This is a genomic window from Massilia sp. P1_C10, from assembly GCF_056406475.1.
The window spans coordinates 339,080-392,487 of the sequence record NZ_JBFUAC010000002.1 but is presented as its reverse complement, the minus strand read 5'-3'; the positions used below and the strand labels follow the sequence as shown (position 1 = coordinate 392,487).

The following is a 53,408-nucleotide window of genomic DNA, read 5'->3' as shown; positions in this document are numbered from 1 at the left end:
TGAGTCCCAATGTGCTGTTGCGAACAGATGACATGACGCGAACCATAGCAATATAGATACCTGGGGCTGAAGGAATTTCCGGGTGGAATAATTTGATTCTAAGCACCGCAAAATTCCAGAGCAATACCCAATTGCTAATTCAGGTAGTTAATTTTTTCCTGATAGCCAGAACGTCAATTTAGATCAACACTTCGATGCCGCCGCCCTTGCCACATCGCCAATCGGCGTCCGCTCCATGAGCAAATATGCCCCGCGCGAATGGCATCCCGACGAGAAGCCGATGCTGCCGGGATCGCCGTCGTCGCCGGCCCATCCGACCTGGCTGCGCTACGCTTACCTGATCGTCGGCATCGTCGTCAGCCTGACCGGCGGTCTCGGGAATGCGCTGGTGTCGGTCAACCTGGTGTCGCTGCAGGGCGCGCTGGGCGCCTACGCCACCGATATCGCGTGGCTGCCGGCCGCCTACGTGATGACCAATGTCTCGATCAACCTGCTGCTGGTGAAATTCCGCCAGCAGTTCGGCCTGCGCCTGTTCACCGAATTCTTCCTGGTGCTGTACGCGCTGGTCACCTTCGCCCACCTGTTCGTCCACGAGCTGGCGTCCGCGATCGCGGTGCGCGCGGCCCACGGCATGGTCGGCGCCGCGCTGTCCACGCTCGGCCTGTATTACATGCTGCAGGCCTTCAAGAAACCGCAGCGCCTGCGCGGGCTGGTGATTGCGATCGGCGTGTCGCAGCTGGCGCTGCCGATCGCCTACATCTTCTCGAGCGACCTGCTGCAGTTCGCCGAGTGGCGCGGCCTGTACCTGTTCGAGCTGGGACTGACCCTGTTCGCGCTCGGCTGCGTGCTGATGCTCAAGCTGCCGCCGGGCGACCGCATAAAGACCTTCCAGCCGCTGGACTTCGTCACCTTCGGCCTGTTCGCGCCCGGCGTGGCGCTGCTGTGCGCCGCGCTCACCTTCGGCCGCCTGCTGTGGTGGTTCGAGACGCCGTGGATCGGCTGGGCGCTGGCCGCTTCCATCTTGCTGATCGCCGCCGCCATCTTTGTCGAGCATCACCGCGCGCGCCCGCTGCTCAACACGCGCTGGCTGGCCAGCGCCGACATCGTGCGCCTGGGCCTGTCGATGATCCTGATCCGAGTGGTGCTGTCGGAACAGGGCACCGGCGCGGTCGGCTTCCTGCGCGCGGTGGGCCTGAACAACGACCAGATGCAGATGCTGTTCGTGATCGTGCTGGCCGCCACCATCGCCGGCATCGCTGTCAGCGCGCTGACGCTGTCGGTGAATCACCTGACCGCGCCGGTGGTCATCGCGCTGCTGCTGATGGCGGCCGGCGCCTGGTTCGACGCTCACGCCACGAGCCAGACGCGCCCCGAGCAGATGTACGCCAGCCAGTTCCTGCTGGCCTTCGGCGGCGCGCTGTTCATCGGCCCCTCGCTGATATCGCTGATCGGCGGCGTGATCGCCAATCCGTCCAACCTGATCAGCTTCTCGGTGATGTTCGGCCTGAGCCAGAACCTGGGCGGCCTGCTTGGCTCGGCGGCGCTGGGCACCTTCCAGGTCGTGCGCGAGAAATTTCATTCGAGCCTGCTGGTCGAGCATCTGAGCCAGCTCGATCCGATGGTCGCCAGCCGCGTGCAGGCCGGCGCCGCGGCATACGGGCGCCTGGTTCCCGACCCCGCGGCGCGGTCGGCGCGCGGCCTCGCCACGCTGTCGGCCACCGCCACCCGCGAAGCCAACGTCCTGGCCTACAACGACGTGTTCCTGCTGATCTGCGCGATCGCGCTGTTTACCGCCGCCTGGATCTTCCTGCACGCGCTGTGGCTGCACCTGAATCCTCCACCGCCGGCGCCCGCGCCCGGCCCAACCCCTGACGCAGTAACGGATTGAGACATGAAAGCACCGACCCCTCCAGAAAAACCACGCAGCAAAATCCTGATCAGCGCGCTGCTGTTCGGCGCCATCGCGCTGGCCGGCGTGCTGGTCGTGCTGTACGCCTGGAACCTGCCGCCGTTCCACAGCACCGTCCAGAGCACCGAGAACGCGCTGGTGCGCGGCCAGGTGACAATCATCAGCCCGCAGCTGTCCGGCTATGTCGTCGAAGTGCCGGTGCAGGACTTCCAGCAGGTGCGCAAGGGCGATCTCTTGATGCGCATCGACGACCGCATCTACCGCCAGAAGGTCGAGCAGGCCAAGGCGCAGCTGGCCGCGGCGAAGTCGGCGCTCGCCAATACGGCGCAGCAGCGCCACACCGCGGAGGCGACGATCCGCCAGAACCAGGCCGCGCTGGCAAGCGCCAACGCCCAGGCGCTGCGCGCCGCGGCCGACTCCAGGCGGGTCGAGGAGCTGGCGGCCGACGGCTCGCTGTCGGCGCGCGAACGCGACCAGACCCGCGCCGCGCGCGCGCAAAGCGTGGCCGGGGGCGCGCAGGCGCAGGCCGCGCTGGACATCGCGCGCTCCAACCTGCAGGCGGTGGCGGTGGGCCGCGGCTCGCTCGAAGCTGCGGTGGCCGGCGCCGAGGCGGCGCTGCAGCTGGCCGAGATCGACCTGTCCAACACCCGCGTGACGGCGCCGCGCGACGGCCAGCTTGGCCAGGTCGGCGTGCGCCAGGGCGCCTACGTTAACGCCGGCGCGCAGGTCACCGCGATCGTGCCCGACCAGCTGTGGGTGATCGCCAACCTGAAGGAGACCCAGATGGCCGGCGTCGCGATCGGCCAGCCGGCCACGCTGACGGTGGACGCCTTGAACAACGCGAAGCTGCGCGGCCACGTCGAGCGCATCTCGCCGGCCACCGGCTCCGAATTCAGCGTGCTCACGCCCGACAACGCGACCGGCAACTACGTCAAGATCGCCCAGCGCATCCCGGTGCGCATCAGCCTCGACCCGAACCAGCCGCTGGCGGCGCGCCTGCGTCCCGGCATGTCGGTCGTCGCCAGCATCGACACGGCCGCGCGCGGCAAGCAGCCATGAAGGCGCTGGTGTGCCTGCTGGCGCTGGTGTGCCTGCTGGCGCTGGCCGGCTGCGCCGCGACGTCCGCGCCGCCGCCGCCCGCATCGACGCTCGACGTGCCGGCCGCGTGGCGCACCGAGGTCGGGCCGGGCGCGCAGCCGGAGGCGCAGTGGTGGGGCGCTTTCGGCGACCCGGTGCTGAACCGGCTGGTGCAGCGCGCGCTGGCGCACAACGGCGACGTGCGCCTCGCCGCCTCGCGCCTGCGGGAGTACCGCGACCGCGTGACCGTCGCGGCGAGCGGCCAGCTTCCCGCGCTGAACGCCGTCGTCACGCCAGCGCGGGCGCGCCTGATCGGTCCATTCGGCACGCCGGTCGAGGGCACCTCGCTGAACGCCGGCCTGCAGGCCAGCTATGAACTCGACCTGTCCGGCAAGCTGGCCAGCACATCGGCGGCCGCGCGCGCCGACCTGCAATCGCAGCATGCGCTGGCCGGCGCCACCGCCTTGTCGGTCGCGGCCAGCACCGCATCGGGCTACCTGAATCTGCGCGGCCTGGACGCCCAGCTCGCGCTGGCCAAGGCCACGCTGGCATCGCGCGAACGCTCGCTGGCGCTGGCCAAACGCCAGTTCGACGTCGGCTACAGCTCGCGCCTCGACTGGTCGCAGGCGCAGGCCGAATACCACGTCACCGCCGCCGTCGTGCCGCAGCTCGAACGCGCCATCGCGCAGCAGGAAAACGCGCTGTCGGTGCTGATCGGCGCCAGCCCCGGTCCGATCGAACGCGGCGCCGCGCTCCACGCGCTGGCCGCGCCAGCCATCGCGCCGGGCCTGCCGTCCGAACTGCTGCGGCGCCGGCCCGACATCGCCCAGGCTGAACGCGCCGTCGCCGCGGCCGACGCTGGCCTCGCCGCGGCGCGCGCCCAACTGCTGCCGTCGATCAGGTTGACCGCGTCGGCCGGGCTGGAAGCGTCCAGCATCGGCGATCTGCTGCGGTCCCCGAATCTGCTGTGGAGTATCGGCGGCAGCGCATTGGCGCCGCTGTTCGATGGCGGCCGCCTGCGCGCCCAGGCCGACATCGCCGCGTCTCAGCGCGATCGCGCCGTGATCGCGTACGAAACCGTGGTGCGCAACGCCTTCGCCGATACCGACAATGCGGTGGCGGCGGTGCGCCGGCTGGACGAGCAGTTGGCCGAGGCGGCGCAGCGCCGCATCGCCGCCGCCGAGGTCCTGCGGGTGGCGCACAACCGCTACGCCAACGGCTATGCGTCCTACCTCGAGGAACTCGACGCCCAGCGCGGCGCATTCAGTGCCGATCTTGCTGTGCTGCAGTTGCGTGCGAGCCTGCTGGGGGCCCACGTCGACCTCTACCGCGCGCTCGGCGGAGCATGGACTGGAACATTTCCATAAAGCCATCTTTCTAGATCTACAACGATTCTTTTTTGATGTTGCGTAATAACCTTGATCTATAGCAAATTTTTAGTAATTTCTCTGCCATTACTGCTAGGATGGAATTTCCATTCAGCAATTAGATAGCGGTTATGAAAAACATGAATATCGGTACCCGTCTCGCCCTTGGATTTGCCATCGTCCTGTCCCTGTTGGTCGCCCTGAGCACGATCGCGCTATGGCGCATGCACTCGGCCAGCGCCATGACGGAAGACTTGATTAGCGAAAAAGTGCGCAACGAGCGCCTGATCGACGAATGGAAAGAAGTGGTCGAGGTAAATGCCGCGCGCACCACGTCGGCGTGGCTCGCAGTCGATCCGCTCGAGCAAAAAGCGGTCGAAGACCAGATGAAGAAATCGTCCGCGCGCGCCACCGAGGTGCAGAATTTCCTGGTCAAGGAAGTGACGGATCCGGTCGGCAAGGGCCTGGTGGCCGACGTTCTGTCGGCCCGCAGCGCGTACACCTCCGCCCGCGCCAGTGTTTTCAAGAACAAGGCCGCCGGCGAACTGGAAGTGGCCAAGCAGATTTACAGCAAGGACATGGTCGGCAAGCGCGAAGCATATCTCGACGCGCTGGCAAAGCTGTCGGTGACTCAGCGCAAGCTGCTCGACGACACCGCCGTCCAGATGTCGGCGAATTACCAGAGCGGCCGCCAGATGATCCTGGTGCTGGGCGCCCTCGGGATCCTGATCGGCGCTGCCTTCGCCTGGCTGATCACCCGCTCGATCACCGGTCCGATCAACGAAGCGGTGCGCGTTGCCGAAACGGTCTCGGCGGGCGACCTGACCAGCGAAATCGAAGTCACCAGCAACGACGAGACCGGCAAGCTGATGGCCGCGCTGAAAGCCATGAACGACAGCCTGGTTGGCATCGTCGGCCAAGTGCGCAGCGGCACCGAGACAATCAGCACCGCGTCGAGCGAAATCGCCAGCGGCAATATGGATCTGTCCTCGCGCACCGAAGAACAAGCCAGTTCGCTGGAGGAAACAGCCTCCTCGATGGAAGAACTGACGTCGACGGTGAAATTCAACGCAGAAAATGCACGCCAGGCCAATCAGCTCGCGATTGCCGCCTCAACCGTTGCCACCAAGGGCGGCGCCGTGGTATCGCAAGTCGTGGCGACGATGGGATCGATTAACGACTCTTCGCGCAAGATCGTCGACATTATCAGCGTGATCGACGGCATTGCCTTTCAAACCAACATCCTCGCGCTGAACGCCGCAGTGGAAGCGGCGCGCGCGGGCGAGCAGGGCCGCGGCTTCGCGGTCGTTGCGTCGGAAGTACGCAATCTGGCCCAGCGCTCCGCAGCCGCCGCGAAGGAAATCAAGACCCTGATCGGCGATTCGGTCGAAAAGGTCGACAACGGCTCGCGCCTGGTCGACGAAGCCGGCAAGACAATGGCCGAAGTAGTCGCCAGTATCGGCCGCGTTACCAGCATCATGAACGAAATCACCACCGCCAGCGACGAGCAGCGCGACGGCATCGAGCAGGTCAACCAGGCGATCACCCAGATGGACACGGTTACCCAGCAGAATGCCGCGCTGGTCGAGGAAGCCGCTGCGGCTGCCGCGTCGATGCAGGAACAGTCCGCTCGTCTGTCCGAAGTGGTCGGCGTGTTCAAGCTGAACCAGCCGGCCGCGGCACCGCGCATCGAAGCGCGCCAGCCTGCCGTGGCGCGTCCCGCGCTGCGCCACATCGCCGCCCGTCCGGCAGTGGTGCAGCCGGTGAAACGCAAACCGGCGCCGGCCATGGCCGAGGCCGCCGAGGGCTGGGAAGAGTTCTAAGCACAGCTGGGGACCGGTCCTGCGGACCTGTCCCCATTTTCGGTTATGCTGCCGCCATGACCCGTCCCACCTGCTCGACCTGCCTGCGTCCGGAATCCACCTGCATCTGCCGCTGGATCGCCCCGATCGCAGCGCAAGTCGAAGTCCTGATCCTGCAGCATCCCCTTGAAGTCCACAACGCCAAGGGCAGCGCGCGCCTGCTGCACCTGAGCCTTCCCGGCAGCGTGCTCGTCACCGGCGAAGCTTTCGCTCCCGATGAACTGGCCGCATTGCTGTTCAATGGCGGCCGCACCCCGGTTTTGCTGTATCCCGACGCCGTCAAGTCACCCGACGCCGCAAGCTTCACCGCCCCATCGAACCTGCGCCTGGTCATCCTGGACGGAACGTGGCGCAAGAGCCGCAAGATGCTGCACCTCAATCCCTTGCTGCGAACCCTGCCGCGCCTCGCGCTCGAAGACATGCCCGAGTCGCATTACCGCATCCGCAAGGCGCATGCGCCGGACCAGCTATCCAGCATGGAAGCGACGGCGTACGCGCTGATGCGCCTTGAGGGCGGCGAGGCCCGTTTCGCACCGCTGCTGACTGCATTCGACGGTTTCGTCGACCAGCAGGCATCATACGTCTGCCGGGGCGCCTGAGCCGTTTTCGTGCGCGCCACTTGAATTCTCGCGCCAGGCGGCGTAAGATACTGTATGTTTGTACAGTATCCGAGGTGCCGCGATGGCCGACAGCGACAACGACTTTGAAGGACAGGTGATGCTGCCGCCCAAGCCGCTCGCCCCGCGCAAAGGGCGCGGCGCCGTCTCGAACCTGCAAGGCCGCTACGAAGTCAACGGTCGCGAAGACTTCGACGACGGCTGGGTCCACGACGACGAAGAAGAGGGCGCGAAGCCCTTCAAAACCCAGGTCACCGACGAATACGCCAAGACTATCCTCAGCCGCAACGCCTCGCCCGACATTCCGTTCAACGTCTCGCTCAATCCTTATCGCGGCTGCGAGCACGGCTGCATCTACTGCTTCGCCCGTCCAACTCACAGCTATTTAGGCCTTTCGCCAGGCCTCGACTTCGAAACCCGCCTGTTCGCCAAGGTCAACGCGCCGGAACTGCTGCGCCGCGAACTCGCGCGGCCCTCGTATGCGCCCGAATCGATCGCGCTCGGCGTCAACACCGACGCCTACCAGCCGTGCGAGCGCCAGCTCGGCCTCACGCGCCGCGTGCTCGAAGTGCTGCAGGAATGCGAACACCCGGTCGGCCTGATCACCAAGTCCTCGCTGATCGAGCGCGACATCGACATCCTCGCAGCGATGGCCGCCAGGCGCCAGGCGATCGCGTCGATCACCATCACCACGCTCGACCCCGACATCTCGCGCACGCTCGAACCTCGCGCGGCCGCGCCGGCGCGGAGGCTGCGCACCATCCGCACGCTGACCGACGCGGGGATTCCGGTGAGCGTCAGCGTGGCGCCGGTCATTCCTTTCGTCACCGAGCCGGAACTCGAAAAGGTGCTGGAGGCGGCGCACGACGCTGGCGCCATCGGCGCGCACTACGTGGTGCTGCGGCTGCCGTGGGAAGTCAATCCGCTGTTCCAGGAATGGCTGCAGGCGCATTTCCCCGACCGGGCCCAACGCGTGATGAACCGGGTGCGCGAAATGCGCGGCGGCAAAGAGTACGACAGCGATTTCTCCAAGCGCATGCACGGGGAGGGGGTATGGGCCGACCTGATTCGCCAGCGCTTCACCAAGACCGTCAAGAAGCTTGGCATGGCCGGGGTCAACCAGCAGCGCTTCGAAAGGCTCGATTTCTCGCGCTTCAAGCGCCCGCTGGTGGTGCCGCCGGCGGCCGGCAAGCAAACCGGCAACGCCACCGGCCAGCTGGATTTATTCTAGGAGCGCGTCAATTTTTCTCGTCAGCCGCTATTCGCAGGATGAACGCCATGCTAATCTGGCAACAGTGTTCACGAATACAGAGCGGGCGAATTCATGACTCCAAGAGCTGCATGCCTTTTATTGGCGAGCGCATTTGCGATCGCCGCGCCGGCGTCGAGCGCCGACGGCTGGACCTTGCGCTTCGACGGCATCGGTCCGCTGAAAGTCGGCATGACGTTCGACCAGGCCAATGCAAGTTTGCAGCGGCGCCTGAAACGAACTCCCGATGACTTGCGTCCGAACGACCATTGCGACGAAATTTCCGTGCCCGGTCATCCGGAAACCGCCCTGATGTTTATCGACGACAAACTGGCGCGCGTGGACGTCTGGCATGCGGGCGCACGCCTCCGCGGCGGCGTGGTGATTGGTGGCGCTGAGCATTCCTTGATGCCCGCATATGCAAAAGCCAGCAAATCGCCGGGCTTCTACGACAATTCTCAGACCGAATGGACGCTGCCTTCGGCCGACGGCCGGATGGCGATCCGCATCACGACGGAAAACAACGCAATCATCACCGCGATCGCTGGCGAAGCAAAGGCGGTCGCCTACGTCGAAGGGTGCCTCTGACCGTTCAATCGAAATCGGCCAGGTGGCGCTCGATGGTGAACACGTGCTCGTCGTGCTTGCCCAGCGCGCGCAGCGCTTCGGCCAGTCCGACCAGGTAGTCGCGATTGCGGCCGCTGGGGCCGGCGGATTTCGCAATCTGCCGGGCGATGTCGCGTTCCGGCGCCTCGCCGAGGAAGGCCGCGTTGTCGGCGGTGGCGATGTACACGAGTCCCTCCTCACTGCCGCCCTCGTCGAACGAAATCTCGATTGCCAGCCGCAGGTAGCCGTTCTTCTCGCGATGATCGAGATGGGCGAATTCCTCCGGCGTGACCAGGTAGGCCATGCCGGCGCACACCGCCCCCGGTTCCGGAGCCAGTGTGACCACGCGTCCGGGAGCCTCCGGCGTGCCGCGATGGTCGTGCGATCCCTGCCAGAAGCGCCGCGTCCAACCCTTAATGGTGGCCGGGCGCCGTTCGATGAAAGGGAAGTCGGCCTTGAAGATCAGCGAACCGTAGCCGAACAGCCAGACCTGGTGGTGGCCGTCGAATTTATCCATCTGCCGGTTGATCGCGATGGTGTTGTGGGACATGGAAGCATTCCGGGAAAACGACGCCTAATTATAGTCGTGCCCTCGAACGCCGACGCATGACGGCTTGTATGATTGCCAGTTTTGCACTCTAATGTCGGTATAAATAGAGGAGCACACAATGCACATCCAGAAAATACATCACGTCGCCTACCGGTGCATCGATGCCAAACAGACCGTCGAATGGTACGGGAAATACCTCAACATGGGCTTCATCCTGGCCATCGCCGAGGACCAGGTCCCGTCCACCGGCGCGCCCGATCCTTACATGCACGTCTTCCTCGATGCCGGCGCCGGCAACGTGCTGGCGTTCTTCGAGCTGCCCAACCAGAGCGCGATGGGCCGCGACGAAAACACCCCGGCCTGGGTCCAGCACCTGGCGATGGAAGTCGGCTCGATGGACGAACTGCTGGCGGCCAAAGCCCGCCTCGAAGCGGACGGCATCGAAGTCATCGGCCCGACCAACCACACCATCTTCAAGTCGATCTACTTCTTCGACCCGAACGGACATCGCCTCGAACTGGCGGTCAACACCGGCACGCCCGAGATGATGCAAAAGCTCGACGCCGTGAAGTGGGACATGCTCAACGAGTGGGCGCAGACGCGCAAGGCGCCGCAGCACGCCGCGTGGATGCACGCCAGGCAGCCGGAGGGCCAGGCATGAAGCTCGCTACCCTGAAAAACAATACCCGCGACGGCGTGCTGGTCGTCGTCAGCCGCGACCTGGTCACCTGCCAGCGCGTGCCGAAAATCGCCTACACGATGCAGTTCGCGCTGGATAACTGGGAAGCCGTTTCGCCGCGCTTGCGCAATATCTACAACGACCTGAACGACGGCACCGCGCTGGCCGCCGAGCCGTTCGTCGAATCGATGTGCCACTCTCCGCTGCCGCGCGCTTACCAGTGGGCCGACGGCTCGGCCTACATCAACCACGTCGAATTGGTGCGCAAGGCCCGCAACGCGGACGTGCCGGCCTCGTTCTACACCGACCCGCTGATGTACCAGGGCGGCTCCGACTCCTTTGTCGGCCCGTGGGACCCGATCTACGCGATGGATGAAGCATGGGGCATCGACCTCGAGGCCGAAGTCGCAGTCGTCACCGGCGACGTCGAGATGGGCGCGGGCGTCGAACAGTGCGCCGACGCGATCAAGCTCGTCATGCTTGTCAACGACGTTTCGCTGCGCAACCTGATTCCCGGCGAACTGGCCAAGGGCTTCGGCTTCTTCCAGTCGAAAGCGGCCAGCGCGTTCTCGCCGGTGGCGGTGACGCCCGACGAACTTGGCGACGCCTGGAAGGACAGCAAACTGGCATTGCCGCTGACCGTGACGCTGAACGAACTCCCGTTCGGCAAGCCGAACGCGGGCGAGGACATGACCTTCAGCTTCGCCCAGCTGGTTGCGCACGCGGCAAAGACGCGCGAACTGGCGGCCGGCACCATCATTGGCTCAGGCACGGTGTCGAACAAGCAGGGCGGCTTGTACGGATCGAGCATCGAGCATGGCGGCGTCGGTTACTGCTGCCTGGCCGAAGTGCGCATGTACGAGACGATCGAGAAGGGCGCGCCAACCACGCCGTTCCTCAAGTTCGGCGACAACGTGCGGATCGAAATGATGGACAAGGACGGCGCCAGCATCTTCGGCGCGATCGACCAGGAAGTGGCGCACTACCACGGCCGCGCGAAATGAAGCTGCACACTTACTTCCGCAGTTCGGCCGCCTACCGGGTGCGCATCGCGCTGAACCTGAAAGGGCTGCCGTACGAAGCGGTGCCGGTGCACCTGGTCAAGAGCGAGCACCAGTCGGCCGAATACCGCGCGATGAATCCGAGCGCGCTGGTGCCGAGCTTTGAAGACCACGGCGCGACGATCACGCAATCGATGGCGATCATCGAGTACCTGGAAGAGATGCACAAGCTGGTGCCGCTCTTGCCCGACGATGCGCTGGGGCGAGCGCGCGTGCGTGAGCTGGCGATGATGATTGGCTGCGATATCCATCCGGTTAACAACCTGCGCGTGCTGCGCTACTTGGTGCGCACGCTCGGCATCGACGACGATGCGAAGAGCGCGTGGTACAAGCATTGGATCGCCGAAGGGTTCGGCGCGCTGGAGGCGCAGCTGGAGCGCGCGTCGGGACGCTTCTGCGTGGGCGACACGCCGACGATCGCTGATTGCTTCCTGGTGCCGCAGGTGTACAACGCGCAGCGCTTCGACATCGACCTGGCGCCGTACCCGAACATCGCGCGCATCAACGACGCGTGTGCCGCGCTGCCGGCCTTCATCGCCGCGCACCCGTCGAATCAACCCGACGCGGAATAGAATCTGGGGTCAGGTCCGCCGGACCTGACCCCAGATTTTGGTCCGCGTCTTAAACGCTTACTGCTGTCCGCCCGGCGCCGAAATCTCGCCCAGCGCCTTGTCGGTCCCGGTCTTCGCCTTCACCGCCATGTCGCCCAGCGACACGATGCCGACCATCTGATGCGACGCCTGGTCAATCACCGGCACGCGGCGAATCTGCACGTCGCCCATCTCCGCCAGCACCTCGTCGACCGTTTGGCTCGCCTTGCAGGTGCGCACGTCCGTGCTCATCACGTCGCCGATGCGCGTGTCCGGCGCCAGCCCGGCCGCCGTGGCGCGGATCGTGATGTCGCGGTCGGTGATCATGCCGACCAGCTTGGTGCCGTCGCACACTGGAATTGCGCCCACATCGTGCTGCTTCATCAGTTCCGCAGCGTGACGTACAGTTTCGTCAGGCGAAACACTTTTCACATCCTTGGTCATTACGTCTTGAATAGTTTGCATTTGAACCTCCGTACTGGATTGATTGGTAGAACCCCAAACGGGGGACCACTAATCATGCCATTTTTTTAATAATTTCGACGCATGCTTGAAATGGTAAAATCCCGGCTTTCCGAAGCAGTACCGCCATGCCCGTTAATTTCGTCCCCCCGCAGATCCTGAACGCGCTGACCCTGGCCGACCCGAGCTGGCGTCCGATCCTGCTAACAGGCCTGGAAGCCGTCGCGAACGCCAACCCGGATTACCTGCCCGCGCTTGCCGCCGACCACTACCTGCCGACCGAAAACCGCCTGTTCGCCGCCTTCGCGCTGCCGCTGGCCGAGGTGCGCTACGTGCTGGTGGGCGAGGGGCCGTATCCGCGCGCCGAAAGCGCCACCGGCGTGTGCTTCATGGACGGCGCCGTCGGCGAGCTGTGGTGCGACAACGGCCTGTCCAAGCCGGTCAACCGCGCCACGTCGCTGCGCAACTTCATGAAGATGCTGTTGGTGGCGGACGGCCAGCTTCAAGCTGACCTGACCAGCGGCGCTGCCTTGGCTCCGGTGGCCGCGAGCGCAAAGGAAAACGGTTCGATCCGGACCCTGGCGCAATTGCAGGACAACCTGACCCACCATGGCTTCCTGCTGCTCAACGCCGCGCTGGTGTTCCGCAAGCACGTCCCGCCGCCGTTCGAGGCCCGCGCCTGGCTGCCGTTCCTGCAGACGGTCCTGGCCGCCCTGGCCGGCACCGGCGCCAAACTGGTCTTATGGGGAAAGATCGCCGAACAGCTGAAAAAGCTGCCGGAATGCGCGAACCTCGAGCAGTTGTGCTCCGAGCATCCATACAACTTGTCGTTCATCACGCACGAGGGAATGCAGGGCCTGTTTGGCCCGATGCGCCTGCTGCGCGCCCGCTAGGCAAAACCGGGGCGCCAAAGACAAGACCTGTCGATTTTGGTATACTTGACTAAATCGTTCAACTAATCAGGCCATTGGCAATACCGGCTGATTGAACGAAAGCAATATTTTACCATTCGTTGACCCGGGGTTGAGATGCGTCTGACCACTAAAGGCCGTTTTGCTGTCACTGCGATGATCGATCTTGCCCTGCGTTCGGGCAAGGGTCCCGTCACGCTGTCGGGCATCAGCCAGCGCCAGGCGATCTCGCTGTCCTACCTCGAACAGCTGTTCGGCAAGCTGCGCCGCCACGAGATCGTCGAATCGATCCGCGGCCCGGGCGGCGGCTACAGCCTGGCGCGCAAGGCCGACAAGGTGACGGTGGCCGACATCATCATCGCCGTCGACGAGCCGCTCGATGCGACCCAGTGCGGCGGCAAGGAAACCTGCCACGGCGCCGACGCCGCCACCGGCGCGCGCTGCATGACGCACGAGCTGTGGGCCACGCTCAACGAAAAGATGGTCGATTACCTCGACTCGGTCTCGCTGCAAGACCTGGTCGACCAGCAGAAGCACAAGAATTCGGAACAAGTCGTGGTGCTGCACCGCAACGCCGCCGCCGTTGGACAAGATTGAAGCATATTGGAGTGATTTGATGAACGCGCCTTTGGACAAAACCCTCGAGCACACTTTTGTGACCGCTCCGCACTTCCCGATCTACATGGATTACTCGGCCACCACGCCGATCGATCCGCGCGTGGCCGACAAGATGATTCCTTACCTGCGCGAGCAGTTCGGCAATCCGGCGTCGCGCAGCCACATGTACGGCTGGACCGCGGAAGCGGCCGTCGAGGAGGCGCGCGCCGAAGTAGCCAAGCTGGTCGGCGCCGACCCGCGCGAAATCATCTGGACTTCGGGCGCGACCGAAAGCAACAACCTCGCGCTGAAAGGCGCCGCCCAGTTCTACAAGACCAAGGGCAAGCACATCATCACGGTCAAGACCGAGCACAAATCGGTGCTGGACACCGTGCGCGAACTCGAGCGCGTCGGCTTCGAAGCGACCTACCTCGAACCGCAGGACAACGGCCTGATCACCATCGCCCAGCTCGAAGCGGCGATCCGCCCGGACACCATCCTGGTCTCGGTCATGCTGGTCAACAACGAGATCGGCGTGATCCAGCCGATCGACGACATCGGCGCGCTGTGCCGCTCGAAGGGCATCATCTTCCATTGCGACGCCGCCCAGGCAACCGGCAAGGTCGCGATCGACCTGGCCAACAGCAAGGTGGACCTGATGACCTTCACCGCGCACAAGACCTACGGCCCGAAAGGCGTCGGCGCCCTGTACGTTCGCCGCAAGCCGCGCGTGCGCCTGGAAGCGCAGATGCACGGCGGCGGCCACGAGCGCGGCCTGCGTTCGGGCACCTTGCCGACCCACCAGATCGTCGGCATGGGCGAAGCCTTCCGCATCGCCCGCGAAGAAATGGACAGCGAAATCGTTCGCATCCGCGCGCTGCGCGACCGCCTGGCCAAGGGCCTGCAGGAGATCGAAGAGGTCTACGTCAACGGCGACATGGAACACCGTGTGCCGCACAACCTGAACGTGAGCTTCAACTACGTCGAAGGCGAGTCCCTGATCATGGCGATCAAGGGCCTGGCCGTGTCGTCCGGCTCGGCCTGCACCTCGGCCAGCCTCGAGCCATCGTACGTGCTGCGCGCGCTGGGCCGCAGCGACGAACTGGCGCACAGCTCGATCCGCTTTACCATCGGCCGCTTCACGACCGAATCCGACATCGATTTCGCGGTGGACCTGCTGAAATCGAAGGTCCACAAATTACGCGAACTGTCGCCCCTGTGGGATATGTTCAAAGAAGGCATCGACATCGCGTCGATCCAATGGGCAGCCCACTAACACCGTATTCAAATTAGGAGCATCACCATGGCATACTCGGACAAAGTGTTGGACCACTACGAAAATCCACGTAACGTCGGCGCCTTCGACAAGGGCGACGAGACGATCGGCACCGGCATGGTCGGCGCGCCGGCCTGCGGCGACGTCATGAAACTGCAGATCAAGGTTGGCGCCGATGGCCTGATCGAAGACGCGAAATTCAAGACCTACGGCTGCGGTTCGGCCATCGCATCGAGCTCGCTGGTGACCGAATGGGTCAAGGGCAAGACCTTGGACCAGGCGCTGTCGATCAAGAACACCGAAATCGCCGAAGAACTGGCGCTGCCGCCGGTGAAGATCCACTGCTCGATCCTCGCCGAGGACGCGATCAAGGCCGCCGTGCTGGACTACAAGACCAAGCACCCGACCGCCGCCTGAGAGGGCTGGAGGAATACATGGCAATCACACTGACCGAAAAAGCGGCGAAGCACATCAACCGCTATATCGAACGCCGCGGCAAGGGCATCGGCCTGCGCTTCGGCGTGCGCACGACCGGCTGCTCGGGCCTGGCGTACAAGCTCGAATACGTCGATGAATCGGCCGCCGAAGACCAGGTCTTCGAGTCGCACGGGGTGAAGGTCTTCGTCGACCCGAAAAGCCTGCCGTACATCGACGGCACCGAGCTCGATTTCACCCGCGAAGGGCTGAACGAAGGCTTCCGCTTCCACAACCCGCAGGTCAAGGACGAATGCGGCTGCGGCGAAAGCTTCCGTATCTGACCGCAATGCAGAACCACTTCGACCTGTTCCACCTGCCGGCGCGCTTTTCGATCGACATGGGCGCGCTCGACGCGGCGTATCGCGACGTGCAGGGGCAGGTGCACCCGGACCGCTTCATCAACGCGACCGACGCCGAAAAGCGCGTCGCGATGCAGTGGGCCACGCGCGCCAACGAGGCCTACCAGACGCTGAAGAATCCGCAGAAGCGCGCGCGCTACCTGTGCGAGATGAACGGCGTCGACCTGCAGACGGAATCGAACACGGCGATGCCGATGGACTTCCTGATGCAGCAGATGGAGTGGCGCGAGGCGCTGGGCGAGGCGCGGGCGGAGAAGAATGTCGAGGCGCTCGATGCCTTGGACGAGCAGGTCAAGCAGGAACGCAAGTCGCAACTCGTGAAGATTGGCGCGCAGATTGAGGCTGGTGATTACGAACACGCGGGACAGGGCGTACGCGCACTCATGTTTTTAGACAAAATGACTCAGGAGATTGAAGGGCTGTTCAGCACGCTCGAGGCAACTTGATGCCTGAGCTGAAGGAAAGCCTTCAAATCGCAGGCGAAATCCTCAAGGTCATTGGGGCACTGGCGTCATTCTATGCCGTCTTCAAGTTACGCCAGATCGAGAAAAAATATCTTTTCAAAGCAACCGTTCCGGACTTGATGGCGAGAATCGGGAAGACGTTGGATACGTTGATCGAAGTGCTCGACGATCCTACCGGATACCGGCCCGAAATTGCTGAAGCGCTGAATCACTTGATGGTCGACGTGAAGAACCTGAGGCGAAAATGTCACGGCGGCACCTTGAAAGCTTGTTCAGAACTGCTGAGAACGCTCCAGGCGACCCGCCCGCGCCGCTATTTTTGGCAGCCGGAAGAGCCGATGGCGGTCGGTGAGTCGACGCTGATCGAGATCTATGGCAGAGGGGCGGGCTTGATTCACTCACTTGAGAACGACTTGGAAGACCACCGCTGGAGTGGAAAATGAGCGAGAGCAAAATTGATCAGGGCGTGTTCAAGATTTTCCGAATGACCCATGAGGGGCAGCTGAGCTGGGAGCATGCGGCAGTCCCGCGGCTTTGGCAGCAGAACACCGACACCATCTATCCAGTCTTCTTTCAAACTGAATACGAAGGTAGAAGGCTGGCGTTGTTTCAGACCAAGGAGCGCCAATCCCGTCAAAAGTCGATGGAACAGATTATCAACGGCGACTCGAACGAATGGAGCGAATCGTATCACTTGGCCTTACTCGGGAATCATGACGAACTGTTGTTCGAGTTTCCCCGGTCGCGCGTGATAAGGGATTTATTCATCGGAGTGCGCTACAAAGCCGCGAAAGTCGATGATTTCCTCGACAAGTTACTTAAATCAGAACCAGCAAGCGAAAAAGAATAAATGGCCTTACTCCAAATCTCCGAACCCGGCATGTCCACCGCCCCCCACCAGCACCGGCTGGCGGTCGGCATCGACCTGGGCACCACCAACTCGCTCGTCGCCACGGTCCGCAGCGGCATCCCCGAGGTCCTGAGCGATGAAGACGGCCGCCCGCTGCTGCCGTCGGTGGTCCGCTACCTGGCCAACGGTCATGCGCACATCGGCCACAAGGCGCAGGCCCACCAGACCACCGACCCGAAGAACACCGTTGTCTCGGTCAAGCGCTTCATGGGACGCGGCCTCGCCGACATCGCCCACGCCGAAAACCTGCCTTACGATTTTCAAGATGCTCCGGGCATGGTCCAACTGCGCACGATCGCCGGCGTGAAAAGCCCGGTCGAAATCTCCGCCCAGATCCTCGCCACCTTGCGCCAGCGCGCCGAGGATTCGCTCGGCGACGAGCTGGTCGGCGCCGTCATTACCGTGCCTGCCTACTTCGACGATGCCCAACGCCAGGCCACCAAGGACGCGGCCCAGCTGGCCGGCCTTAACGTGCTGCGCCTGCTGTCCGAGCCGACCGCCGCGGCGATCGCCTACGGCCTCGATCACGGCTCCGAAGGCATCTACGCCGTCTACGACCTGGGCGGCGGCACCTTCGACATCTCGATCCTCAAGCTGTCCAAGGGCGTGTTCGAAGTGCTGTCCACCGGCGGCGACTCCGCGCTCGGCGGCGACGACTTCGACCACCGCCTGTTCTGCTGGATCACCGAACACGCCAAGCTGGCGCCGCTCTCGGACGAAGACACCGCGACCCTGATGGTCAAGGCGCGCCAGGCGAAGGAACTGCTGTCGACCAATGGCTCGACCACTGTCGATGCGATCCTCAACTCCGGCGAAATCGTTCACCTGCAAGTGACGGCCGAAGACTTCGCCGAGATGACCAGGCACCTGGTCGCCAAGACCATGAACGCGATCCGCAAAGCCATGCGCGACGCTTCAGTCTCGGTCGACGACGTCGATGGCGTGGTGATGGTCGGCGGCGCCACGCGCATGCCGCACGTGCGCCGCGCGGTCAGCGAATACTTCAAGACCATCCCGCACGCGAACATCGACCCGGACAAGGTCGTCGCGCTGGGCGCAGCGATCCAGGCCAACCTGCTGGCCGGTAACCGCGCCGCGGGCGACGACTGGCTGCTGCTCGACGTGACCCCGCTGTCGCTCGGTATCGAGACGATGGGCGGCCTGGTCGAGAAGATCATTCCGCGCAATTCGACCATCCCGTGCGCGCGCGCCCAGGAGTTCACCACCTTCAAGGACGGCCAGACCGCCTTGTCGGTGCACGTGATGCAGGGCGAGCGCGAGCTGGTGTCCGACTGCCGCTCGCTGGCGCAGTTCGAACTGCGCGGCATCCCGCCGATGGTGGCCGGCGCCGCGCGCATCCGCATCACCTACCAGGTCGATGCCGACGGCCTGCTGTCGGTGTCGGCGCGAGAAACACGTTCCGGCGTCGAAGCGCACATCACCGTCAAGCCGTCGTACGGCCTGGCCGACGACGAAGTGGCGCGCATGCTGCAGGACTCTTACAGCTCCGCGCAGGTCGACATGGTCATGCGCGCGCTGCGCGAGGAGCAGGTCGAGGCCGAGCGCATCCTGCTGGCGACGCAATCGGCGCTCGACACCGACGCCGCGCTGCTGACCGACGCCGAAATGGCCGACATCAACAAGCTGATGGACGCCGTGCGCGAAGCCGCCAAGGCCACCGCCGGCCAGCCGGCCGACGCGCCGGCCGCGCAGGCCGCGCTGCACGCCGCCGTCGAGGCGCTGGCGCAAGGCACCGAGGAATTCGCCTCGCGCCGCATGGACCAGAGCGTGCGCAGCGCGCTGGCCGGCAAATCGCTCGACGAAATCTGAATCCCGAATATTTAAAAGGTAAATCCCGTGCCGCAAATCGTCATCCTTCCCCATCCCGTTTTCTGCCCTGAAGGCGCCGTCCTCGAGGCGCCGAAGGGCAAATCGGTCTGCGACGTCCTGCTCGAGAACGACATCGACATCGAGCACGCCTGCGACCGCGTCTGCGCCTGCACCACCTGCCACGTGCTGGTGCGCGAGGGCTACGACTCGCTCAACGAGCCGGAAGAAAAAGAAGAGGACATGCTCGACAAGGCCTGGGGCCTGGAAGCCGTGTCGCGCCTCTCGTGCCAGGCGATCGTCGACTCGGAAGACCTGGTCGTCGAGATCCCGAAATACACGATCAACCACGCCGCCGAAAAAAATCATTGAACGGGTATCGTCATGAAATGGAGTGACATCTCGGCCATCGCCGAAGCGCTGTACGACAAATACCCGGACACCGATCCGGCGCAGATCCGTTTCGTCGACCTGCACAACAAGGTCGTCGACCTGGACGGCTTCGACGACGACCACACCCGTGGCGGCGAGAAGGTGCTCGAAGCAATCCAGGCGGCGTGGATCGATGAAGCGCGCTGACCCGAAGCCGATGGAGCTGCCGCCGGAAGTGCGTCCCGGCCAGTCGATCGCGCTGCTGCAGGAACTGCACATCCTCACGCGCGACGGCAAGCTGAATCAGGACAGCCGCCGCAAGCTCAAGCAGGTCTACCACCTGGTCCAGTTCATTGAACCGCTGATCCGCGAAATCCAGCAGGACCATCCCGCCGTGTCGCTGGTCGACCATGGCGCCGGCAAGTCCTACCTGGGCTTCATCCTGTACGACCTGTTCTTCAAGAACCTGGCCGACGGCTCGCACATCTATGGCATCGAAACGCGCGAGGAACTGGTCGCCAAGTCGGAACAACTGGCGCAGCGCCTGGGCTTCCCAGGCATGTCCTTCCTGCCGCTGTCGGTGGCCGAATCGACCACGTCGGGCCAGCTGCCGGACCGCATCGACATCGTCACCGCGCTCCACGCCTGCAACACGGCGACCGACGACGCCATCGACTTCGCGCTGAAGAAGAAGGCCAGATTCATGGTGCTGGTGCCGTGCTGCCAGGCCGAAGTCGCCACTGTCCTGAAGAAGAACAAGGGCAAGGACCTGGGCCGCAGCGCGCTCACTGAAATCTGGCGCCATCCGCTGCACACGCGCGAATTCGGCAGCCAGGTCACCAACGTGCTGCGCTGCCTGCAACTGGAGGCGCACGGCTACCAGGTCAACGTGACCGAGCTGGTAGGCTGGGAGCACTCGATGAAAAATGAGCTGATCATCGCCAGCTACAAGAACCTGCCGCGCAAGCGTCCGAGCGAACGCCTGCAGGAAGTATTGAACACGCTGGGCCTGGAAGAAATGGGCCTGCGCTTCTACACCGAACAACTGACCACGGCACAATGACCATGAGCGAACACTGGATCGACCTGCGCAGCGACACCGTCACCCAACCGTCCGACGCGATGCGCGCGGCGATGGAAGCGGCGCCCGTCGGCGACGACGTCTACGGCGACGACCCCACCGTCAACCGCCTGCAGGACACCGCGGCGCAGATGTTCGGCTACGAGGCCGGCCTGTTTGCGCCCTCGGGCACGCAGAGCAACCTGATCGCGCTTCTGGTACATTGCGCGCGCGGCGACGAGTACCTGGTCGGCCAGGAAGCCCACACCTACAAGTACGAAGGCGGCGGCGCTGCGGTGCTGGGCAGCATCCAGCCGCAGCCGATCGCCAACCAGCCGGACGGCTCGATCGCGCTGGCCGACATCGCCGCCTACATCAAGCCGGATGACATGCACTTCGCGCGCACCCGCCTGCTGGCGCTGGAAAACACCATTGGCGGCCGCGTCCTAGGCCAGGAATACATGGCGCAGGCGACATCGTTCGCGCACGCGCAGGGCTTGGCGACGCACCTGGATGGCGCGCGCATCTGCAATGCGGCCGTCAAGCTGGGCATCGGCCTGCGCGACGCGGTCAAGGGCTTCGACACCGTGTCGGTGTGCCTGTCCAAGGGGCTCGGCGCGCCGGTCGGATCTGTGCTGCTCGGGCCGAAAGCCTTCATCGAGCAGGGCAAGCGCTGGCGCAAGATGCTGGGCGGCGGCATGCGCCAGGCCGGCATCCTCGCGGCGGCCGGCCTGTACGCGCTCGAGCACAACGTCGAACGCCTGGCCGACGACCACGCCAACTCGGCGCGCCTGTCCGCTGGCCTGAAAGAAATCGAAGGCCTGAAGGTCGCCACGCCGCAGACAAACATCTTCTACGTCGAAGTGCCGCCGGCGGCAGTCGACGAGCTGCGCGAGACGCTGGTGCGCGAGCGCATCCGCGCAACCGTCGGCCAGCACACGCGCCTGGTCACCCACATCAACATCAGCGCCGCCGATGTCGAAAAAGTGATCGCCGTATTCACCGCATTTTTCAAAGACTGGCGCGCCAAGCAATGATCGACGACGACAACACCATCCGCCTCGCCAAGCGCGTGGCCGAAATGATCCCGTGCTCGCGCGCCGAAGCGGATAAGTACATCGCGGGCGGCTGGATCAGCGTCGATGGCGTGGTGATCGAGGAAGCGGGCGCCCGCGTGGCCGACGAACAGGAGGTCGTGATCCATCCGGACGCCACGCTGCTCGAGCTGACGCCCGTGACCATCCTGCTGCACAAGCCGGCGGGCGTGGATGCGGAAGAAGCGGTCAAGCTGCTGTCGGCCGAGACGCTGCAGCCGGCCGATCACGGCCACCAGCGCTTCCTCAAACGCCACCTGGCCAACCTGACGCTGGCGACGCCGCTCGATGCCAAGGCCAGCGGGCTGGTGGTGTACACGCAGGACTTCCGCGTGGCGCGCAAGCTGGTGACCGAGGGCATGCGGGTCGAGCAGGAGTTCATCGTCGAAGTGGCGGGGGATATCCGCGAAGGCGGGCTGGCGCTGCTCAATCACGGGCTGTCGTTCAACGGCAAGGAGATCCCGCCGATGAAGGCCAGCTGGCAGAACGAGACGCGGCTGCGGTTTGCGGGCAAGGGCATCAAGCCGGGGCAGCTGCTGCACATGTGCCGCATGGTGGGGCTGACGATTGTGTCGACCCGCCGCATTCGCGTGGGCCGCATTTCAATGGCCAGCCTGCCGCTTGGGCAGTGGCGCTACCTGCACGAATACGAACGTTTCTAGGCTGGCGCTCCTGCGAAGGCAGGAGCCTATGCCGATTTAGCGTTAGCCTTCGGCAGCTGAATCAGCCGAGTCCCGGCAACCTTATCGTGCAGGAACTGCCGATCCTTGTCGAGGAACGCGGTCAGTCCCCACGCTACCGCGCCGATGACGACGGCCCAGATCTGCGCGCCCGGCTTCAGCCCGAACGCATAGCAAACCACCAGCGCCGGCAGGAACCAGCCCCACGCCATCAGGTAACGGACCGCAGCCGCGCGCAGCGGCACCTTGGCGTATCCCAGCTTGACCACCTTGATGCGCCAGGTCTTCATCGCCAGCGTATGCCCGCTGCCCGACCACGCATGAATGAAATACGCCGCGGCGACGAGGAAGAACACCGCGTTGCGGCCATGGTCGATCAGGGACGAGTGCTGCAAGCGCGTCGCCGCAATGTAGATGAAGATCGCCAGCGCTTCCACCGCGGTCAGCAGGAAGGCTTCATAAACCATGGAGATCAGTCGGCGTTTGACGGTGGGCGTGGCGATCTGCGGCTTGCTATTTGACATTTGGCGCTGGTGCAACCGGGGAGCCCGGTGGTTGTGGCTGCGCGACGATGCACGTTGGCGTGCCGGCGCGGGAGGTATCGATCATGGTGCCGGCCGGGCAGGAAGCCACCGGCTGCACGGGGCGCTTGATCGGCGCGACCGTCTTGGCGCCCGCCTGCGCCGGCGGCGGCAGGTTGGTCAGCTGCTTCTTGCTGCGCGCGGCGGCCGCTTCGGCGGCGAGCTTCTGCTTCTCTTCATCCGGCAGCTGCTGGTACTTTTCCCACTGCTCGGACTTCTGTGTCGGGTCGATTTTCTTGGCGCGCGTGTAGTTCTCGCGCACCAGCCGGCGCTGCTCGGGCGTCATCTTGACCCACTCGCGCATCTTCTCGTGCACGCGCGCCTGCTCGTCCGGCTTCATCGACGAAAAGCGGTTGGCGATGTCGAGCCATTTTTGCTTGCGCATGCCTTCCATCTTGTCCCACTCGCCGGCGAGCGGTTCGAGCGCGACTTTCTGCGCCGGCGACAGGGTCGCCCACAGCGGCTTGTCGAGCGCTTTCGCGGGAGCGGCCTTGACGGGGGCGGAAGGAACCGCGGCAGGCGCCTGCGCAAACGCCGGCGCCGCGAGCAGAACGGCCGCCAGGGCCGCCCACTTCAACGAGGACTTCAACAAATCGCCCGCCACCTTATTGACCACGCTGATTCAGGTAGGCGTTGAAGCCATGATCCAGATAGGCGGTCAGTGGCAGTTCGTCGGACAGCACCGCGGCATCGAGTTCGGCGATTTCGGCGATATGCTTTTCTTCTTCGTATTGATATACGCCGGCCAGCGCGGCCACCAGGGCCAGCAGCGGGATGATGGCGCCGGCGCGGCCGAGCGCGGAAAACGTGAAGAACGCGCCGATATTGCCGGCGAGGACGCCCTGGGCCACCTTGACGGGGGCATGCGCCTTCTTGCGCGATACGGCAAGTTTGCGGGCCGAAGCGAGACGATCCGCGGTTGAGGCCGGCAGATTGTCGAGGTTGTGGTTCAGCGCATGGCGTACTTTGTACGCGAAATTGATGTCGTCGGTATTCATAATTTTAATCCCTTGGCTTTCAGCGATTCGGCGAGGGTATGGGTCGCCCGCGAACAATGTGTCTTGACGCTACCTTCTGAACACCCCATCGCTTCGGCCGTTTCAGCCACGTCCATGTCCTGCCAATAACGCATAAGGAAGGCTTCCCGTTGACGCGCAGGCAGTTTTTGTACCTCCGCTTCGATCACCGCCAGCGTCTGCTGGCGCTCGACCTGGTCCGCGCTCGACTCGGCGGCCGCCGATCCGACCTCCGCTTCATGCGATTCGAGTATATCAAAATCGTCATCGTCGTTATCGCGCCGCCCCATGCCGGAGAACAGGCTGACCCAGGTGTTGCGCACCTTTTCGCGGCGGAAGAAATCGAGGATGGTGTTTTGTAAAATCCGCTGGAACAGCATCGGCAATTCGGCCGCCGGCTTGTCCCCGTATTTTTCGGCAAGCTTGATCATCGCGTCCTGCACGATGTCAAGAGCGGCCTCGTCCTTGCGCACGGCGTACACGGCCTGCTTGAAAGCGCGCCGCTCGACATGTTCGAGGAAGTCGGATAATTCTTTGTCTGTGGCCATGCTGGACGGGAAGGGCGTCTTTACGCCAATAATGCTTCAGTGAAAAACTGACGCATCCTAGCAAATAACAGGCCGTTTTGCTTGGTTTTCACGTAATTACGCCATTCCGGTAACGATTTCGCCATTTTTGTTCTTGACCAGAATGCTGCAACGCAGTATCGTGGATCACGCTTTGACATCCCGAAGCTCTATGGTCAGGTCGTGACCGGCACACAAGGCCAACAGCGACATGACGCGCTTTCATATGTAGGCAGTTTGCTCCAACCCGTGTCACAAGCACGAGAGGTTCGCTCAAGCAGCTACAGAAACTCACGCCAAACGAGTTGCGTCCAGCGCCGGTTTGTAACGACCCTACGGTGTCGTGAAAGATCGCCGTGACCGCAGAGAAAAGGGAAGCCTGAGCACTGTCGCGCACAGCGAATTTCGTTAGGAAAGAGCATCCGATCACCTCCCGCTGGGTCTTGAAAGGAATGTATCATGAACAACGAAACGACAGCTCCCATCACGGGCGCTGAGATAGTCGTCCGCTGCCTGGCGGAAGAAGGCGTCAAGCACGTCTTCGGCTACCCTGGTGGCGCAGTGCTGTACATCTACGACGCCATCTTCAAGCAGGACAAATTCCAGCACATCCTCGTGCGCCACGAACAGGCCGCGGTCCATGCCGCCGACGCCTATTCGCGCTGCTCGAACACGACCGGCGTCGCGCTGGTCACGTCCGGGCCGGGCGTCACCAATGCCGTCACCGGCCTGTCGACCGCCTACATGGACTCGATCCCGATGGTCGTGATCTCCGGCCAGGTGCCGAGCCACGCGATCGGCCAGGATGCCTTCCAGGAGTGCGACACGGTCGGCATCACCCGCCCGGTGGTCAAGCACAACTTCCTGGTCAAGGACGTCAAGGACCTGGCCTTGACGATCAAGAAAGCCTTCTTCATCGCCCGCACCGGCCGTCCCGGCCCCGTGCTGGTCGACATCCCGAAGGACATCAGCATGCACAAGTGCGTCTACGACTATCCGAAGGATATCGAGATGCGCTCGTACAAGCCGGTCGACAAGGGGCACTCGGGCCAGATCCGCAAGGCGGTCCAGCTGCTGCTGCAGGCCGAGCGGCCGATGATCTATGCCGGCGGAGGCGTCATTCTGGCCAACGCGGCGCCCGAGCTGAACAAGCTGGTCGACAAGCTGGGCTTCCCGGTCACGAATACGCTGATGGGCCTGGGCGGCTACCGCTCCTCGTCCGACAAGTGGGTCGGCATGCCCGGCATGCACGGCACCTACGAAGCGAACATGGCGATGCAGCACTGCGACGTCCTGATCGCGATCGGCGCCCGCTTCGACGACCGCGTGATCGGCAACCCGAAGCACTTCGCCTCGCACCCGCGCAAGATCATCCACGTCGACATCGACCCGTCGTCGATTTCCAAGCGCGTCAAGGTCGACATCCCGATCGTCGGCAACGTCAAGGACGTGCTGATCGAATTCCTCGCGCAGCTCGACGCCGCCGAAGCGAAGCCGAATGCGGCGCCGCTGATGGACTGGTGGAAGCAGATCGGCGAATGGCGCCAGCGCGACTGCCTGAAGTTCCAGGACTCCGACGTCGTCATCAAGCCGCAGTCGGTGATCCAGAAGCTGTGGGACGTCACCAAGGGCGACGCCTACATCACCTCGGACGTCGGCCAGCACCAGATGTGGGCCGCGCAGTACTACCCGTTCGACAAGCCGCGCCGCTGGCTCAACTCCGGCGGCCTGGGCACGATGGGCGTCGGCCTGCCGTACGCGATGGGCGTGCAGATGGCCAATCCGGACGCCACCGTCGCCTGCATCACCGGCGAAGGCTCGATCCAGATGAACATCCAGGAGCTCGCGACCTGCAAGCAGTACAACCTGACGCCGAAGATCATCCTGCTCAATAACCGTTCGCTCGGCATGGTGCGCCAGTGGCAGCAGATCGACTATGGCGGCCGCTATTCGGAGTCGTACATGGACTCGCTGCCGGACTTCTCGATGCTGGCCGAATCGTTCGGCCACGTCGGCATGAAGATCGAGCGGCCAGGCGACGTCGAAGGCGCCTTGAAGGAGGCGTTCGCGATGACGGACCGGCTGGTGTTTATGAACTTCATCACCGACCAGGCCGAAAACGTCTGGCCGATGGTCAAGGCGGGCAAGGGCCTGTCCGAAATGCTGCTCGGCTCGGAGGACCTCTGATCATGCGCCATATTATTTCCGTCCTGCTGGAAAACGAAGCCGGCGCCCTGTCGCGCGTGGTCGGCCTGTTCTCGGCCCGCGGCTACAACATCGAAACGCTGACCGTGGCGCCGACCGAAGACGCGACCTTGTCGCGCATGACCATCGTCACCAGCGGCTCCGACGACATCATCGAGCAGATCACCAAGCACCTGAACCGGCTGATCGAAGTGGTGAAGGTGGTCGACCTGACCGAAGGACAGCACATCGAGCGTGAGCTCATGCTGATCAAGGTGCGCGCGGTCGGCAAGGAGCGCGAAGAGATGAAGCGCACCGCCGACATCTTCCGCGGCCGCGTCATCGACGTCACCGAGAAGACCTACACGATCGAACTGACCGGCGCCAAGAGCAAGCTCGATGCCTTCATCGACTCGATCGACCGCGCCTCGATTCTGGAGACGGTGCGCACCGGCGGCTCCGGCATCGGCCGCGGCGAACGCATCCTCAAAGTATAAGCAGCATCCACCCAATTCAACATACAGGACATATCATGAAAGTTTTTTACGACAAAGATTGCGACCTCTCCCTCGTCAAAGGCAAGAACGTCGCCATCATCGGCTACGGCTCGCAGGGCCACGCGCACGCGCAGAACCTGAACGACTCGGGCGTGAACGTCACGGTCGGCCTGCGCAAGGGCGGCGCCTCGTGGAACAAGGTTGAAGCGGCCGGCCTGAAGGTCGCCGAAGTCAACGACGCGATCAAGGCCGCCGACATCATCATGATCCTGCTGCCGGACGAGAACATCGCCCAGGTCTACAACGAGAACGTTGCGCCGAACGCCAAGCAGGGCGCGGTGCTGGCCTTCGCGCACGGCTTCAACGTCCACTACGGCCAGGTCGTGCCGCGCGCCGACCTCGATGTCATCATGATCGCGCCGAAGGCGCCGGGCCACACCGTGCGCGGCACCTACGCGGCCGGCGGCGGCGTCCCGCACCTGGTCGCGGTCTACCAGGACAAGTCCGGCTCGGCGCGCGACATCGCGCTGTCGTATGCGATGGCAAACGGCGGCGGCCGCGCCGGCATCATCGAGACCAACTTCCGCGAAGAGACCGAGACCGACCTGTTCGGCGAGCAGGCAGTCCTGTGCGGCGGCGCGGTCGAATTGATCAAGGCCGGATTCGAGACCCTGACCGAAGCGGGCTACGCGCCGGAGATGGCCTACTTCGAGTGCCTGCACGAGCTGAAGCTGATCGTCGACCTGATCTACGAAGGCGGCATCGCCAACATGAACTACTCGATCTCCAACAACGCGGAGTACGGCGAGTACGTGACGGGACCGAAGATCGTCACCGAAGCGACCAAGGACGCGATGCGCCAGTGCCTGAAGGATATCCAGACCGGCGAATACGCCAAGAGCTTCATCCTGGAGAACAAGGCCGGCGCGCCGACCCTGATCTCGCGCCGTCGCCTGAACGCCGAGCACCAGATCGAGCAGGTGGGCGGCAAGCTGCGCGCGATGATGCCGTGGATTGCCAAGAACAAGCTGGTCGACCAGTCCAAGAACTGATCACGCGGCGGCGACAAACCCGGGGACTCGGCGTCCCCGTCGCTCCGACGGACCTGACCCCAGTTCTTGGGCCGCGGCTCAAATCAAATTGCAACTATTCATGACAACCGCGCGCTTTGCCGCGTTTTCCGGTTATCTTCCCTGATATCGAATTGCCAACCTCAGGGAGAACCACCATGTCGCTACCAAAACTGATTATCGCCGCCACCTTCGTCCTGGCTTCGCAGGCCTACGCCCAGTCGACCAGCGGCACCCTGGTCGTCGTGCCGGCGTTCGGCGAAGTGAAGCACGCGAACGACCAGGCCACCGCGACCTTCGCCATCGAGGAGCAGGACAAGGACAAGGCCGTCGCCGCTTCGCGCGTGAATCAGAAGATGAAGCAGGGCCTGGACATCCTGCGCGCCGCGGACCCACAGGCGTCCTTGAAGACCCAGGGTTACTACACCTACCCGGTCTATCCCGAGCGCCGTCCGCTGCCCGATGGCTCCATGCCGAAACTGGTGCCGACCGGCTGGCGCGTCGGTAACTACGTCGAGATGAAGACCACCAACCTGGCCGCGTTGCCGAAAACGGCCGCCGCCGCCCAGAAGATCCTCGCGCTGAACAACCTGCAGTTCGGCCTGTCGCCGGCCACGCTGAAAAAGCTCGACGACCAGCGCATCGCCGCGACTTATCAGAACCTGAATGAGCGGATCGCCTCGATCGCCGCGGCGATGGGCCGCAAGCCGGCCGACGCCGTGCTCGACACCGTGGACTTCGAAGGTTCGGGGAACTACGCCAACCGCCAGGAGATGGCAGCGCCGGCGGCCATGATGTCGCGCGCCATGAAAGGCGAGGCCGACGTGGCCGAACCGTCGTTCGAGCCGGGCGAATCCACCATGCAGATGCGCCTCGTCGGAAAGGTGAAATTCAAGTAAGACCACCCGTTCGCTATGTTAATCCTTTGCCCACTATAATAAGCGGGTAAACACGAGCAGCGACTCCTACTTGAAACGGACCCTATGACACCATTCACCCGCCGCAAAAAGCCTGGCGCCAAAAAACTGGCGCGCTTCGGACGCCGCCGCCTCGACGCGGCCGGCAATCCGATGCGCCGCCGCGGCATCTACCTGCTGCCCAACGCGTTCACCACCGCCGCGCTGTTCTGCGGCTTCTACGCGATCGTCATGGCGATGAACCAGCGCTTCGAGCATGCGGTGTGGGCGATTTTCGTCGCCATGGTGCTCGACGCGCTCGATGGCCGCGTGGCGCGCCTGACCAACACCCAGTCCGAGTTCGGCGCCCAGTACGACAGCCTGTCCGACATGGTTTCGTTCGGCGCCGCGCCGGCGCTGGTGATGTACGAGTGGTCGCTGAACGGCCTCGGCAAGCTTGGCTGGATCGCCGCCTTCGTCTACTGCGCCGGCGCGGCCTGCCGCCTGGCGCGCTTCAACACCAACATCGAAGTGGTCGACAAGCGCTACTTCCAGGGCTTGCCCAGCCCGGCCGCCGCGGCGCTGGTGGCCGGCTACATCATGATGATGAGCGACCTCGAATTCATCGGCACGCGCATTTCGTGGGTGTCGTTCGTCGTCACGCTGTTCGCCGGCCTGACCATGGTGACCAATGTGCCGTTCTACAGCTTCAAGGATGTCAACTTCCGCAAGTCGGTGCCGTTCATCGCGGTGTTCGTCATCGCGCTGGTGATCGCGCTGGTGTCGATCGACCCGCCGAAGGTGCTGTGGCCAATTTTTGTTGTATACGGTTTATCTGGTTATGCGGTGTATCTCTGGCGCCTTGCGAAGGGCAAGCCGGTGAGCATCATCCAGACCGACGAGGAACCGCTCGATCACAGCGAACGCAGCTGACCTTCCACCCCCGGTTGATGGCGGCTGCGTTCGCGTAATTTCACACGCTGAATGGAGCCGCCATGTACGACCCGAACCGCCTCATCATTTTCGACACCACCCTGCGCGACGGCGAACAGTCGCCCGGCGCCTCGATGACCAGGGATGAAAAGGTGCGCATCGCGCGCCAGCTAGAGCGCATGCGCGTGGACGTCATCGAAGCCGGCTTCGCCGCCGCCTCGCCGGGAGACTTCGAAGCGATCCGCGCGATCGCCTCGGTGATCAAGGACTCCACCGTGTGCTCGCTGTCGCGCGCCAACGACCGCGACATCGCGCGCGCCGCCGAAGCGCTGCTGCCGGCGCCGAGGAAGCGCATCCACACCTTCATCGCCACTTCGCCGCTGCACATGAAAATGAAGCTGCGCATGGAGCCCGACCAGGTGCTGGAGCAGGCGATCCAGGCGATCCGCTTCGCCCGCAAGCACACCGACGACATCGAGTTCTCGCCGGAAGACGGCAGCCGCTCCGAGGAAGACTTCCTGTGCCGCGTGCTGGAAGCGGTGATCGCCGAGGGCGCCACCACAATCAACTTCCCCGACACGGTTGGCTACGCGGTGCCGGAAATATTCGGCGCCACGATCAAGCGGCTGCGCGAGCGCATTCCCAATTCTGACAAGGCCGTGTGGTCGGTCCACTGCCACAACGACCTGGGGCTGGCGGTGGCCAACTCGCTGGCCGGCGTGATGATCGGCGGCGCGCGCCAGATCGAATGCACCATCAACGGCCTGGGCGAGCGGGCAGGGAATACGGCGCTGGAAGAAGTGGTGATGGCGGTGCGCACGCGCTCGGACTACTACAAGCTGCAGCTGGGGATCGACACCACGCAGATCGTCGCCGCGTCGAAGATGGTGTCGCAGATCACCGGCTTCGCGGTGCAGCCGAACAAGGCTGTGGTCGGCGCCAACGCGTTCGCGCATGCGTCGGGCATCCACCAGGACGGCATGCTCAAGGCGCGCGAGACCTACGAGATCATGCGCGCCGAAGACGTGGGCTGGGCCGCGACCAAGATCGTGCTGGGCAAGCTGTCGGGGCGCAACGCGTTCAAGCAGCGCCTGCAGGAGCTGGGCATCGAACTCGAGTCCGAGGCCGACGTGAATGCGGCGTTCTCGCGCTTCAAGGACCTGGCCGACCGCAAGTCCGAGATCTTCGACGAGGACATCATGGCGCTGGTGTCGGCCGAGGACCATGCGCACGAGGGCGAGTATTACCGCTTCGTGTCGCTGGCGCAGCGCTCGGAAACGGGCGAGACGCCGCAGGCGAACGTGGTGTTCTCGATCGACGGCAAGGAGGTCGCGTGCGCGGGCGAGGGCGACGGGCCGGTCGACGCGATGGTCAACGCGATCGAAAAGGAAGCTGCGAGCGGAGCAGAGCTGGTGCTGTTCTCGATCAACGCGATCAGCAACGGCACGCAGTCGCAGGGCGAAGTGACGATGCGGTTGTCGCGCTCGGGGCGCATCGTCAATGGTGTGGGCGCCGATCCGGACATCATCGTCGCTTCGGCCAAGGCGTACATCGCCGGCTTGAACAAGCTGCATTCCAAGACCGAGCGGGTCAACCCGCAGCAGTGAAACAGACGGGGTCAGGTTCCGGCGGACCTGACCCCGTCTTTGCAGTCCATTCCGAAGAAACTGCAGTTTGTCGCATTCCGATTGCCGTGCCCCGGCGGGATTTCCTAGAATTCCTGCTTGCCGAAGCTTTTGGCATCGGGCCTGAAATTTCCTCTTTCAGAAGGCGATAAATATGCACACCATACGCTCCCTCGTTCCCCTGATCGCGCTGGCGCTGTTCGCCGCCGGCTCCGCGAAGGCGCAATACCAGCCGCCGGTCGACATCGTCGCCGGCAAGGCCGCCGCCGATGCCGGCTCCGGCCGATTGCTGCTGATGTTCGAAAAGGTCAATCCCGCGAAACCGAATATGCCAGATGCAGTCGATGCGGATGCATTCTTCAAGCTGGAAACCTCCGTGGTGGCGCGCGAGGTGTCCGGTCTGACCAGCGGCGCGCACATCGTCATGTACCCCGGCGACGCGGCGTATCCGGCGCCGCTCGACCAGCTTCCGGCCGGCGACTACTGGGTGCAGGCGCTGCTCGACCGCGACCACAGCTACAGCTATTCCGGCCGCGGCGCAGGCGACGTGGTGTCGCCGGTCGTGCGTATCAGTGTGCCGCATGCCGGCGCCCCGCTGGCCTTGAATCTTGATCGAGAGCTGCCTGCCGTGAAGCCGTGGGAGTTTGCGCCGGGGAGGCCGATGTTCAAGCCGGAAGAGCAGGCCTTCATGGAGCAGCGTATCAAGCCCTTCGAAATCCGGAGTCGCGCCGTGCAGGCATTCACCGGGCGGCCGACGTCGATCAGGGGATATGTCGTGACGCCGCCCGGCTACGATGAATCGTCCACGCGCTATCCGGTCGTCTACTTCACGTCCGGCTTTCAGGCGGGCCTGCGATCGCTGCTGGACACCGCCGGCGGCGTGCTGCGCCAGACCAACGCGAAGCTGCTGCCGCCGATGATCTGGGTGATGCTCGATCATAGCGGTCCCACCGGCACCCACGAATTCGCCGACAGCGTTAATAACGGGCCGTGGGGCAGGGCGCTGGCCGAGGAAGTGCTGCCCGAGATCGACCGCCAGTACCGCACCGATCCCGCCGCGGGCCGCTTCATCATGGGCCATTCCTCGGGCGGCTGGGCCGCGCTGTGGGCACAGATCACCTATCCAACCCTGTTCCGCGGCGCCTGGGCGACTTCCCCGGACTTTGCCGACTTCACCGATTTCGAAGGCGTGGACATCACGCGCCCTGGCGCGCGCATGAAGGACTTGCGTTCGGCGCGGATGGAGGCGGTGCTGGGCGAGACCGGCGGACAGGAATCGTCGTTCGAGTGGGTGTTCTCGCCGCGCGGGCCCGACGGACGGCCGATGCAGATGTACGACCGCGCCACGGGCCTGGTCAATCGCGAGGTGGCCGATTACTGGCGCGCCAACTACGACGTGTCGCAGATCATCCGCACGCGCTGGCCCGCGCTCAAGCGTGATGTCGACGGCAAGATCCATGTGATCGTGGGCGACAAGGACGATTACGGGCTCAATCACACGGTGCGCAAACTGGAGGAGGCGTTCAAGGCGGTGGGCGCGAACGCGAGCTTTACTTACGTGCCGGGCAAAGGTCACTACAACCTGTACGCCGAGGGCGACGAGCGCATGGCGCTGCGGCGCAAGATCGGCTGGCAGATGTGGAAGGTGGCGTATCCGCAGTCGCCATTGGGCGATCCGGGACCGCCGGCTGCGGTCGCGGCGGCAAAGTAAGGCCAATGGGGTCTGGCCCGCTCCCTGGGTCAGACCCTTTCAGTAAGCGCCTGCGACTTCGGGTCTGACCCCGAAAGCGGGTCAGGCCCCTGCGGTTCAGCGGAAGAAGCGGCGCTCCTCGTACATCGGATCCGGCCCGTTCTGCATCATGCGCACCACGCCGGCGCGGTCGAAATGCACGTGCATCATCGAATTCCATACCCCCGATTCCTTGTACCGGTACGACCACACCTCGTAATCGCGCAGCGGCAGGTAGGACTTCTCGGCCGGCCGCCCGATCGCGCGCAGCACGTCCTCGTGGGTCGCCGCGCCGACCTGGATGGTGGCGAACTTGGCATCGGTCAGCACCTGCTCGAGCAGTACCAGGCGCCCGTCGGCGCCGATGTGCGCCATCCACGTGCTCTGGCCCATCGGCCCGGTGGCGTATTCGAGCAGCTGTTCCGACCCGGCCGAATAGGTCGCCGTCGGCTCGCCCAGCTTGAGCTTGACCGTGTCGATCGAGTCGCCCGGCAGCAGCGGCGGACCCAGCATGCCGGCGCAGCCCGCCAGAAATACTTGACTAGTCAACAATATCGCTGTTGTTATTTTGCGCATGGCTGGCCCCGTGTGATGCAAAAAACATCATGATGCCCGAGTCCGGCGTAATCAGCACTGGTCGCACGATGCGTTTTCGCATATACTTGCGGGTCTGGCCGATTGTGGCTGGTTCATTTAACGTAGTTCACGGTGCGCTGGGTTGCGACTCTTGCACCGCATGTGAAAGGTAATATCATGACCGTAGAAAACATCAACAAAGCCGCGATCATCGCGGACAACGCCCGTGCCCAGAACGACACCGGCTCCCCGGAAGTCCAGGTTGCACTGCTGACCGCACGCATCAACGAACTGAACGGCCACTTCAAAGCCCACGCAAAGGATCACCACTCGCGCCGCGGCCTGATCATGATGGTCAACCGTCGCAAGAGCCTGCTGTCCTACCTGAAATCGAAGGACGCGGCCCGTTACCGCGACCTGATCGCCAAACTCGGCCTGCGCAAGTAACTCTTGCCACCGCGATTGTAGCGACAATGCCTGCGCCAGTCTGACTGTCGCGGGCATTTTGCATTTTTGAGCGCCCGAATCATTGCAGCAAAGTAGTAAAGGTAGCCGTGAGGCTACCTGTGGTGAGGTGAACGACAGCCCCTGAAAATCTGTCGGCAAATAGAAAGGGATTACCCATGTTTAACAAAGTTACGAAAACCTTCCAATACGGCCAACACGAGGTCACGCTGGAGACCGGCGAAATCGCCCGTCAAGCATCCGGCGCCGTGATGGTGTCGATCGAAGACACCGTCGTCCTGGCGACCGTGGTAGCGCGCAAGGACGCCAAGCCGGGACAGGACTTCTTCCCGCTGACCGTCGATTACGTCGAGAAAACGTACGCTGCAGGCAAGATCCCAGGCGGCTTCTTCAAGCGTGAAGGCCGTCCATCCGAAAAAGAAACCCTGACCTCGCGCCTGATCGACCGTCCGATCCGCCCGCTGTTCCCGGAAGGCTACCTGAACGAAGTCCAGGTCATCATCCACGTGCTGTCGGTGAACCCTGAGATCGATCCGGACATCGCCGCGATGATCGGCGCATCGGCCGCGCTGTGCGTGTCGGGCGTGCCGTTCAACGGCCCGGTTGGCGCCGCGCGCGTCGGCTACGCCAACGGCCAGTACATCCTGAACCCGACCACCACCCAGCTCAAGACGAGCCAGATGGACCTCGTCGTCGCCGGTACCGAGACGGCCGTGCTGATGGTCGAATCGGAAGCCAAGCAGCTGTCCGAAGAAATCATGCTGGGCGCCGTGGTGTTCGGCCACGACCAGATGAAAGCGGTCATCGACGCGATCCACGAGCTGGTGCGCGATGGCGGCAAGCCGGAAGTCCAGTGGGCCCCGCCTGCCAAGAACGAAGCGCTGATCGCGCGCGTCAAGGCCTTCGCCGATGCGAAGATCAACGACGCATACCAGACCAAGGACAAGCAGGCGCGTACCGCCAAGCTGAAGGCCGCCTTCAGCGAAGTGATCGCCGACCTGAATAACGAGTCGATGGCGTCGGGCGCGGCCGAAGTGGACGCATCGGAAGTCGGCAACATCCTGTTCGACATCGAAGCCAAGGTCGTGCGTTCGCAGATCCTGAATGGCGAGCCGCGCATCGACGGCCGCGACACCCGCACCGTGCGTCCGATCGAAATCCGCACCAGCATCCTGCCGCGTACCCACGGCTCGGCGCTGTTCACCCGCGGCGAAACGCAGGCGCTGGTAGTTGCCACCCTGGGCACCGCGCGCGACAGCCAGAAGATCGACGCGCTGATGGGCGAGTACACCGACTCGTTCATGATGCACTACAACATGCCTCCGTTCGCCACCGGCGAAACCGGCCGCGTCGGTACGCCGAAGCGCCGCGAAATCGGCCACGGCCGCCTGGCCAAGCGCGCGCTGATCGCAGCGTTGCCCGATCCGGAAGACTTCAGCTACTCGGTGCGCCTGGTTTCGGAAATCACCGAATCGAACGGTTCGTCGTCGATGGCTTCGGTCTGCGGCGGCTGCCTGGCGCTGATGGACGCCGGCGTTCCGATGAAGGCGCACGTCGCCGGCATCGCGATGGGCCTGATCAAGGAAGGCGGCAAGTTCGCGGTCCTGACCGACATCCTGGGCGACGAAGACCACCTCGGCGACATGGACTTCAAGGTAGCGGGTACGCCTGACGGCATCACCGCGCTGCAGATGGACATCAAGATCATGGGCATCACCAAGGAGATCATGCAGGTCGCGCTGGCGCAAGCCAAGGAAGCGCGCCAGCACATCCTGGGCGAAATGCAGAAGGCCATGCCGCACGTGAAGACCGAGCTGTCGGACTTCGCACCGCGCCTGATCACCATCAAGATCAACCCGGAGAAGATCCGTGACGTGATCGGCAAGGGCGGCGCGGTCATTCGCGCGCTGACCGAAGAGACGGGCACCCAGATCGACATCAGCGACGAAGGCGTGGTCACGATCGCGTCGGTCGACGCTGCCGCCGGCCAGGAAGCCAAGCGCCGCATCGAAGAGCTGACCGCATCGGTCGAAGTGGGCAAGACCTACGACGGCATCGTGCTCAAGCTGCTGGACTTCGGCGCGATCGTCCAGGTCATGCCAGGCAAGGACGGCCTGCTGCACATCTCGCAGATCGCCAACGAGCGTGTGAACGCCGTTGCCGACTACCTGAAAGAAGGCCAGGCGGTGCGCGTCAAGGTCCTCGAGACCGACGACCGCGGCCGCCTGAAGCTGTCGATGAAGGCCGCTGAAGGTGCCGAAGGCGCCGCAGCACCAGCAGCGCAGTAATCCTCGCTCCGGCGTCAAGCCGACAAAACACCGCCAGCGCGCAAGCCCTGGCGGTTTTTTAATTCTGGAGTCTGGTCCTGCGGACCTGACCCCGTCCTGGTTGCTACAACTACCTCACTGGATTGCAGTTGTCCTTGCTATCTCAATCCCTGCGCTGACAGCTGGGCGTATTGTCTGGAGCGTGCGCTGCTGCTAATGAAACGCCCACCTTTGATCCATGGCACGTAGTGCTATAGTTCGTCCAAATGAGAATTCTCGCGAATGCGCGTTTTTCTGACCAGGTGGTCTATTAGCCTTCAGGCTCAAGGATAGATATTTCTTCATTTATTGTTACGCGAAAAGTCAGAGCGCGAACATCAGCGATACAGAATTGCGCGCATTGAAGGTGCTGGCAAGTGAATTGTTGAGCTACGATGCCGCCGCTTTGGCGGTCGCGTTACATGCTGGAGAACTGCAGGAAATCGACTATGAAGAATCATGAGAAATTACTCGAGGTGATACATGCGACCGCAAGCGGCCTGAACGCGGCGGGCGTATTAAGTCCGACCACGATGAAGGAATTCGCGCGCTCTGCCTTCCTGCGGTCAAACAATACAGCGCGGATCAGATAAAGCGCCTGCGACTGCGTTCGAAAACCAGCCAGGCGGTTTTTGCAGCCTATCTCAACACCAGTGCATCTACCGTCCAAAAGTGGGAGCAGGGCCAAAAACAGCCGAGCGGCGCCGCTCTCAAACTATTAAATTTGGTCGACACCAAAGGCTTGAAAGTTCTTTCCTGATGTTGCGGTTTTGGGGAGTGCACACGGAACGGCGGAGGCGCCCTTAGTATTGGACAATCCCTTCGAAATGGATAAGACTGTCTGTTCAATCATTCATTCTCTTGCCATGCCAACCATCGACCCACGCATCGACGCCTACATCGCAGCATCCCCTGAATTCGCCCGGCCCATCCTGACGCATCTGCGCGAGGCGATCCACGCATCGTGTCCCGAGGTCGAGGAGACCATGAAATGGAGCCGCCCGCACTTCGAATATCTCGGTCTGCTGTGCGGCATGTCGGCGTTCAAGGCGCATTGCGGCTTCGGCTTCTGGAAAGGCGGGCTGATGTTCCCGGGGATGGACGAGCGCGAAGCGATGGGTCATTTCGGCCGCATCACGTCAGTCAAGGACCTGCCGTCCAAGAAAGACTTGGCCGCTTACATCAAGAAGGCCATGAAGCTAAATGAGGAGGGTGTCGCAGCACGCGCACGCGCGAAGCCTGCTGTGCCGCGCCCTCTGAATGTGCCGGCTTATTTTCAAGCTGCGCTGGAAGCCAACGAAGCAGGGCTGGAGAAATTCAACGCCGGCAGCACCAGCTTCAAGCGCGAGTATGTCGACTGGCTGGAGGAAGCGAAGACGGAAACGACGCGTGAGCGCAGGATGGCGCAAGCGCTTGAATGGATCGCGGAAGGCAAAGGGCGTAACTGGAAATATGAGAAGTGCTGAAAGTGGGACAGTCGTCTCACCTCGGTCCGCGGCGCCGACACGCCCGGGGTCAGGTCCGGCGGACCTGACCCCATCTTCACTGTGCCGCCAGATGCTCGCCGAGACGCACGCCCAGGCATAGCAGCGTCAGCGTCGGCGGCAGCCCCCATGGCCGCGGAATCACCGACGCGTCGCACACATACAGATTCGCCGCGCCGGCTTTCAGGTCGCTGTCGACGCCTTCACCGATCCGCACGCTGCCGCCCGGATGCGCGGCGAAATGGCGGCTCTGGAAAACGTGCGTCGCCCCCGCGCCCCGCAGCACCTCGCGCGCCATCTCCACACCGCGATCGAGCTTGGCCCGGTCGTTCGCATGCAGCGGTTTGCTGGCCCACTTCGGTCCGATCGCCCCGCCAATCTCGTCGCGCACCTTCACCATGATCGACAGCGTGTGCCGATGCGCAAACAGCCGGTCGACCCGGTACGCCTGCAGCGTAAAGCCATGGTACATCGGCGCGGGCAGCGTCATGTCCGCCAGCGAAATGCCGTCCGCATCGAAGCGCACGCCGGCGGCCATCGGCACTTCGGCGCCGCCGTCGATGTCGTCGACTGTGCCCATCACGGCGATGACCGGATCGCTGAAAAAGCCGCTGGTGCGCGGCGCCAGTCCGGAGTTGTTCAGCAGGCGCGGACTGCCCACGCCGCCGCCGGCCAGCACCACGAAGCGCGCTCGCGCTTCCTGGACGTCGCCATCGCGCACGAATTCAACGCCGGCCGCCTGGCCATTTTCGATCAGCACACGCCGTACCCGCGCCTGGTCGATCAGTGTCGCGCCGTCGCGCACCGCCTCGTCGAGAAAGTCGCGCGCGGTCCACTTGGCGCCGAACGGACAGCCATAGGCGCAGCGCCAGCAGCCGGTTCGGCAAATGAATGGCCGGATCATCTTGTCGAGCTTTTGCCAATCCCGCCGCACGCGCGCCCCGCATGATGCGCGAGGCCGTCGGGCCGATCAGCGAGTCGGGGAGTGGGCCGATTGGCAGTTCTCCGCGCAGGGCTTGCAGCGCCGGAGAGAGGTCGATGCCGTATGCCGCGAACAGTTCCGCCGGCGGCGCGGCGGCGGTGGCAAAATTGATTGCCGAGCTTCCCCCCGCAGTCACACCTTGCACCAGCAAGGAAGCATCGCGCTGGATGAACATTCCTTTGCCAGGCACCGCTGCCATCGACGCCATCTGGCCCACTGTGCCCGTCAATGGGGCGGCGCTGCCTTGCTCCAGCACCAGCACGTGCCAGCCGCGACGCGTGAGCTGCCGCGCGACGGTTGACCCGCCCGGACCGGCGACAACAATCGCATCGTATGAATGGGTTGGAGATTTTGACATCCGCAAACAAGGAAGAAAATGTGTCCGCCAGTATCGACGCTTTGGCTTGTCGCGTCAAAACAAGGAACGCATCGCGGCGGGCCGACCTTGCGTTGCATCGAAAAGGCGGCGCGTGCGTCGGGTGTATGATTTCGGATTGAACTTTGGCGGATGCGAAGGGTGGATTCCAGAACTCTGATTCGCTTGAAATGCGCCGGTTTGAAGCGCTGAGTTCGAGTGAGAAATGAAAATGGAATTTCAGTGCTTATTCACAAAGATGTGGGAAGCGTGTATGGCGTCACCGTTCCCGCGCTGCCAGGATGCTTTTCCTGGGGCGACACCATCGATGACGCGCTCAACAATACGCGCGAAGCCGTCCACGCCCATTTGAGGACGATGATCAGCGAGGGAATGCCTGTCAGCTTTATCCATCCCCCCCGCATGTTTACACTGCCAATCCTGCCGAAGAAGGAACATCGGCGACCGTCGAGATCGACATTTCAGAATTCGAATCATCGTTTGCTACAGTCAGGTAGCGTTTATCGCTAAGGACGCACCTGCCAAGCCGTGCGGCGGGGAAGCCGGAATGGCGCCGGCATTCCTCATCGCGCGGCGCCATGATGGTGGCGTCAATGTTCCGCGGCGGCAAGCGGGGCGGTTCCGCCAAGTCGGCGCTGCAGCAGGTCCTTGGCCACCGCAAGCGCGTTGTCCGGCGTCGCTGCGATATCCGGGATGACGCCGACGCCTTCCCAGTTGCTATTGGTAATTGGACTGATGGAGCGCCGCCCAGGAATCATGGCGAAAAAGTGATCGCCAAGGCGGTAAGGGCGCGCGGGGTGGGCGCCGCCCCAGGTGCGCTCGCCGATCACCGTGGCGCGTTTCAGCGCCTGCATGGTGTAGGCGAAGTCTTCGCCGGCGGACATCGTGCCCGGCCCGGCGAGGATAACGACCGGCTTCTTGCCGCCGTAGCGTTTGCCGTCAAGTTTATCCGTGGTCCACTGCTGCATGGTGTTGCCGGTATCGCGATCCCAGATGTCGTTGACACGTGTGCGCTGGTCGACGAAATAGCTGACCAGTAAGGCCACCGACTGCGGCAAGCCTCCGCGGTTCTGGCGCAGGTCCACGATGAGACCATCGGTGTCGGCGAGTTTATTCATCGATTCGGCGTACTTTTCCGCCACGAGGAGATCAGGAGGGAAGCCGGAAACCTGCAGGTAGCCGATGTTGGGGCCCAGGTGATCCACCTTGTTTACGCCATAGTTCATCATGCGGAGTCTAATCCCCATGATCGTGCGCATGGCGAAGCCGGTGCGCTGTTCCCATTCCGCTTGCGACGCCGGCGGAGGTCCGCCCGCACTGTCAGGCGGAACCAGTCCGGGACTGAACGCCACCGTCATATGCAGGTCGCTCGCGACGCCGCGAAGGTCGTCAGTGAGCTGTTTTGCCAGCTGTTCGCCGTCCGTTATCCCATCGTACTTGCGCTCGTGCTGGCGCTGACGCAGGAACGCTTCAATCTGCTTGGCCTTGTCCGGAAAGATATAGTGATCGTTCAGCCTTGCCACCAGCGTATCGACTGCCTCCGCCCGCACCGCGCCGTCGACGACAACCTTTGGCTGCGGCATCATTCGATCCCATAAAGGCCGCCACATTGGCACCGTGGCAAATGCGGCGATCGCGGTCAGCGCTAGCAATGATGGGATGACAATCCATTTCTTTTTCATTTTTTCCTCTGATTGTGGCAGGCGGTTTTTAATCTGGGGAGGGTAATCGGAAACAATTACTTCACCATTAATGCAAGGAAGTGGATTGAGAATAGCACGACAATTGCTATCGAGTAGCAATATTTAATGCTTATTGATGGTGAGCGGAGGACAATCGGGTGGGGCCGAGGCTCGTTTGTCGAAGATTTACTGAGTGGCCGGTGCCGCCGTCAGAGGCTTGAATAGTTTTCAACTAGGACAATTTGTCCCAAGGTATCGAGATCGTTTTGAAGTACTATCCTTGCGAACATGCAGCGCTCCTCTCGATAGATAGTGTCAAGTAATAGCCTGGGAAGACTCAAAATGATGGATTGGATCCCTGTAGTCCTGGTGGCGTTCAAAGCTCTCGTGCTCGGCACGGGCATGTTCTTCGCCATCAAGTGGCATTACGATCAAGACAAGAAGGAGAAGCGCGCCGTGCTGCACGCGGTGGGCAAGATCGCCGCAGTCTTCATGCTGTCGCTCGTGGCCTTGGTGCTGCTTACCTTCTTCGTCAGCAGCAAGCTCGGTTTGGACTTGACCTTCCCATGATGGGCGAAGAATAGTCGCAGGGTGCGCTTTGATAACTTCTTTTGGCCCACTGCGACCCTGCCAAGTTAGTTTTCCACACCAAGCGCAACGCCGGCATCGCGCCGCCGCTGAAGCAGGTCTATCGCTACCGCAAGCGCATCGGCTGGCGGCGCCGGGACATCGGGCCTGACGCCCGTGCCTTCCCAGTTTGTGTGTGTAATCGGGCTGATGCTGCGGCTGTTGGGGATGGCCGCATGAAAATGGCCGCTGAGGCGATACAACTCAGCGACCAGCGTATCGATCGCCTGCGTGCGCATGGCGCCATCGACCACGACTTCAGCGGAAGCGACGACGGCATACGTGCGAATCATCGCCAGGAACAGGAAGAAGACCAGGACGACACGTTTTGTTTTGACTCCGGCCAGTGCGAACCTCGAGGGTCGGTCATCGAATTCATGGGCTGGCATTCCTTGTGGAATCCAAAAAAAGGGGCAAGGCCCATCGGACCTTGCCCCATCTGTGGCGCTGGGCGCGACTTACTTGTCGCTGACCGAGAACTCGCCGAAGGCCTTGAGCTGTTCGCCCACCTGCGCCTTGTCGCCGACCACGATGATCGACTGGTTCTCCGGCGCGAAGTACTTCTTGCCGATCTCGCGCACCTGCTCCGGCGTGACCTTCTGAATCTTCGGCACGTACTGGCCGAGGAACTCAGGCGGCAGGCCGATCAGCCAATTCGACGCCAGCGTGTTGGCCACCGCGCGCTGCATCTGGTTGCTGATCAAGTAGCCGCCGGCCACGTAGCGCTTGTTCATCTCCATTTCGGCAGGCGACACCAGTTCGGTGCCCAGCTTGCGGTACTCGTTGAAGAACTCCGTCAGCGAGGCGCCCGACACCGCATTGCGCACGTCCGCGCCGCCGACGATGCCGCCGCCGTTGCGATAGGTGCGCGCGCCGGCCGATGCGCCGTAGGTGTAGCCCTTTTCTTCGCGCAGGTTCAGGTTGACGCGGCTGCTGAAGCCGCCGCCGATGATGGTGCTGGCAAGGCGCATCGGCACCAGTTCGTCGGTGGTGGCCGGGATGCCTGGCGCGCCGATGCGGATCGTCGACTGCACGCTGCCGCCGCGTTCGAGCAGCATGCGCACCGGCTTGGCCGAACTCGGCGCCGCCGGCGTGGCCGCCAGCGCAGGGCCGGCCGCCTTCCAGTCGCCGAACGCCTTCTGCGCCAGCTTCATCGCGTCCGCTTCCTTGATGCGGCCGGTGACCACCAGCAGCGCGTTCTCGGGACGGAAGCGCTTCGCGTGCTCGACGCGCATCATTTCATCGGAGGCGGAATTGATCGCGTCCGCGGTCGGCTCGACCCGGCTGTACGGGTGATCGCCATACACGGCCTTGCCGATCGCGCGCTCGGCGCGGAAGCGCGGCGTGGCTTCCTGCACGCGCAGCGACTGCAGCGCGTTGGCCTTGGCCAGCGCCACTTCCTTGGCCGGGAACGACGGATGGCGCGCCACTTCCGCCAGCAAGTCCATCATTTCGGCGGCATGCGACGTGACGGCGTTGGCCGACACGATCATGCCGTCCAGCGAAGTCGTGGCGCCGACCGAGCCACCCATGCCTTGCGCCGCTTCGGCGATCGCGCGCGAGTCGCGCTTGGCGGTGCCTTCGTTGAGCAGGCCGGCCATCAGGTTGGCGAAGCCGGGATGCGCCGCGTCATCGGCGGCGTAACCGGCGCCGCGCACGGCCAGCACGAAGTCGACGCGCGGCAGGCCGCTGCGCGGAACCACCCATACCTGCATGCCGTTGGCCAGCGTCTTCTTGGCGATCTGCGGCGCCGGGATCGGCTTGTCCTTGCCGAAGGCAGGCATTTCTTTCGGAAGCTGTACCGGCTCGGCGGCGTAGGCCAGCGGCGCGAACAGCATGGAAATCGTCAGTGTCAGCATCAGCTTTTTCATCGATGCGCTCCTTATTTCGTGGTGCCGGCTGGCGGCGTGACTGCCGCGACCTTGGCGACAGGTTTGCGGTCGATGACCGTGCGGTTGGCGACGGTGAGGTAGGTGGCCGCGGTACGTTTGATGTCGTCCGAGGTCACGCCTTCGATCCAGCCAGGGATCTTGTTGACGACGTTGGCGTCGCCCCACAGCGTCTGCAGCTTTGCCAGCGTGTCGGCGCGGTTGATGAAGCTTTCCAGCTTGTCGTTCCACTCTGCCAGCATCTTGGTCTTGACTCGCTTGAGCGTGGCCGCGTCGACGCCGTCCTTGACCACTTTGGCGATCTCGGCATCCATCGCGCCCAGCACCGCGTTGGCGTTGCTGGTCGGCTTATAGACGGCGAACACCGTGAACAGGGTAGGGCCGTCGAATTCCCACGGGCCGGTCAGGCCGTACAGCGAGTCGACATTGAGCGCCACTTCGCTGCCCTTGACGAGGCCCTGGTAGAAGCGCGAGGCGTCGCCGCCGGCCAGCACTTCGCCCAGCACCGCCATCGCTGCCTGGTCCTTGCTGCCGCGCGAAGGCATCTTCCACGCCGCCGCGATCGCCGGCGCCTGCGCCAGCATGTCGGTCTGCTCGATGCGCTTCTCGGCGGTGTTCAGGCCTTCCGTGAAGTCGCCGCCCTTCGGTACCGGACGCATCGGAATCGCGCCGAAGTACTTCTTGGCCAACGCGAAGCCTTGGGCCGGCGTCACGTCGCCGGCGATCGCCAGCACCGCGTTGTTCGGGCCGTAGTAGTCGCGGTGGAAGCCGCGCACGTCGTCCAGGCTGGCGCCTTCGAGGTCTTCGAAGCTGCCGTAGCCGTCGTGGTTGTTCTCCCACTTCTGGAACGCGTGCTGGCCGATGTCGATCCACATGAAGCCGCCGTACGGCTGGTTCTTCACGTTGACGCGGATCTCTTCCTTGACCACGTCCTGCTGGTTCTTCAGCGACTTGGCGTTGAAGTCGAGCGTCTTCATGCGGTCCGCTTCGAGCCACATGATCGAGTCGATCGCCGACACGGGCGCGGTCTCGATGTAGTTGGTGAAGTCGGCGCGGGTCGAGCCGTTGTTGCGGCCGCCGCCGCCGGTGATCGCCTTGTCGAACACGCCCTTCGGCGCGACCGGGGTGCCCTGGAACATCAGGTGCTCGAACAGGTGGGCGAAGCCGGTGCGGTTCTTCGGCTCGAGGCGCATGCCGACGTGGTAGACCACGCTGACGCCGACCGTCGGCGACGAGTGGTCTTCGGAGATGATGACGGTGAGGCCGTTGTCGAGCTTCTGGACCGCGACCGGCAGGGTCCACTGATCGGGCGTCGCGGCCAGCGCGGCCAGCGACATGGAAAGTCCCGCGATCAGGGCGGGGATGTGGCGTTTGCGCATAGTGTCCTCAAAATGGCGATTGACCAGAGTTCTTCGCGGCATATATGTACCGGCGAGCAGCAATATTAGCGCCAAATGTGTGCGCTGAGGTAACAGATTGATATGTATATCCTGATAGGTGTCGACCCTGAAATTGGCGGCGACGCGCCGATTCGGTGCCCTGCTGACTTGCAAATGCGCCAACATGGTGAGTGCGACCGCGAATTCGGCCGCTTCGGCATGGCACGAATCCTGCAAATGGATTGCGGTGATACCCCACCGGAGACCGCCATGTCAGCCCAGCTCACCACCACTACTCCTGGCAAGCCTGCCGATCCTGTCGGCGACGTCCAGCTGTCCGGCGACGTGTTCGGCGCGCTGATCAACCTGTCTGGCCGGCGCCGCTTCACTTCGCAGCGCGTGGTGCTGTACGCTGTGCTCGCGTCGATGGGCCACGAAGGCGCGGTCGCCACCGCGCGCGAAACGCTGGCGATGTTCCGCGACGCGCACACCGCGCTGATCGAAGGCAAGGGCAGCATCCCGGGCATCTTTTGCGGCCAGCTGCGCGACGCCTACTTCGGCACACTGGAGGGGGACAAGGTGATCCGCCATTTCATCAAGCTGGCGGAGGCGACGCTGGACGGCATCGGCGCGAACGCGGTCGGCACGCCAAGGCTGCTCGACGAGCTGGTGCGCAGCGCGACGCCGTTGTTGAGCGTGCTGAACGGCTTGACGCTGGTATACGAGGAGCAGTCGAAGCGCCATGCCCAGGCCCAGAAGCGTCAGCTGCAGGACATGATGGGGGACATCAAGACGATCGCGCGGCAGGCGCGCATGGTCGCGTTCAATGCCCAGGTGGTTGCGGCGCGCGCCGGCCAGTCGGGGCGCGAGTTCGCCGTGGTGGCCAGCACCATGACCGAAGTTACGACCGAGATCGACGAGCTGGTGCGGCAGGCGCTGACCAGCTCGCTGGCGCATTAGTCCCGGGGTCAGGTCCAGCCGGACCTGACCCCAGCCTTTGGTCCGCGGCGCACATTAATCCTCCAGCGGCCAGTTCAGCTGCGTGCGCCAGGCCGACGCATCCTGGGTGTCGCCCGGCCCCACCAGGTAGCTCTCCCAGATAATCGTCTTGGTGATCAACCCGTTCTGGGCGATCCAGTCCTTCAGCTCGCCCCACGCGCCGCCGATGCCCTCCATCGGCCCGTGGTAAATCGTGCGCGCCACCTTCATCTTCGGCAGCTCGGCCGCGACCATCCGCCCCGCCGGCTTGACCGGCTGCGCCACCGGAAAGCCGATGTCGAAGTCGAACACGTCGGTCGGCATCTGGAAGTGATAGCTGTACAGCGGACCGGCCGGCGCCACGCCTTGCTGCTGCATCGCTCCCAGCAGTTCATGCACGGTGGGCGGAAACACCTGCTGGATTTCCTTGAGCGGCACCACCACGTGGATGGCGGCGCTGTCCTGCCTGGTGGATTCGACGACCTGCGGCGTTTCGATCATGGCGTTCTCCGGTGGGTCCCGTGTTTTGGTATTTGAGCATGCGAAATATGCATTTCATCGCAATCCGATGGGGGCTCGCACTGCCTCTGGCTATAGTGGCATCATACCGAAATCGCGGCGCACGCAAACGCCAACGTTGACGAAAAACGCAAAATTAGCTGGAATGCCATTCGGCTTGCTGGTAGTGTGTCGCCAGCGCCGGCCCGGGCCGGCGCGATGCACCTAGAAAAACAACAATACCTGGGAGATTGTCCATGAACAGAGTCCTCCACGCCGGCGTCGCCGGCATCGCGCTGTGCGCGGTCATCGGCGCCGCGGCGGCCGACGAAAAGGTCAGCGAAACGCGCGCCATCGATGCGCGCGTGGCCCGCGTGCGCCTCGACGGCGTCATCGACCTCAAGCTCAAGCAGGGCCCGGTGGCGCTGCTGGTCATCACCGGCGACCCGCGCTTCATCGCGCGCACCACCACCATCCAGAGCGGCGACACGCTGAACATCGACACCGAGGCGCGCGGCTTCAAGATCAGCTCGCGCGAGCGCGTGCGCGCCGAGCTGACCCTGCCGCAATTGCGCGAAGTGTCGTCGGAAAGCGTCGGTTCGACCGACATCATCGGCTTCAGGGGCGACGAACTCGACCTCTCGCTCGACGGCGCCGGCGCGATGAAGGTGGTGTGCGACTACAAGGTCGTCAACGCCTCGCTGGGCGGGGTCGGCAGCATGAACATCCAGGGCATCAGCGGCAACGGCGTCGATTTGAACTTGCGCGGCGCCGGCTATGTCACATTATCCGGACGCAGCAAATGGCTGAAGGCGAACCTGGGCGGCCTGGGCGGGCTGGACGCGCGCGAGTTCCAGGCCGAAACGGTCACGCTGCAAATGAGCGGCCTGGGCAACGCGTCGGTGTCGGCCAGCCAGAACGCCACATTGAACCTGTCGGGCATGGGCTCGGTCACGGTGTACGGCAAGCCGCTGAATCGCACGGTCAGCGTCGACGGGCTGGGCAAGGTCAGCTGGAAATAAGAACGATGGAACCTGGTTTTCACCACGAGACATGAAAAAACTATTTGTTGCGATCGGCCTGGCGCTGGCCCTGAACGGCAGCGCGATGGCCGGCTTCACGGAAGGCGCGAACGCCTACAACGCGCGCAATTACGACGTGGCCCTGAAGGAGATCACGCCGCTCGCCAAGGCCGGCAATGCCGATGCCCAGCACCTGCTCGGGCTGATGTATTACATGGGCCGCGGCGTCAAGCGCGACTACAAGCAGGCGATGGAATGGCATCGCAAGGCGGCGCTGCAGGGCAAGTCGGACGCGCAGTACGTGGTGGGCGCCATGTACTACACCGGCAACGCGGTGCCGCAGGACCAGAAGCTGGCGGTGCAGTGGTTCCGCAAGGCCGCCGAGCAGGGGCATGCGGACGCCCAGCACGCGCTCGGGCTGATGTACCGCTACCACGTGGCGGGCATGCCGCAGGACGTCGTGCTGGCCTACATGCTGTGGAACCTGGCGTCGGCCGGCGGCAACATGAACGCCACCGAGCAGCGCGCCGCCATCTCGCGCCAGATGACCCAGGAGCAGATCGAGGAAGGGCAGGCGATGTCGCGCAACTGGAAGCCCGGCTCGCCGCTGCCCACCCAGTCCCGCACCGGCGCCAGCTGATTCAACAGCTCGTCGTTCCTGCGAAGGCAGGAACCCATGCTGAGCGTCCTTCGGCCATAGGATCGAGCTCAGCGTAGGCTCCTGCCTTCGCAGCAGCGACAGGCGAAAACATCCTTGCGCCAATTCCACATAGTTTGACCGCCTCGGACAACGGCGGTTACAATAACGGGTTAAACAAACCCTGGACACCTATGCGTCGCAAACTCGTCGTCGGTAATTGGAAAATGAATGGCAGCCGTGCGGTCAACGCCGCGCTGCTCTCTGGCATTACCGCCGGCCTGGACGGCGCGGCAGCCGATTGCGCGGTATGCGCCCCGGCGCCTTACCTGGCCCAGTGCGAGTCGGCCCTGGCCGGCAGCCCGGTCGCCTGGGGCGCCCAGGACCTGTCCGCCCACGCCGGCGGCGCCTACACTGGCGAAGTGTCGGCGGCGATGCTGACCGATTTCGACTGCAAGTACGTCATCGTCGGCCACTCCGAGCGCCGCGCCTATCACGCCGAGAGCAATGAACTTGTCGCGAAAAAGGCTGTCGCAGCACTGGAGGCGGGCCTGACCCCGATCGTTTGCGTCGGCGAAACGCTGGCCGAGCGCGAAGCAGGGCGCACCGGCGAAATCGTCTCGGCCCAGCTCGACGCCGTGCTGGCGCTGCTCGACGACGCCGCGACCGCGCGCATCGTGCTGGCCTACGAGCCGGTATGGGCGATCGGCACCGGCAAGACCGCGACGCCGGAAATGGCGCAGGAAGTGCACGCGCAGCTGCGCGCGCAACTGAAGCAAAAGAATGCCGCTGACGCAGTGCAGATCCTGTACGGCGGCAGCATGAAGCCGGATAACGCCAAAGAGTTGATGGCCCAGCCGGATATCGATGGCGGCCTGATTGGCGGCGCGGCGTTGAAGGCGGCCGATTTCCTGGCCATCATCAGCGCCGCCCGCTGAGCCGGAGCCAACCTGGAATAGTTTTTAATCTTGTAGTCAAACTTGGAATGGAATAGCAATGAACACTTTGTTCAATCTGATCGTCGTCGTACAGGTTCTGTCAGCCCTGATCATCATCGGCCTGGTGCTGCTGCAGCACGGTAAGGGCGCCGACATGGGCGCCGCATTCGGCTCGGGCGCCTCCGGCAGCCTGTTCGGCGCCACCGGCTCGTCGAACTTCATGTCCAAGTCGACCGGCGTGGCCGCCGCGGTGTTCTTCGCATCGACCCTGGCGCTGGCTTACTTCGGCACCCAGCGCACCGTGCCTTCGGGCGCCGGCGTGATGGAGCGCGCCGTGCCAGCCACCAAGGTCCCGGCCACCACCGCCATTCCTGCGACCACCACCGTGGCGCCTGCCGCCGCGCCGGCATCGGCGCCGGTCGCCCCTGCGGCGCCGGCGACCCAGATTCCGAAGTAAATACGGAAAATGTGGCGCCCGGGGCTTCGGCCCCGCAGGGTCCGACCCTGATTGCAATAAAAGATTTATAGTTTTATCCGTTTTTCCCTGCGCTAGCGCAACTTTAGCATTGAAAAATAGTGCTACGGCAGGTTAGAATAGCGGTCTCAGAGATGCCGACGTGGTGAAATTGGTAGACACGCTATCTTGAGGGGGTAGTGGGAGAAATCCTGTGCGAGTTCGAGTCTCGCCGTCGGCACCAAGGAATACAGAGAAGCCAGCAAGGGCTGTGCGCCCAAGCTGGCTTTTTTTACGAGGGTCAGTCGCGTGATGCTGGTGCAATTGATGATCAGCATGGCGCGACCGGGCGCTGCTCGGAGCAGTGGTTCTTTAACCGATCATTCAACAAAGGCTCATCCATCGTGAACCTCGAAAATTATTTCCCCGTATTGATGTTCATCCTCGTCGGCATCGGCGTCGGCGTGGTGCCCCAGATCCTGGGCAAGCTGCTCGGCCCAAGCAAGCCCGACGCCGCCAAGCTTTCGCCGTACGAGTGCGGCTTCGAAGCTTTCGAAGATGCGCGCATGAAATTCGATGTCCGCTATTATCTCGTCGCTATCCTGTTTATTTTGTTCGACCTGGAGACCGCGTTCTTCTTCCCGTGGGGCGTCGCCATGAAGGGCGAGGGCGGTCTGGGCATCGCTGGTTTCGTCACGATGATGGTGTTCATCGCCGAATTCGTGGTCGGTTATTGGTACATCTGGAAGAAAGGTGCCCTTGATTGGGAATAAGCCATGGCAATTGAAGGCGTATTAAACGAAGGTTTCATTACCACCACAGCCGACAAGCTGATCAACTGGGCCCGCACCGGATCGATGTTTCCGATGACGTTCGGCCTGGCTTGCTGCGCCGTCGAAATGATGCACACGGGCGCCGCCCGCTACGACATGGACCGCTTCGGCGTCGTGTTCCGTCCGTCGCCGCGCCAGTCCGACGTGATGATCGTCGCCGGCACCCTGTGCAACAAGATGGCGCCGGCGCTGCGCAAGGTCTACGACCAGATGCCGGAACCGCGCTGGGTCATCTCGATGGGCTCGTGCGCCAACGGCGGCGGCTACTACCACTACTCGTACTCGGTGGTGCGCGGCTGCGACCGCATCGTCCCGGTCGACGTCTACGTCCCGGGCTGCCCGCCGACCGCCGAAGCGCTGCTCTACGGCATTCTGCAGCTGCAGAACAAGATCAAGCGCACCAACACCATCGCCCGCTGACACCATGACGACCAAACTCGAAACCCTGCAATCCGCCCTGCAAACCGCGCTGGGCGAGGGCGCCGTCGTCACTGCCGCCCTGGGCGAAGTGACTGTCGTCGTCAAGGCCGCCGATTACCTGGCCGCGATGCTGACCCTGCGCGACGATCCGGCCCTGCAGTTCGAGCAGCTGCTCGACCTGTGCGGCGTCGATTATTCATCGTACGGCGAAGGCACGTGGGAAGGCCCGCGTTTCGCGGCCGTCTCGCACCTGCTGTCGCTGGCGAATAACTGGCGCGTGCGCGTGCGCGTGTTCGCCCCGGACGACGAAATGCCGGTGCTGGCCTCGGTGGCCGGCATCTGGCGTTCGGCCAACTGGTACGAGCGCGAAGCGTTCGACCTGTACGGCATCCTGTTCGAAGGCCACAACGACCTGCGCCGCATCCTGACCGACTACGGCTTCATCGGCCATCCGTTCCGCAAGGACTTCCCGATTTCGGGTTACGTCGAGATGCGCTACGACCCCGAGCAGAAGCGCGTGATCTACCAACCCGTGACGATCGAGCCGCGTGAAATCATTCCGCGCGTGATCCGCGAAGAAACCTACGGGATGAAATAATGGCTGAACTTAAGAATTACACCCTCAACTTCGGTCCGCAGCACCCGGCCGCGCACGGCGTGCTGCGCCTGGTGCTCGAGCTCGACGGCGAAGTGATCCAGCGCGCCGACCCGCACATCGGCCTGCTGCACCGCGCCACCGAAAAACTGGCCGAGACCCGCACCTACCTGCAGTCGGTGCCGTACATGGACCGCCTCGACTACGTCTCGATGATGAGCAACGAGCACGCCTACGTGCTGGCCATCGAGAAGCTGCTCGGCGTCCAGGCGCCGGTGCGCGCCCAGTACATCCGCGTGATGTTCGACGAGATCACCCGCCTGCTGAACCACCTGATGTGGCTCGGCGCGCACGCGCTCGACGTCGGCGCCATGGGCCCGTTCCTGTACGCCTTCCGCGACCGCGAAGACCTGTTCGACGTCTACGAGGCGGTGTCGGGCGCGCGCATGCACGCGGCCTACTACCGTCCGGGCGGCGTTTACCGCGACCTGCCGGACGCGATGCCGAAGCACAAGGCCTCGATCATCCGCTCGGCCAAGGCGATCGACGCGCTGAACGAAGCGCGCCAGGGCTCGCTGCTGGACTTCATCGACGACTTCTCGAACCGCTTCGTCAAGTACGTCGACGAATACGAAACCCTGCTGACCGACAACCGCATCTGGAAACAGCGCACCGTCGGCATCGGCGTCGTCTCGCCGGAAGCGGCCAAGGCGATGGGCTTCACCGGCGCCATGCTGCGCGGCTCGGGCATCGAGTGGGACCTGCGCAAGACCCAGCCGTACGCGGTCTACGACAAGATGGACTTCGACGTCCCGGTCGGCACCAACGGCGACTGCTACGACCGTTACCTGGTGCGCGTCGAAGAGATGCGCCAGTCGAACCGCATCATCAAGCAGGCGTCGGCCTGGCTGCGCGCCAACCCGGGCCTGCCGGTGATGATCGACAACCACAAGATCGCGCCGCCGTCGCGGGTCGACATGAAGACCAACATGGAGTCGCTGATCCACCACTTCAAGCTGTTCACCGAAGGCATGCACGTGCCGGAAGGCGAAGCGTATGCGGCGGTCGAGCATCCGAAGGGCGAATTCGGGATCTACATCGTGTCGGACGGCGCCAACAAGCCATACCGCCTGAAGATCCGCGCCCCGGACTATGCCCACCTGCAAAGCCTGGACGAAATGGCGCGCGGCCACATGATCGCCGACGCCGTCACCATCATCGGAACGCAAGACATCGTATTCGGCAGTATCGATCGCTAAGCCGTTTGCACTTTTGAGGCAAAAACATGTTGTTATCAGAGCAGTCAATCAAGAAAATCGACCGTGAAGTCGCCAAGTACCCGCCGGACCACAAGGAGTCGGCGGTGATGGCGGCGCTCGCGATCGCCCAGGACCAGCACGGCTGGCTCCCGCCCGAGCTGATGGCCGAAATCGCCGACTACCTCGGCATGCCCGCCATCGCCGTGCAGGAAGTGGCCACCTTCTACAACATGTACAACGTCAAGCCGGTCGGCAAGCACAAGATTTCGGTGTGCACCAACCTGCCGTGCGCGCTGTCGGGCGGCGAATCGGCCGGCCAGTACCTGCAGAAGAAGCTGGGCATCGGCTACCGCGAAACCACCGCCGACGGCCAGTTCACGCTGGTCGAGGGCGAGTGCATGGGCGCCTGCGGCGACGCGCCGGTCATGCTGGTCAACAACAAGCGCATGTGCAGCTGGATGTCGCACGAAAAGATCGACGCCATGCTCGAGGAACTGAAGAAATGACATCGCTCCATAATCGTCACATCAAACCGCTGATCCTCGCTGGCCTGGACGGCAAGAACTGGCACCTGAAGGATTACGTCGACCGCGGCGGTTACACCGCGCTGCGCCGCATCCTCGAAGAGAAGATCACGCCGGAGCAGGTCATCGCCGAGCTGAAGGCGTCCTCGCTGCGCGGCCGCGGCGGCGCCGGTTTTCCGACCGGCCTGAAGTGGAGCTTCATGCCGCGCCAGTACCCTGGCCAGAAATACCTCGTCTGCAATACCGACGAAGGCGAGCCGGGCACCTTCAAGGACCGCGACATCATTCGCTACAACCCGCATGCGCTGATCGAAGGCATGGCCATCGGCGC

At 63.5% G+C, this 53,408-nt stretch carries 62 protein-coding genes, 1 tRNA gene and 1 pseudogene (1 of these 64 cut by a window edge); 51 read left to right on the top strand and 13 right to left on the bottom strand.

Features of this window, described 5'->3' with window-relative positions; translation table 11 throughout:
* The first annotated feature begins 235 nt into the window (after positions 1-235).
* The 7 genes from AC1D02_RS06055 to AC1D02_RS06025 all read left to right on the top strand — a co-directional run bounded on the left by AC1D02_RS06055 (position 236) and on the right by AC1D02_RS06025 (position 8,669).
* On the top strand, positions 236-1,888 hold the full coding sequence (locus tag AC1D02_RS06055) for an efflux MFS transporter permease (RefSeq protein ID WP_477314734.1): 1,653 nt from the start codon (positions 236-238) through the stop codon (positions 1,886-1,888).
* A gap of 3 nt (positions 1,889-1,891) precedes the next feature.
* Positions 1,892-2,968: an HlyD family secretion protein gene (locus AC1D02_RS06050; protein ID WP_477314732.1), complete on the top strand. Its 1,077-nt coding sequence runs from the start codon at positions 1,892-1,894 to the stop codon at positions 2,966-2,968.
* On the top strand, positions 2,965-4,353 hold the full coding sequence (locus AC1D02_RS06045) for an efflux transporter outer membrane subunit (RefSeq protein WP_477314730.1): 1,389 nt from the start codon (positions 2,965-2,967) through the stop codon (positions 4,351-4,353). The genes AC1D02_RS06050 and AC1D02_RS06045 overlap by 4 nt, the downstream gene beginning before the upstream one ends.
* A gap of 131 nt (positions 4,354-4,484) precedes the next feature.
* Complete coding sequence (locus AC1D02_RS06040) at positions 4,485-6,176, top strand: methyl-accepting chemotaxis protein (RefSeq protein ID WP_477314728.1); 1,692 nt, start codon at positions 4,485-4,487, stop codon at positions 6,174-6,176.
* Positions 6,177-6,232: 56 nt separating this feature from the next.
* A complete protein-coding gene (locus tag AC1D02_RS06035) occupies positions 6,233-6,814 on the top strand; it encodes a tRNA-uridine aminocarboxypropyltransferase (protein ID WP_477314726.1) in 582 nt (193 codons plus the stop codon).
* Between the two features lie 82 nt (positions 6,815-6,896).
* Positions 6,897-8,063, top strand: coding sequence for a PA0069 family radical SAM protein (locus AC1D02_RS06030; RefSeq protein ID WP_477314724.1), 1,167 nt, complete (start codon positions 6,897-6,899; stop codon positions 8,061-8,063).
* A gap of 120 nt (positions 8,064-8,183) precedes the next feature.
* Positions 8,184-8,669 (top strand): hypothetical protein, encoded by a 486-nt coding sequence (locus AC1D02_RS06025; protein ID WP_477314722.1) that lies wholly within the window; start codon positions 8,184-8,186, stop codon positions 8,667-8,669.
* 4 nt (positions 8,670-8,673) lie between these two features.
* Here AC1D02_RS06025 and AC1D02_RS06020 read toward each other — a convergent pair whose 3' ends face one another.
* Entirely contained in the window at positions 8,674-9,237 is a 564-nt protein-coding gene (locus AC1D02_RS06020) for a gamma-glutamylcyclotransferase (protein ID WP_477314720.1), read from the bottom strand.
* A gap of 118 nt (positions 9,238-9,355) precedes the next feature.
* Between AC1D02_RS06020 and AC1D02_RS06015 the strand changes: the two genes are divergently transcribed.
* From AC1D02_RS06015 to maiA, 3 genes are read left to right on the top strand one after another with little or no spacing between them, the layout of a single operon-like run.
* Positions 9,356-9,898 carry a VOC family protein gene (locus AC1D02_RS06015; RefSeq protein WP_477314718.1) on the top strand — a complete coding sequence of 181 codons (543 nt, stop codon included), beginning with the start codon at positions 9,356-9,358 and terminating at the stop codon, positions 9,896-9,898.
* Entirely contained in the window at positions 9,895-10,920 is a 1,026-nt protein-coding gene (locus AC1D02_RS06010) for a fumarylacetoacetate hydrolase family protein (protein WP_477314716.1), read from the top strand. The genes AC1D02_RS06015 and AC1D02_RS06010 overlap by 4 nt, the downstream gene beginning before the upstream one ends.
* A complete protein-coding gene (gene maiA, locus AC1D02_RS06005) occupies positions 10,917-11,549 on the top strand; it encodes a maleylacetoacetate isomerase (protein WP_477314714.1) in 633 nt (210 codons plus the stop codon). Before AC1D02_RS06010 ends, maiA begins: the two co-directional genes overlap by 4 nt.
* A 57-nt stretch (positions 11,550-11,606) precedes the next feature.
* On the opposite strand, the gene AC1D02_RS06000 is transcribed toward maiA, so the two are convergent.
* Positions 11,607-12,032 (bottom strand): CBS domain-containing protein, encoded by a 426-nt coding sequence (locus AC1D02_RS06000; protein ID WP_477314712.1) that lies wholly within the window; start codon positions 12,030-12,032, stop codon positions 11,607-11,609.
* A gap of 125 nt (positions 12,033-12,157) precedes the next feature.
* On the opposite strand from AC1D02_RS06000, the gene AC1D02_RS05995 reads away from it, so the two are divergent.
* The 14 genes from AC1D02_RS05995 to AC1D02_RS05930 all read left to right on the top strand — a co-directional run bounded on the left by AC1D02_RS05995 (position 12,158) and on the right by AC1D02_RS05930 (position 22,038).
* Positions 12,158-12,922 (top strand): uracil-DNA glycosylase family protein, encoded by a 765-nt coding sequence (locus tag AC1D02_RS05995; RefSeq protein WP_477314710.1) that lies wholly within the window; start codon positions 12,158-12,160, stop codon positions 12,920-12,922.
* A gap of 135 nt (positions 12,923-13,057) precedes the next feature.
* Positions 13,058-13,537 (top strand): Fe-S cluster assembly transcriptional regulator IscR, encoded by a 480-nt coding sequence (gene iscR, locus AC1D02_RS05990; protein ID WP_477314708.1) that lies wholly within the window; start codon positions 13,058-13,060, stop codon positions 13,535-13,537.
* 19 nt (positions 13,538-13,556) lie between these two features.
* Positions 13,557-14,813, top strand: a complete 1,257-nt coding sequence (locus AC1D02_RS05985) for an IscS subfamily cysteine desulfurase (protein ID WP_477314706.1) — start codon at positions 13,557-13,559, stop codon at positions 14,811-14,813.
* A gap of 27 nt (positions 14,814-14,840) precedes the next feature.
* Complete coding sequence (iscU, locus tag AC1D02_RS05980) at positions 14,841-15,230, top strand: Fe-S cluster assembly scaffold IscU (RefSeq protein ID WP_305504592.1); 390 nt, start codon at positions 14,841-14,843, stop codon at positions 15,228-15,230.
* A gap of 17 nt (positions 15,231-15,247) precedes the next feature.
* Positions 15,248-15,571, top strand: a complete 324-nt coding sequence (gene iscA, locus AC1D02_RS05975; protein WP_477314704.1) for an iron-sulfur cluster assembly protein IscA — start codon at positions 15,248-15,250, stop codon at positions 15,569-15,571.
* Between the two features lie 5 nt (positions 15,572-15,576).
* A complete protein-coding gene (hscB, locus tag AC1D02_RS05970) occupies positions 15,577-16,095 on the top strand; it encodes a Fe-S protein assembly co-chaperone HscB (protein ID WP_477314702.1) in 519 nt (172 codons plus the stop codon).
* Positions 16,095-16,556, top strand: coding sequence for a hypothetical protein (locus AC1D02_RS05965; protein ID WP_477314700.1), 462 nt, complete (start codon positions 16,095-16,097; stop codon positions 16,554-16,556). Before hscB ends, AC1D02_RS05965 begins: the two co-directional genes overlap by 1 nt.
* On the top strand, positions 16,553-16,963 hold the full coding sequence (locus AC1D02_RS05960; protein WP_477314698.1) for a hypothetical protein: 411 nt from the start codon (positions 16,553-16,555) through the stop codon (positions 16,961-16,963). The genes AC1D02_RS05965 and AC1D02_RS05960 overlap by 4 nt, the downstream gene beginning before the upstream one ends.
* On the top strand, positions 16,964-18,853 hold the full coding sequence (gene hscA / locus AC1D02_RS05955; RefSeq protein WP_477314696.1) for a Fe-S protein assembly chaperone HscA: 1,890 nt from the start codon (positions 16,964-16,966) through the stop codon (positions 18,851-18,853).
* Between the two features lie 27 nt (positions 18,854-18,880).
* Complete coding sequence (gene fdx, locus AC1D02_RS05950) at positions 18,881-19,222, top strand: ISC system 2Fe-2S type ferredoxin (protein ID WP_477314694.1); 342 nt, start codon at positions 18,881-18,883, stop codon at positions 19,220-19,222.
* A gap of 12 nt (positions 19,223-19,234) precedes the next feature.
* Positions 19,235-19,429 (top strand): Fe-S cluster assembly protein IscX, encoded by a 195-nt coding sequence (iscX, locus tag AC1D02_RS05945; RefSeq protein WP_305504582.1) that lies wholly within the window; start codon positions 19,235-19,237, stop codon positions 19,427-19,429.
* A complete protein-coding gene (locus tag AC1D02_RS05940) occupies positions 19,416-20,285 on the top strand; it encodes a class I SAM-dependent methyltransferase (protein WP_477314692.1) in 870 nt (289 codons plus the stop codon). The genes iscX and AC1D02_RS05940 overlap by 14 nt, the downstream gene beginning before the upstream one ends.
* 2 nt (positions 20,286-20,287) lie before the next feature.
* Positions 20,288-21,319, top strand: coding sequence for a low-specificity L-threonine aldolase (gene ltaE / locus AC1D02_RS05935; RefSeq protein WP_477314690.1), 1,032 nt, complete (start codon positions 20,288-20,290; stop codon positions 21,317-21,319).
* Complete coding sequence (locus AC1D02_RS05930) at positions 21,316-22,038, top strand: rRNA pseudouridine synthase (RefSeq protein WP_477314688.1); 723 nt, start codon at positions 21,316-21,318, stop codon at positions 22,036-22,038. Before ltaE ends, AC1D02_RS05930 begins: the two co-directional genes overlap by 4 nt.
* A 26-nt stretch (positions 22,039-22,064) precedes the next feature.
* On the opposite strand, the gene AC1D02_RS05925 is transcribed toward AC1D02_RS05930, so the two are convergent.
* Genes AC1D02_RS05925 through AC1D02_RS05910 form a run of 4 tightly spaced genes read right to left on the bottom strand, consistent with a single transcriptional unit; the run spans position 22,065 to position 24,201 of the window.
* Positions 22,065-22,580: an RDD family protein gene (locus AC1D02_RS05925; RefSeq protein WP_477314686.1), complete on the bottom strand. Its 516-nt coding sequence runs from the start codon at positions 22,578-22,580 to the stop codon at positions 22,065-22,067.
* A complete protein-coding gene (locus AC1D02_RS05920; protein ID WP_477314684.1) occupies positions 22,570-23,214 on the bottom strand; it encodes a DUF3106 domain-containing protein in 645 nt (214 codons plus the stop codon). The genes AC1D02_RS05925 and AC1D02_RS05920 overlap by 11 nt, the downstream gene beginning before the upstream one ends.
* Before the next feature lie 28 nt (positions 23,215-23,242).
* Positions 23,243-23,635, bottom strand: coding sequence for a DUF3619 family protein (locus AC1D02_RS05915; RefSeq protein WP_477314682.1), 393 nt, complete (start codon positions 23,633-23,635; stop codon positions 23,243-23,245).
* Positions 23,632-24,201 carry an RNA polymerase sigma factor gene (locus AC1D02_RS05910; RefSeq protein WP_477314680.1) on the bottom strand — a complete coding sequence of 190 codons (570 nt, stop codon included), beginning with the start codon at positions 24,199-24,201 and terminating at the stop codon, positions 23,632-23,634. Before AC1D02_RS05910 ends, AC1D02_RS05915 begins: the two co-directional genes overlap by 4 nt.
* A gap of 477 nt (positions 24,202-24,678) precedes the next feature.
* Here AC1D02_RS05910 and AC1D02_RS05905 point away from each other — a divergent pair, with 477 nt between their 5' ends.
* The 7 genes from AC1D02_RS05905 (at position 24,679) to AC1D02_RS05875 (ending at position 33,135) form a co-directional block, all read left to right on the top strand.
* Positions 24,679-26,406, top strand: a complete 1,728-nt coding sequence (locus AC1D02_RS05905; RefSeq protein WP_477314678.1) for an acetolactate synthase 3 catalytic subunit — start codon at positions 24,679-24,681, stop codon at positions 26,404-26,406.
* A gap of 2 nt (positions 26,407-26,408) precedes the next feature.
* Positions 26,409-26,900 carry an acetolactate synthase small subunit gene (gene ilvN, locus AC1D02_RS05900; protein WP_305504565.1) on the top strand — a complete coding sequence of 164 codons (492 nt, stop codon included), beginning with the start codon at positions 26,409-26,411 and terminating at the stop codon, positions 26,898-26,900.
* Positions 26,901-26,935: 35 nt separating this feature from the next.
* Positions 26,936-27,952, top strand: coding sequence for a ketol-acid reductoisomerase (ilvC, locus tag AC1D02_RS05895; RefSeq protein WP_477314675.1), 1,017 nt, complete (start codon positions 26,936-26,938; stop codon positions 27,950-27,952).
* Between the two features lie 176 nt (positions 27,953-28,128).
* A complete protein-coding gene (locus tag AC1D02_RS05890) occupies positions 28,129-28,869 on the top strand; it encodes an SIMPL domain-containing protein (protein ID WP_477314673.1) in 741 nt (246 codons plus the stop codon).
* A gap of 84 nt (positions 28,870-28,953) precedes the next feature.
* Entirely contained in the window at positions 28,954-29,799 is an 846-nt protein-coding gene (gene pssA, locus AC1D02_RS05885; RefSeq protein ID WP_477314671.1) for a CDP-diacylglycerol--serine O-phosphatidyltransferase, read from the top strand.
* Positions 29,800-29,861: 62 nt separating this feature from the next.
* Positions 29,862-31,406 (top strand): 2-isopropylmalate synthase, encoded by a 1,545-nt coding sequence (locus tag AC1D02_RS05880; protein ID WP_477314669.1) that lies wholly within the window; start codon positions 29,862-29,864, stop codon positions 31,404-31,406.
* A gap of 172 nt (positions 31,407-31,578) precedes the next feature.
* Complete coding sequence (locus AC1D02_RS05875) at positions 31,579-33,135, top strand: alpha/beta hydrolase (RefSeq protein WP_477314667.1); 1,557 nt, start codon at positions 31,579-31,581, stop codon at positions 33,133-33,135.
* Between the two features lie 96 nt (positions 33,136-33,231).
* Here AC1D02_RS05875 and AC1D02_RS05870 read toward each other — a convergent pair whose 3' ends face one another.
* Complete coding sequence (locus AC1D02_RS05870; protein WP_477314665.1) at positions 33,232-33,702, bottom strand: hypothetical protein; 471 nt, start codon at positions 33,700-33,702, stop codon at positions 33,232-33,234.
* Positions 33,703-33,906: 204 nt separating this feature from the next.
* On the opposite strand from AC1D02_RS05870, the gene rpsO reads away from it, so the two are divergent.
* The 5 genes and pseudogenes from rpsO (at position 33,907) to AC1D02_RS05845 (ending at position 37,966) form a co-directional block, all read left to right on the top strand.
* Entirely contained in the window at positions 33,907-34,176 is a 270-nt protein-coding gene (gene rpsO / locus AC1D02_RS05865; RefSeq protein WP_099789292.1) for a 30S ribosomal protein S15, read from the top strand.
* Positions 34,177-34,352: 176 nt separating this feature from the next.
* Positions 34,353-36,482, top strand: coding sequence for a polyribonucleotide nucleotidyltransferase (gene pnp / locus AC1D02_RS05860; RefSeq protein ID WP_477314663.1), 2,130 nt, complete (start codon positions 34,353-34,355; stop codon positions 36,480-36,482).
* 298 nt (positions 36,483-36,780) lie between these two features.
* Positions 36,781-36,963, top strand: a pseudogene (locus tag AC1D02_RS05855) (type II toxin-antitoxin system RelE/ParE family toxin); the annotation flags it as partial.
* A 3-nt stretch (positions 36,964-36,966) separates the two neighbouring features.
* Positions 36,967-37,260, top strand: coding sequence for a helix-turn-helix domain-containing protein (locus AC1D02_RS05850; protein WP_477315357.1), 294 nt, complete (start codon positions 36,967-36,969; stop codon positions 37,258-37,260).
* Positions 37,261-37,327: 67 nt separating this feature from the next.
* On the top strand, positions 37,328-37,966 hold the full coding sequence (locus AC1D02_RS05845) for a YdeI/OmpD-associated family protein (protein WP_477314661.1): 639 nt from the start codon (positions 37,328-37,330) through the stop codon (positions 37,964-37,966).
* Positions 37,967-38,042: 76 nt separating this feature from the next.
* On the opposite strand, the gene AC1D02_RS05840 is transcribed toward AC1D02_RS05845, so the two are convergent.
* Positions 38,043-38,888 carry a GMC family oxidoreductase N-terminal domain-containing protein gene (locus AC1D02_RS05840; RefSeq protein WP_477314659.1) on the bottom strand — a complete coding sequence of 282 codons (846 nt, stop codon included), beginning with the start codon at positions 38,886-38,888 and terminating at the stop codon, positions 38,043-38,045.
* A gap of 134 nt (positions 38,889-39,022) precedes the next feature.
* Between AC1D02_RS05840 and AC1D02_RS05835 the strand changes: the two genes are divergently transcribed.
* On the top strand, positions 39,023-39,502 hold the full coding sequence (locus AC1D02_RS05835; RefSeq protein ID WP_477314657.1) for a hypothetical protein: 480 nt from the start codon (positions 39,023-39,025) through the stop codon (positions 39,500-39,502).
* Positions 39,503-39,540: 38 nt separating this feature from the next.
* Positions 39,541-39,852 carry a type II toxin-antitoxin system HicB family antitoxin gene (locus AC1D02_RS05830; protein ID WP_477314655.1) on the top strand — a complete coding sequence of 104 codons (312 nt, stop codon included), beginning with the start codon at positions 39,541-39,543 and terminating at the stop codon, positions 39,850-39,852.
* A gap of 80 nt (positions 39,853-39,932) precedes the next feature.
* On the opposite strand, the gene AC1D02_RS05825 is transcribed toward AC1D02_RS05830, so the two are convergent.
* Positions 39,933-41,024, bottom strand: coding sequence for a S41 family peptidase (locus AC1D02_RS05825; RefSeq protein ID WP_477314653.1), 1,092 nt, complete (start codon positions 41,022-41,024; stop codon positions 39,933-39,935).
* 342 nt (positions 41,025-41,366) lie between these two features.
* On the opposite strand from AC1D02_RS05825, the gene AC1D02_RS05820 reads away from it, so the two are divergent.
* The gene (locus tag AC1D02_RS05820; protein ID WP_477314651.1) at positions 41,367-41,594 is read left to right on the top strand and encodes a hypothetical protein; all 228 of its coding nucleotides are present in this window, start codon (positions 41,367-41,369) and stop codon (positions 41,592-41,594) included.
* 65 nt (positions 41,595-41,659) lie between these two features.
* On the opposite strand, the gene AC1D02_RS05815 is transcribed toward AC1D02_RS05820, so the two are convergent.
* From AC1D02_RS05815 to AC1D02_RS05805, 3 genes are all read right to left on the bottom strand, one after another.
* Entirely contained in the window at positions 41,660-42,040 is a 381-nt protein-coding gene (locus tag AC1D02_RS05815) for a hypothetical protein (RefSeq protein ID WP_477314649.1), read from the bottom strand.
* 69 nt (positions 42,041-42,109) lie between these two features.
* Positions 42,110-43,522, bottom strand: coding sequence for a M16 family metallopeptidase (locus AC1D02_RS05810; RefSeq protein ID WP_477314647.1), 1,413 nt, complete (start codon positions 43,520-43,522; stop codon positions 42,110-42,112).
* A gap of 11 nt (positions 43,523-43,533) precedes the next feature.
* Positions 43,534-44,919 carry a M16 family metallopeptidase gene (locus AC1D02_RS05805; RefSeq protein WP_477314645.1) on the bottom strand — a complete coding sequence of 462 codons (1,386 nt, stop codon included), beginning with the start codon at positions 44,917-44,919 and terminating at the stop codon, positions 43,534-43,536.
* A 270-nt stretch (positions 44,920-45,189) separates the two neighbouring features.
* Here AC1D02_RS05805 and AC1D02_RS05800 point away from each other — a divergent pair, with 270 nt between their 5' ends.
* Positions 45,190-45,879 (top strand): methyl-accepting chemotaxis protein, encoded by a 690-nt coding sequence (locus AC1D02_RS05800; protein WP_477314643.1) that lies wholly within the window; start codon positions 45,190-45,192, stop codon positions 45,877-45,879.
* A 54-nt stretch (positions 45,880-45,933) separates the two neighbouring features.
* On the opposite strand, the gene AC1D02_RS05795 is transcribed toward AC1D02_RS05800, so the two are convergent.
* Positions 45,934-46,398, bottom strand: a complete 465-nt coding sequence (locus tag AC1D02_RS05795; protein WP_477314641.1) for a GyrI-like domain-containing protein — start codon at positions 46,396-46,398, stop codon at positions 45,934-45,936.
* Positions 46,399-46,652: 254 nt separating this feature from the next.
* On the opposite strand from AC1D02_RS05795, the gene AC1D02_RS05790 reads away from it, so the two are divergent.
* From AC1D02_RS05790 to nuoF, 11 genes are all read left to right on the top strand, one after another.
* Positions 46,653-47,417, top strand: coding sequence for a GIN domain-containing protein (locus AC1D02_RS05790; protein WP_477314639.1), 765 nt, complete (start codon positions 46,653-46,655; stop codon positions 47,415-47,417).
* Positions 47,418-47,448: 31 nt separating this feature from the next.
* On the top strand, positions 47,449-48,057 hold the full coding sequence (locus tag AC1D02_RS05785) for a tetratricopeptide repeat protein (protein ID WP_477314637.1): 609 nt from the start codon (positions 47,449-47,451) through the stop codon (positions 48,055-48,057).
* A 191-nt stretch (positions 48,058-48,248) separates the two neighbouring features.
* Positions 48,249-48,992, top strand: a complete 744-nt coding sequence (gene tpiA / locus AC1D02_RS05780) for a triose-phosphate isomerase (RefSeq protein ID WP_477314635.1) — start codon at positions 48,249-48,251, stop codon at positions 48,990-48,992.
* 58 nt (positions 48,993-49,050) lie between these two features.
* Complete coding sequence (gene secG / locus AC1D02_RS05775; protein ID WP_477314633.1) at positions 49,051-49,449, top strand: preprotein translocase subunit SecG; 399 nt, start codon at positions 49,051-49,053, stop codon at positions 49,447-49,449.
* A gap of 154 nt (positions 49,450-49,603) precedes the next feature.
* A tRNA-Leu gene (locus AC1D02_RS05770) sits at positions 49,604-49,690 on the top strand.
* 160 nt (positions 49,691-49,850) lie between these two features.
* Positions 49,851-50,219 (top strand): NADH-quinone oxidoreductase subunit A, encoded by a 369-nt coding sequence (locus AC1D02_RS05765; protein WP_477314631.1) that lies wholly within the window; start codon positions 49,851-49,853, stop codon positions 50,217-50,219.
* 3 nt (positions 50,220-50,222) lie between these two features.
* Entirely contained in the window at positions 50,223-50,699 is a 477-nt protein-coding gene (locus AC1D02_RS05760; RefSeq protein WP_305504525.1) for a NuoB/complex I 20 kDa subunit family protein, read from the top strand.
* Positions 50,700-50,703: 4 nt separating this feature from the next.
* Positions 50,704-51,297 carry an NADH-quinone oxidoreductase subunit C gene (locus tag AC1D02_RS05755; RefSeq protein WP_477314628.1) on the top strand — a complete coding sequence of 198 codons (594 nt, stop codon included), beginning with the start codon at positions 50,704-50,706 and terminating at the stop codon, positions 51,295-51,297.
* A complete protein-coding gene (locus AC1D02_RS05750) occupies positions 51,297-52,553 on the top strand; it encodes an NADH-quinone oxidoreductase subunit D (protein WP_477314626.1) in 1,257 nt (418 codons plus the stop codon). The genes AC1D02_RS05755 and AC1D02_RS05750 overlap by 1 nt, the downstream gene beginning before the upstream one ends.
* Positions 52,554-52,579: 26 nt before the next feature.
* Positions 52,580-53,059 (top strand): NADH-quinone oxidoreductase subunit NuoE, encoded by a 480-nt coding sequence (gene nuoE / locus AC1D02_RS05745; RefSeq protein WP_477314624.1) that lies wholly within the window; start codon positions 52,580-52,582, stop codon positions 53,057-53,059.
* Positions 53,056-53,408, top strand: partial view of an NADH-quinone oxidoreductase subunit NuoF gene (gene nuoF / locus AC1D02_RS05740; RefSeq protein WP_477314622.1) — the beginning only. The gene runs 943 nt beyond the window's last position; only the first 353 of its 1,296 coding nucleotides appear in the window; the start codon lies at positions 53,056-53,058; its stop codon lies off the right edge, out of view. Before nuoE ends, nuoF begins: the two co-directional genes overlap by 4 nt.

What these genes read in the sequence shown, in the direction of transcription:
- AC1D02_RS06055 (WP_477314734.1), top strand. Translation starts at nt 236, where the DNA reads ATGAGCAAATATGCCCCGCGCGAATGGCATCCCGACGAGAAGCCGATG.
- AC1D02_RS06050 (WP_477314732.1), top strand. Translation starts at nt 1,892, where the DNA reads ATGAAAGCACCGACCCCTCCAGAAAAACCACGCAGCAAAATCCTGATC.
- AC1D02_RS06045 (WP_477314730.1), top strand. Translation starts at nt 2,965, where the DNA reads ATGAAGGCGCTGGTGTGCCTGCTGGCGCTGGTGTGCCTGCTGGCGCTG.
- AC1D02_RS06040 (WP_477314728.1), top strand. Translation starts at nt 4,485, where the DNA reads ATGAAAAACATGAATATCGGTACCCGTCTCGCCCTTGGATTTGCCATC.
- AC1D02_RS06035 (WP_477314726.1), top strand. Translation starts at nt 6,233, where the DNA reads ATGACCCGTCCCACCTGCTCGACCTGCCTGCGTCCGGAATCCACCTGC.
- AC1D02_RS06030 (WP_477314724.1), top strand. Translation starts at nt 6,897, where the DNA reads ATGGCCGACAGCGACAACGACTTTGAAGGACAGGTGATGCTGCCGCCC.
- AC1D02_RS06020 (WP_477314720.1), bottom strand. Translation starts at nt 9,237, where the DNA reads ATGTCCCACAACACCATCGCGATCAACCGGCAGATGGATAAATTCGAC.
- AC1D02_RS06015 (WP_477314718.1), top strand. Translation starts at nt 9,356, where the DNA reads ATGCACATCCAGAAAATACATCACGTCGCCTACCGGTGCATCGATGCC.
- AC1D02_RS06010 (WP_477314716.1), top strand. Translation starts at nt 9,895, where the DNA reads ATGAAGCTCGCTACCCTGAAAAACAATACCCGCGACGGCGTGCTGGTC.
- maiA (WP_477314714.1), top strand. Translation starts at nt 10,917, where the DNA reads ATGAAGCTGCACACTTACTTCCGCAGTTCGGCCGCCTACCGGGTGCGC.
- AC1D02_RS06000 (WP_477314712.1), bottom strand. Translation starts at nt 12,032, where the DNA reads ATGCAAACTATTCAAGACGTAATGACCAAGGATGTGAAAAGTGTTTCG.
- AC1D02_RS05995 (WP_477314710.1), top strand. Translation starts at nt 12,158, where the DNA reads ATGCCCGTTAATTTCGTCCCCCCGCAGATCCTGAACGCGCTGACCCTG.
- iscR (WP_477314708.1), top strand. Translation starts at nt 13,058, where the DNA reads ATGCGTCTGACCACTAAAGGCCGTTTTGCTGTCACTGCGATGATCGAT.
- AC1D02_RS05985 (WP_477314706.1), top strand. Translation starts at nt 13,557, where the DNA reads ATGAACGCGCCTTTGGACAAAACCCTCGAGCACACTTTTGTGACCGCT.
- iscU (WP_305504592.1), top strand. Translation starts at nt 14,841, where the DNA reads ATGGCATACTCGGACAAAGTGTTGGACCACTACGAAAATCCACGTAAC.
- iscA (WP_477314704.1), top strand. Translation starts at nt 15,248, where the DNA reads ATGGCAATCACACTGACCGAAAAAGCGGCGAAGCACATCAACCGCTAT.
- hscB (WP_477314702.1), top strand. Translation starts at nt 15,577, where the DNA reads ATGCAGAACCACTTCGACCTGTTCCACCTGCCGGCGCGCTTTTCGATC.
- AC1D02_RS05965 (WP_477314700.1), top strand. Translation starts at nt 16,095, where the DNA reads ATGCCTGAGCTGAAGGAAAGCCTTCAAATCGCAGGCGAAATCCTCAAG.
- AC1D02_RS05960 (WP_477314698.1), top strand. Translation starts at nt 16,553, where the DNA reads ATGAGCGAGAGCAAAATTGATCAGGGCGTGTTCAAGATTTTCCGAATG.
- hscA (WP_477314696.1), top strand. Translation starts at nt 16,964, where the DNA reads ATGGCCTTACTCCAAATCTCCGAACCCGGCATGTCCACCGCCCCCCAC.
- iscX (WP_305504582.1), top strand. Translation starts at nt 19,235, where the DNA reads ATGAAATGGAGTGACATCTCGGCCATCGCCGAAGCGCTGTACGACAAA.
- AC1D02_RS05940 (WP_477314692.1), top strand. Translation starts at nt 19,416, where the DNA reads ATGAAGCGCGCTGACCCGAAGCCGATGGAGCTGCCGCCGGAAGTGCGT.
- ltaE (WP_477314690.1), top strand. Translation starts at nt 20,288, where the DNA reads ATGAGCGAACACTGGATCGACCTGCGCAGCGACACCGTCACCCAACCG.
- AC1D02_RS05930 (WP_477314688.1), top strand. Translation starts at nt 21,316, where the DNA reads ATGATCGACGACGACAACACCATCCGCCTCGCCAAGCGCGTGGCCGAA.
- AC1D02_RS05925 (WP_477314686.1), bottom strand. Translation starts at nt 22,580, where the DNA reads ATGTCAAATAGCAAGCCGCAGATCGCCACGCCCACCGTCAAACGCCGA.
- AC1D02_RS05915 (WP_477314682.1), bottom strand. Translation starts at nt 23,635, where the DNA reads ATGAATACCGACGACATCAATTTCGCGTACAAAGTACGCCATGCGCTG.
- AC1D02_RS05910 (WP_477314680.1), bottom strand. Translation starts at nt 24,201, where the DNA reads ATGGCCACAGACAAAGAATTATCCGACTTCCTCGAACATGTCGAGCGG.
- AC1D02_RS05905 (WP_477314678.1), top strand. Translation starts at nt 24,679, where the DNA reads ATGAACAACGAAACGACAGCTCCCATCACGGGCGCTGAGATAGTCGTC.
- ilvN (WP_305504565.1), top strand. Translation starts at nt 26,409, where the DNA reads ATGCGCCATATTATTTCCGTCCTGCTGGAAAACGAAGCCGGCGCCCTG.
- ilvC (WP_477314675.1), top strand. Translation starts at nt 26,936, where the DNA reads ATGAAAGTTTTTTACGACAAAGATTGCGACCTCTCCCTCGTCAAAGGC.
- AC1D02_RS05890 (WP_477314673.1), top strand. Translation starts at nt 28,129, where the DNA reads ATGTCGCTACCAAAACTGATTATCGCCGCCACCTTCGTCCTGGCTTCG.
- pssA (WP_477314671.1), top strand. Translation starts at nt 28,954, where the DNA reads ATGACACCATTCACCCGCCGCAAAAAGCCTGGCGCCAAAAAACTGGCG.
- AC1D02_RS05880 (WP_477314669.1), top strand. Translation starts at nt 29,862, where the DNA reads ATGTACGACCCGAACCGCCTCATCATTTTCGACACCACCCTGCGCGAC.
- AC1D02_RS05875 (WP_477314667.1), top strand. Translation starts at nt 31,579, where the DNA reads ATGCACACCATACGCTCCCTCGTTCCCCTGATCGCGCTGGCGCTGTTC.
- rpsO (WP_099789292.1), top strand. Translation starts at nt 33,907, where the DNA reads ATGACCGTAGAAAACATCAACAAAGCCGCGATCATCGCGGACAACGCC.
- pnp (WP_477314663.1), top strand. Translation starts at nt 34,353, where the DNA reads ATGTTTAACAAAGTTACGAAAACCTTCCAATACGGCCAACACGAGGTC.
- AC1D02_RS05845 (WP_477314661.1), top strand. Translation starts at nt 37,328, where the DNA reads ATGGATAAGACTGTCTGTTCAATCATTCATTCTCTTGCCATGCCAACC.
- AC1D02_RS05840 (WP_477314659.1), bottom strand. Translation starts at nt 38,888, where the DNA reads ATGATCCGGCCATTCATTTGCCGAACCGGCTGCTGGCGCTGCGCCTAT.
- AC1D02_RS05835 (WP_477314657.1), top strand. Translation starts at nt 39,023, where the DNA reads ATGCCGTATGCCGCGAACAGTTCCGCCGGCGGCGCGGCGGCGGTGGCA.
- AC1D02_RS05825 (WP_477314653.1), bottom strand. Translation starts at nt 41,024, where the DNA reads ATGAAAAAGAAATGGATTGTCATCCCATCATTGCTAGCGCTGACCGCG.
- AC1D02_RS05820 (WP_477314651.1), top strand. Translation starts at nt 41,367, where the DNA reads ATGATGGATTGGATCCCTGTAGTCCTGGTGGCGTTCAAAGCTCTCGTG.
- AC1D02_RS05815 (WP_477314649.1), bottom strand. Translation starts at nt 42,040, where the DNA reads ATGCCAGCCCATGAATTCGATGACCGACCCTCGAGGTTCGCACTGGCC.
- AC1D02_RS05810 (WP_477314647.1), bottom strand. Translation starts at nt 43,522, where the DNA reads ATGAAAAAGCTGATGCTGACACTGACGATTTCCATGCTGTTCGCGCCG.
- AC1D02_RS05805 (WP_477314645.1), bottom strand. Translation starts at nt 44,919, where the DNA reads ATGCGCAAACGCCACATCCCCGCCCTGATCGCGGGACTTTCCATGTCG.
- AC1D02_RS05800 (WP_477314643.1), top strand. Translation starts at nt 45,190, where the DNA reads ATGTCAGCCCAGCTCACCACCACTACTCCTGGCAAGCCTGCCGATCCT.
- AC1D02_RS05795 (WP_477314641.1), bottom strand. Translation starts at nt 46,398, where the DNA reads ATGATCGAAACGCCGCAGGTCGTCGAATCCACCAGGCAGGACAGCGCC.
- AC1D02_RS05790 (WP_477314639.1), top strand. Translation starts at nt 46,653, where the DNA reads ATGAACAGAGTCCTCCACGCCGGCGTCGCCGGCATCGCGCTGTGCGCG.
- AC1D02_RS05785 (WP_477314637.1), top strand. Translation starts at nt 47,449, where the DNA reads ATGAAAAAACTATTTGTTGCGATCGGCCTGGCGCTGGCCCTGAACGGC.
- tpiA (WP_477314635.1), top strand. Translation starts at nt 48,249, where the DNA reads ATGCGTCGCAAACTCGTCGTCGGTAATTGGAAAATGAATGGCAGCCGT.
- secG (WP_477314633.1), top strand. Translation starts at nt 49,051, where the DNA reads ATGAACACTTTGTTCAATCTGATCGTCGTCGTACAGGTTCTGTCAGCC.
- AC1D02_RS05760 (WP_305504525.1), top strand. Translation starts at nt 50,223, where the DNA reads ATGGCAATTGAAGGCGTATTAAACGAAGGTTTCATTACCACCACAGCC.
- AC1D02_RS05755 (WP_477314628.1), top strand. Translation starts at nt 50,704, where the DNA reads ATGACGACCAAACTCGAAACCCTGCAATCCGCCCTGCAAACCGCGCTG.
- AC1D02_RS05750 (WP_477314626.1), top strand. Translation starts at nt 51,297, where the DNA reads ATGGCTGAACTTAAGAATTACACCCTCAACTTCGGTCCGCAGCACCCG.
- nuoE (WP_477314624.1), top strand. Translation starts at nt 52,580, where the DNA reads ATGTTGTTATCAGAGCAGTCAATCAAGAAAATCGACCGTGAAGTCGCC.